Raw genomic sequence first — 54,322 nt, 5'->3', positions numbered from 1 at the left:
TACCTCTTACGTCGTCCGTGCAAGAACGTGACAAGTCTGATCAGCCGCTCAAGCTCGTCAGGCTGCCGGGAGAACGAGGTCAGCCGCATTCCGGGCACCGGGAAGCGTTGCCGCGCGATGGCCTTGGCGCGGGCGAACTCACGCAGCCCGTCGGCGCCGTGGATACGCCCGAAACCGGAGTCGCCCGTACCGCCGAACGGCAGCGAGGCCACGCTCGCGAACGAGATGACCGAGTTGACGGACGCCATCCCGGTGCGCATCGCGCGCGCCAGCGCCATCGCCCTGCGCCGGTTCCCGGAGAACACCGTGCCGGCCAGCCCGTACGCCGTGTCGTTGGCCAGCTCCAGCGCCTCCTGCGCGTCCTTGGTGCGGCGCACCGTGATCGTCGGCCCGAACGTCTCCTCGCGCACCGCCGGTGAGTCCTCGGGCACGTCCTCCACGATCACCGGGTCCACGTACGGCGGCCGCACCGAGTCGGGCCCGCCCGCGACCGTCCTGCCGGACTTGGTGGCGTCGTCGATGTGCCGCTTGATGATGTCGAGCTGCCCCGGCATGGTGATCGGCCCGTAGTGCTCGCCCGCCTTCACCGTGGCGGCCCGCTCCGACAGCGCCCGCATGAACGGCTCGTACACGGCGTCGACCACGTACACCCGCTCCACGCCCACGCACGTCTGCCCGGCGTTCGACAGCGCGCCCCACAGGCACGCGTCCGCCGCCGCCTCGACGTCGGCGTCGGCGTCGACGATGAACGCGTCCTTGCCGCCGCACTCCGCCACCATCGGCGTCAGGTTCTCCGCGCAGGCCGCCATGACCCGCTTGGCCGTCGCCGTCGAACCGGTGAAGGCGATCTTCTTCACCCGGGGGTCCCGCGCCAGGGCCGCGCCCGTCTCGCCCAGCCCCGTCACCGTCTGGAACACCGGCCGCTCCGGCACCGCCTCCGCGAACAGCTCCGCCAGCCGCACCCCCACCCCGGGGGTGAACTCGCTCGGCTTGAACACCACCGCGTTGCCCGCCGCGAGCGCGTAGGCGATCGACCCCATCGGGGTGAACACCGGGTAGTTCCACGGCCCGATGACCCCGACCACGCCCAGCGGCAGGTACTCCAGCGTGGCCGACAGGTTGGCGCCGACCATCCCGGGGGAGACCCGGCGCGGCCCCAGCACCTTCCGCGCGTTGCGGGCGGCCCAGTCGATGTGCGTGATCGCCAGCACGATCTCCAGCGTGGCGTCCGCGACCGGCTTGCCCGTCTCCTCGTGCACCAGCGCGGCCAGCTCCCGCAGCTCGCGCGTGACGACCGCCTTGTAGTCGAGCAGTCTGCGCCTGCGGCCCGCGTGTCCCAGCCCCTCCCACCACTCGGCGGCCTCCTGCGCCCGGGCGACGGCCGCGCGCACCGCCTCGGCGTCGTGCTTGGGGTGACTGGCGACGACCGTTCCGGTCGCGGGATTCAGGGAGTCGAATGTGAGCGTCGTCATGACGCCAACATAGAACGGTAAGCCGTCGCTTACTAGCGGGCCGGCGGCTCAGAAGAGCGTCGGGTTCTCCGGCTCGATGCCGCGCAGCGCCTGGTAGTCGAGCGTGACGCACTCGATGCCGCGGTCGGCCGCCAGCACCCTGGCCTGAGGCTTGATCTCCTGGGCGGCGAACACCCCGCGCACCGGGGCCAGCAGCGGGTCGCGGTTGAGCAGCTCCAGGTAACGGGTGAGCTGCTCGACGCCGTCGATCTCGCCACGGCGCTTGATCTCGACCGCCACCGTCGCGCTCTTGGCGTCGCGGCACAGGATGTCGACGGGGCCGATGGCCGTCATGTATTCACGCCGGATGAGCGTGTAGCCCTCGCCGAGAGTGGTGATGTGCTCGGCGAGCAGCTCCTGCAGGTGGGCCTCGACGCCGTCCTTGATCAGCCCGGGGTCGACGCCCAGCTCGTGGGAGGAGTCGTGGAGGATCTCGGCCATCGTCAGGACCAGCTTCTCGCCGGTCTTGCCGTGGGTGACGGTCCAGGTCTCGCCGTCCTCCTTGAGCTTGCACGGCGGGTTCATCCAGTTGAGCGGCTTGAATGCGCGATCGTCCGCATGGATCGACACGCTCCCGTCCGCCTTGATGAGCACGAGCCTCGGCGCCATCGGGAGATGTGCCGTGAGCCGTCCGATGTAGTCGACGCTGCATCGCGCGATGACCAGCCGCATGAGAGTCCACCCTAGCGGCTCTGTAAAACTACAAGCATGGCGTTTGAAATGGTGGGAGTGGTCGGGCTCGGCACGATGGGTGCCGGGATCGCGGAAGTGTTCGCCCGGGGCGGGCTGCGGGTCATCGGGGTGGAGGCCGACGCCGACGCGCTCGCCCGCGGCCGGGGCCACCTGGAGAGATCGACGCAGCGCGCGGTCGACCGGGGCAAGCTGGCGGCCGGTGACCGCGACGAGGTCCTGGGCCGGATCACGCTCACCACCTCCCGCGAGGACCTGCGCGAGGCGGACCTGGTGGTCGAGGCCATCCCCGAGGTGCTCGGCTACAAGACGGCGCTGATGAACGACCTCGACGGGATCTGCAAGCCGGAGACGGTGCTGGCCACCAACACCTCCTCGCTGTCGGTCACCGCGATCGCCGCCGCCACCGGGCGGCCCGGCCGGGTGGTGGGCCTCCACTTCTTCAACCCGGCGCCGGTCATGCGGCTGGCCGAGGTGGTGCGCACGGTCGTGACCGACGACGACGTGGTGCCGGCGATGCGCGACCTGGCCGTACGGCTCGGCAAGACGGCGGTGGTCGTCGGCGACCGCGCCGGGTTCGTGGTGAACCGGCTGCTCCTGCCGTACCTCAACCACGCCGCCGTGCTGATGGAGCAGGGCGTGGCCGGGCGCGACGACATCGACGCGGCGATGCGCGACGGCGCGGGGCTGCCGATGGGCCCGTTCCAGCTGCTCGACCTGATCGGGCTCGACACCGCGTACGAGATCATGGGCGTGCTGTTCGACGAGACCCGCGACCGCCGCCACGCGCCCGCGCCGGTGCTGCGCGAGCTGGTCTCGGCGCGGCTGCTGGGGCGCAAGAGCGGGCGCGGCTTCTACGGCGACGAGCCTCGGCCGCACGAGCCCGCCAAGTCCTCGGTGATCACGTTCGACGTCGCCGGGCAGGGCGGCGACGAGCTGGCCGAGCGGCTGGGCACCGCCGGGTTCAAGCGGTCGGCGGAGCCCGACGTGCTGCTCCGGATGGCCGACCGGCCGGTGATCGAGCACGCCGTCCAGCTGTCCGACCCGTCGCGGCTGGTCGGTGTCCACGTGGTGGGCGGCCGGGTGGCCGAGGTCGTCTCCACGGTCCTCACCTCCCCTGAGGCGGCCTTCGCGGCCGCCGACCTGATGAAGGTGATCGGGCTGGCCCCGGTGGCCTGCAAGGACCGGGCCGGGTTCGTGGTGGACGCGCTGCTCTACCCGTATCTCAACGACGCCGTGCGGATGTACGAGTCGGGCTACGCCTCGATCGACGAGATCGACTCGGCCATGCGGCTCGGCTGCGGCTACCCCGCCGGGCCGTTCGAGACGCTGGAGTCCGTCGGCCTGGACGTGGTGCGCGACGGGCTGCGGGCGCTGTACGCGGAGTACCGCGAGCCGGCGTTCGCCCCCGCGCCGCTGCTCGACCAGCTCGTCACGGCGGGCGTGCGCACCTTCCCGCGGCCATGAGCCCGCGCCGCGCCCGGCGCAAGGAGCCCGCCCGGCCCCCCGTCTTCCCGCGCAGCTCCGACCGGGTGGAGGAGTGGCCGGACGGTGAGTGGAAAGTACGCTCACTCACCGGCGGGACCTCCACCAAGGACTACCGCTGTCCCGGCTGCGACCAGGAGATCCGGGGCGGCCAGCCGCATCTGGTCACCTGGCCCGACTGGCCGGGCGGCGAGGACGAGCGCCGCCACTGGCATCCGGTGTGCTGGCGCAAGAGACTGGACCGCGGCCCGGGCCGCAGCCGCTACTGACCGACTCGTACCCGAAGGACGAAGGAGCGACGTGGAAATTCGCGCGGCGACCGTGCTGCCCGCCCGGCGTGAGCCGATCGAGCTGCACACCGGCGACGGCCTGACCCTGGTGGGCGAGCTCGCCCTGCCCGAGGACCGGCCGCCGGCGGCGACCCTGGTGATGCTGCACCCGCTGCCGACCCACGGCGGCTTCATGGACAGCCATGTCTACAAGAAGGCCGCCAACCGCCTGCCCGCGCTGGCCGACCTGGCGGTGCTGCGCTTCAACACCCGCGGCACCTCCTCTGACCGGGGCACCTCCGAGGGCACGTTCGACGGCGGCGAGGACGAGCGGTTCGACGTGGCGGCGGCGCTGGAGTACGCCGAGTTCCACGACCTGCCCCGGGTCTGGGTGGTCGGCTGGTCGTTCGGCAGCGAGCTGGCGCTCAAGTGGGGGCACGACCCGCTGGTCGAAGGCGCCATCCTGCTGTCCCCGCCGCTGCACCGGGCCAACGAGACCGACCTCGACGCCTGGGCCGGGTTCGGCCGGCCGCTGATCGCGCTGGTGCCCGAGTTCGACGACTACCTGCGCCCCGACGAGGCCAGGCGCCGCTTCGCGCGGGTGCCGCAGGCCGAGGTGGTCGGCGTCGAGGGCGCCAAGCACCTGTGGGTGGGCGAGCCGTACGTGCGCGTCGTGCTGAACGAGATCGTCCGCCGCATCGTCCCCGACCGGCACCCCCTCCCCACCGAGGTGTGACCGCCATAGAATCTCGTTCGGTCCGTACGGAGGAGGCAACATGGGCGCGTTCGCTCTCGACGGCAAGAAGGCTCTGGTCACCGGGGCGTCCAAGGGCATCGGCAAGGCGATCGCGCTCGCGTACGCCGAGGCGGGCGCGGACGTGGCGCTGACCGCGCGGTCGGCGGACGCGCTGGCCGAGGTGGCCAAGGAGATCCAGGCGCGCGGCCGCGAGGCCGTGGTCATCCCCGCCGACCTGACCGACAGGGACACCGCCGCCGCCGTCGTGCGCGAGGCCGTCGCCGGGCTCGGCCACCTCGACGTGGTGGTCAACAACGCGGGCGGGTCCAACTTCCTGGTCGAGTTCAAGGACCTGCGGCTGGCCGGCTGGGACAAGATCATGCGGCTCAACCTCGACTCCGCCATGGCCGTCTGCCACGCCGCCGCGCCCCACCTGCTCGGCCGCGGCAGCGGGTCCGTGATCAACATCGCCTCCGCGGCCGCGCTCGGCGCGCCCTTCCTGGCCCCGTACGCGGCCGCCAAGGCGGGTCTGGTGGCCCTGACCAAGACGCTGGCCCTGGAGTGGGCGTCGGCGGGCGTACGGGTCAACGCGCTGTGCCCCGGCTGGACCGCCACCGACCTCAACCGCAACCTGTGGGACGACGAGAGCGGCGGCCAGGCGACGGTGGCGAACGTGCCGATGCGCCGCTGGGCCACGGTGGAGGAGATCGCCCAGCCGGCCGTGTTCCTGGCCAGTGAGGCCTCGTCCTACATGACCGGCCAGATGATGATCGTCGACGGCGGCCTCACCACCGCCTGACGAACCGGACGGACCATTCACCGCATATCGGCACCGGCTGTGGAGTGATTGTCGCGGGGAACCGGGTTACCGTGAGGTCCGTGCAGCTCTACACGAGAACAGCCGGGACCGGGCTCCCGGTCGTACTGCTCCACGCGTTCCCGCTCTCGTCGGCCATGTGGCTGGCCCAGCGGGAGGGGCTGGCCAGGGCGTGCCGGGTGATCACCCCCGACCTGCGCGGCTTCGGCGGATCGCGGCTCGGCGACGACGAGCCGTCACTCGACCTCATGGCCGACGACGTCGCCAGGGTGCTCGACGAGGAAGGCGTCGAGCGAGCGGTCATCGGAGGGTTGTCGATGGGCGGTTACGTGACCATGGCGTTCTGCCGCCGCCACCCCGACCGCGTGCTGGGCGTCATCCTGGCCGCCACCAAGGCGAGCCCCGACGCCGCGCCCGCGCGCGACAACCGCGAGCGCATCGCCCAGGCGGTGCTCGCCGACGGCAGCGGCGTGCTGGTCGAGGAGGTGCTGCCTGGCCTGATCGGGACCACCACCAAGCAGCGCAGGGCCATGGTGTTCGGCCGGGTCAAAGGGCTGGTGCAGTCGGCGCCGCCCAAGGCCGTGGCCTGGGCGCAGCGCGCGATGGCCGCGCGGCCCGACTCCTTCGACACGCTGGCCGCGCTCAAGGTGCCCGCGCTGGTGCTGGTGGGCGACGAGGACGAGCTGGCGCCGCCGGCGGACGCCCGTGCCATGGCCGGAGCGGTGCAGGACGGCCGGCTGGAGGTCATCTCCAAGGCCGGTCATCTGATCGCCGTCGAGCAGCCCGAGGCGTTCAACGCCGCCGTCGAGCGCTTCCTCAGCTCTGAGCTTGCCGGGGTATCACGATCTCACGAATGATCAGGGCGATCGCGGCGGCCACCGGGATGGCCAGCAGCGCCCCCACGATGCCGAGCAGCGTGCCGCCCACCAGGGCGGCGATCACGGTCACCGCCGGGGTCACGTCGACCGAGCGCTTCATCACCTTCGGATAGATGACGTAGTTCTCGATCTGCTGGTAGATCACGAAGAAGATCGCGCAAGCGATGCCGGCGGGGAGCGAGCCGAGCAGCGCGACGCCGGTCACCACCACGGCCCCGATCGTGGCGCCCACCAGCGGGATCAGGTCGGTCAGGGCCACCACGAGGGAGAGCGCGAGCGCGTACTCCACGCCCAGGATCGACAGGAAGATCCACGTCAGCACGCCGGCGATGAGCGAGATGAGGATGTTGCCGGCGACGTAGCCGCCGATGCCGCCCAGGATCTCCTCGGCGATCGCCCCGGTGCGGTCGCGGCGCGAGGCGGGGACCAGCTTGAGCAGGTAGGCCTTGATCGTGTGCAGCGAGCCGAGGAAGTAGAGCATGAGCACCAGCAGCGTCACCGTGGTGAACAGGCCGTCGATCACCACCAGCCCGGCTCCCACCACGCCGGTGGCCAGCGACGGTCCGAGCGTGCTCGTGACGAACGTGGCCAGCTGCGGCAGGATCTGGTAGTCGGCGTCGAGCTCGCGCAGCGTCGGGTGGCTGCTCAGCTCGCGGATGTAGCCGGGCACGGCCGCCACGAAGTCGGCGAGCTCCTGGCTGACCGGCGGCACCACGGCCAGGCCGAACAGCACGAACGCCACGATCACCGCGGCGAACACGGACGTGATCGCCCACCGCCTGGCCAGGCCGCGCCGCTGCAGCGCCTCAACCGCCGGGTTGAGGCCGACGGCGAGGAACATCGCCACCACGATCATGATGATCACGCTCAGCGAGCTGACGACCATCTGCGCGATCGCGATGGCGGTGAGCACGCCGAGCCCGCCGGTCAGCCCGAACAGGAACGGGCCCCGGGCCAGCGGCTTCCCCGGCATCCCGTACGAACCCAGGGCGATCCCCGCCGAGGCGTCGCCGGGGATGACGGTGTGCGCGCCCTGCTCCGCGAGCGGGCGGCGCTGGGTGGCCTGAGCGTGATCTCCGGACCCGGCGCCGGCGGCCGTCCCGCCCCCGTCCGTGAGGGCGGAGGGCGCGTCCGCGGGAGGCTCCGGGCTCGGGAGGGAGTCCGCTCCGGCGGGCTCGGCTGCTGCGGTCACGGGGTCTCCTGCACGAGGGGGGCGCACAACGAGAGAGAGCCTAGCGACCTTGGTCGCCAGGCTCTCTCCGGTTATGCGATCGATCCCCGTGCAGCCGGCCCGGGACGCCCCTCGTGCCGGCCTACTCCTGCCACCACTCGGCGTCGTCGTCGGACTTGCTCTCGGCCTTGGCGGAAGCCGCCGGGGCGGCCACCGGGGCCGGGCGGTCGTCGACCGACGCGGCGGCGATGGCCGGCTTCGGCGGGGCCGCGGTGACGGCGGGGTCGGGGTCGAGGCCCGGCAGAGCCGCGCCGCCGAGCAGCTGGCGCAGCTGGGCGAGGTGGCTGGTGATGCTGTCGCGCTGGCGGGTCAGCTCGTCGACCTGGCGCTGCATCGAGGTGCGGGTGCGCTCGGCTTCGTTCTTCGCCTCGGTGACGATGGTCTCGGCGCTGCTCTTGGCCTCGGCGACGATCTGCTCGGAGTTCTTGCGCGCGTTGGCGACCAGCTGCTTGGCGTGCAGGTCGGCCTCGCGGCGGGTCTGCTCGGCCTGCTGGGTCGCCTTCGTGGCCCGGGACTCGGCGGTGGCGGCGCGCTGCTCGGCCTCGGCCACCAGCTTCTGCGTCGCGGCCTGGGTGGCGGCGTGGCGCTCGGCCTCCTGGCGCTCCGCCTCCTCGCGCCGGGCGGCGAGCTGGATCTCGAACTCGGCCTCGTCCTGCGCCCGCTTGGCCTCGGACTCCTCCAGCACCCGCTGAGCCTGCGCGCGCATCTCGTCGGCCTGCCGCTTGGCGGTGGTCAGGACCTCGTCGCGCTCGCGCTTGGTCGAGGCGCGCAGCTGGGCGACCTCGCGCTCGGTGGTGGTGCGCAGCTTGGCGATCTCGCGCTCGGCGTCGGCCCGCTTCTCCGCGACCTCGTGGTCGGCGGTGGCGCGGAGCTTGGCCACCTCGCGCTCGGTGGTCGCCGTCAGCTCGTCGGACTCGCGGCGGGCGGTCGAGCGGATCTCCTCGGCGTCGCGCTCGGCGCTGGTGCGCATCTCCTCGCTCTCGCGCGTCGCCTGCGCCCGCTTCTCGGCCGCCTCGGCTTCCGCGGCGGCACGCAGGTCGGCCGCCTCGACCTTGGCCCCGGCCTTGATCTCGTTGGCCTCGGACCTGGCCGCCTGGACGAGCTCCGTGGCCTGTTCTTCCGCCAGGCGGAGCAGCTGTTCGATACGGGCGCCGAGACCGGAGTAGGTGGGCCGCTCCTGCTCCTGCAGCTGGCGCTGGGAGTCGGAGAGCTCGCGCTGCAAGGACGTGGTCTGCTCGCGAGCCTGGCGCAACTCGGCGTCGAGCTGCTTCAGGTGGTCGTGGACCTGATGCCGGTCGTAACCTCGGAGCACCACGTCGAACTCGCGGGCTGGTGCGTCCTCGAAGAAGTTGTTGAGCTGGGCGTCGATGTCGGACTGCATGGAGGCTCGATCCTGGGTTGTCGAGACGGCTACACGGGCCGGACGGGGGGTTCGGGGCATCCGAGCCTGGAGCCCGTGCCTCGGGGCAGGCTCCATGTCCGGTGGAAGGCCAGCGTACTCCGCCGATGCCGAGTACGAAGCCCCGTCCGGGTTTCTGCGTGACTAGTTACTTATGAACGATTTTTGCGTTTGCTAGCTCTTGGCCGCTTGCACCAACTCGGTCAGCATTCCTCCCACGTCCTTGGGGTGCAGAAACGCGATCCGGGAGTCCATGGAACCGTGACGGGGGCGCTCGTCGAGCAGCCGGACGCCCTTGTCGCCGATCTTAGACATCGCCTCCGCGACGTCCGGGACGCCGAACGCCACGTGGTGCACTCCCTCACCCCTCTTGGCGAGGAATTTCCCCACGGGGGAGTCGGGCGAGAGCGGTTCGAGCAGCTGGATGTAGGAGCCGCCGCCGTCGGCGTCGGCGATGCGCAGCATGGCCTCCTTCACCCCCTGCTCCTCGTTGACCTCGCGGGCGACCACCTCCAGCTCGAACAGTTCAGAGAAGAGCGCGATCTTCTCTTCGAGGTCGTTGCACGCGATCCCGATGTGGTCGATGCGCATGAACATGTGGGCCACCTCCATAGCGAACACCCTGCTACCGATAGGTATGGTGTCAAAGAGCTCCCCTCGTGTGCACAGGAGGCCCCGCATGTCTGGTTCCGTCATCGTCGCCGGAGCGCGTACCCCCATCGGAAAACTGCTCGGCTCGCTGTCCGGCCTGAGGGCGGTGGACCTGGGCGCCATCGCGGTCAAGGCCGCGCTGGACCGTGCCGGGGTGGCGCCGGAGGCCGTCGAGTACGTGATCCTGGGCCAGGTGCTGCAGGCCGGGTCGGGTCAGCTCCCCTCCCGCCAGGCGGCGGTCAAGGCGGGCATCCCGATGACGGTCCCGTCCATCACGATCAACAAGGTGTGCCTGTCGGGCCTGGACGCCATCGCCATGGCCGACCAGCTGATCCGCGCGGGCGAGTTCGACATCGTGGTCGCGGGCGGCATGGAGTCGATGACCAACGCCCCGCACCTGCTGCCCGGCATGCGCAAGGGGGTCAAGTACGGAAGCGCCGAGATCCTCGACTCGATGGCCCATGACGGCCTGTTCTGCGCGTTCGACCAGTGCGCGATGGGCGAGTCGACCGAGCGCTACAACACGCGGCTGGGCATCGGCCGCGAGGAGCAGGACGCCGTGTCGGCCCGCTCCCACCAGCTCGCCGCCGCGGCGGCCAAGAACGGCGCGTTCGAGCCGGAGATCGTGCCGGTGGAGATCCCGCAGCGGCGCGGCGAGCCGCTGGTGGTCAAGGACGACGAGGGTGTGCGCGGCGACACCACCGCCGAGACGCTGGCCAGGCTGCGGCCCGCGTTCGCGGCCGACGGCACCATCACGGCCGGTTCGGCGTCGCAGATCTCCGACGGCGCCTGCGCGGTGGTGGTGATGTCCAAGGCCAAGGCCGAGGAGCTGGGCCTGGAGTGGCTGGCCGAGATCGGACGCCACGGCAACGTCGCGGGCCCCGACTCCTCCCTGCAGTCGCAGCCGGCCAACGCCATCAAGCACGCTCTGGCCAAGCAGGGGCTGAGCCCGCAGGACCTGGACCTGATCGAGATCAACGAGGCGTTCGCCAGCGTGGTGATCCAGTCGGTCAAGGAACTGGGCGTGCCGATGGACATCGTGAACGTCAACGGCGGCGGCATCGCGCTCGGCCACCCGATCGGCGCGTCCGGCGCCCGCATCGTGCTCACCCTCGCCCACGAGCTGAAGCGGCGCGGCGGCGGCGTCGGCGCCGCGGCCCTGTGCGGCGGCGGCGGCCAGGGTGACGCGCTGATCATCAGCGTGCCGAAGAACGCGTAACACCCGCGCGCCCGCTCCCCGAACCCAGGGGAGCGGGCGCGCCGGTGCGTGTCGCTATGGGGGGAGATGCGCCCGGCCGCGAGGGAGGGTGCGGCCGGGCGTCCTTGGCATGGTCATGACTCGCGTAGCAGGCCGAAGAGGGAGCGGTGACGGCGCTCGGGCTTGCGCGCCCTGGCCGCCGCGCGGGCCAGCCGGCGCTCGGCGGCCTCCTGGCGCAGCTCGCGCGCCCGATGCTGCATGACGGTGTACTCGAACTCGGCGTTCATGAGAGTGCTCCTCGTGGTCGTTTCTCCGCACTCTCAAGATTCGTCCTAAGGCCCGTGGCGGCACATCGGGCGGATGCCTTATCTCCCGGCCTCAGCCGTGGCCGGCCCGCGTCTAAGGGTGCCTAGGGCTCGTCCGCGAACTTGACCGTGACCTTGGTGAAGCCGAGCGACTTCAGCATGCCCTCCAGCATGGTCCGGGTGTTGGCGTCGGCCCGGGCCCGCAGGTCGCTGGAGGCGGCCGCCTCGGCGATCTTGCGTTCGGCGAGCACGTACAGCTCCCGCTGGTCGGCCGGAGAGCCGGACAGGAAGTCCTCCACCCGGTCGAACAGCCCCCGCCGCTGGGCGAAGACGTAGGAGCGCTCGTTGTCCAGGTTGGGCTTCTCCAACTGGGCGCGGGGGAGGGTGACCGTGACGGCGGTGCGGTCCTCCGACACGGTCAGCGCGTCGCCGGCCAGGCCGGCGAAGTCGACGTACGCGTCCACGCCGCCGGCGCCGACGAAGAGGGTGCGGGTGCCCTTGACCGCGTCAGGCAGGAAGTTGGCGTCCTTCTCCAGGTCGACCACGACCTGGAAGGTGCCCGTCGCGGCCTCGAACCTGCTCAGGTCCTTGATCGATTCGAGCAGCACCGGCTGGCTGCGGTCGACGGTCTGCGTGCCCATGGGATTGAGCCAGGACCAGGCGAGCCGCCCGGCCACCACCAGCAGGACCGCCACGACCAGCAGCCCCGCCACATATCGCCACGTGCGGCGCCGGCGAGGAGAGACCGCCGAGGGCGCCGTCTGCGAAGTCGTCATGCCCCCTGACTACCCCCGGATCGATCATCTGTGCCACCCATGAGGTGACATCTCCGGTCCCCAGTTCGGCGAGGGGTGCCCGCTCGGGTCAGGGTAGACCGGGTAGACCTGCGGGGCGCTCTCCTGGTGCACCTGCGTGGCCACCGGGGTGGCGGCCTGGGGCGGAGTGCCGGCCGGGCCGCCGCCGAAGTGGGTGGCCGACAGCTTGCAGGCCTGGAAGTCGCTGAAGAACATGCGCAGCCACTCGCGGCGCTGGTGCTCGTTCAGTCCGGAGAACCAGGCGGCGGCGTACTCGTGCTCCAGCAGCGGCCCCCCGGGCAGCGGCTCGCCGCGCAGCCAGGCCGTCACGATCTCGCGGTAGCCGTCGGCCGGCCTGCCGGGACACCGGGCGGCCAGGGCCTCGACGTACTCGTGCACGGCCTCCTCGGCGAACCCCGCCGACAGGTCCGGCACGTGGATCGGCGCCAGCCCGTTCGAGGGCTTGAGCGGGTCGTCCAGCGGCCGCTGCTCCACCCGGGTGAACGCGGCGGGCGTCTCGGCCAGGCGGGAGGCGATCTCGGTGAAGGCGGCGCCGAGCTCGGTCAGCCCGCCCCGCATGCCGGGATGGACGCAGACCGTGATGGGCCACTCCTGACAGCTGTAGGCGATGTCCTGGGCGGCCGCGGGCCGCGGCTCGCCGAGCACCCGCGCCACGCCCGTGCCGGCCGCCAGCACCGCCAGCAGCGCGAAGGCCAGCACCACGGCCTGCCGGGTGACCAGCGCGGCCCAGCCCAGCAGCAGCGCCCCGGTCACGCCGAGCAGCCAGATGATCTGGTTGACGAAGACGGTGCCGCTCAGCCCCTGGAACAGGTCGTACGGCTCGCCCGTACCGGGTGCGAGACGGTCGGCCCAGCCGTCGCCGTCGGCGACCCAGCTGAACAGGGCGTAGCAGCCCAGCCCGGCCAGCGGCGCGGTCGGCGCGTACGGCAGGACCCAGCCGGCCACCCACCCGATCACCGAGTAGAGGGCCAGCCCCGCCATGCCCATGCCCAGGCCCGTCAGGCTGAGCCGGCCCGCCTGCTCGGTGAGCACCGTCTTGACGGCCAGCACCAGCACGGTCGCGGCGAAGGAGCCCAGCACCACCAGCACGATCGCCAGCGGCGCCTTCAGCGCGCGCCAGGTCGTCAGCGGCAGGTCGCGCGAGGCCCGGCGCTTGCGCAGGGCCACCCAGGCGGCGAAGGCGGCGGCGACGGGCCCGGTCAGCCTGAGCGAGCCGATGACCGCCGCCACGATGTTCTCCCACGCGTCCACGCCGGGGATCAGGACGCTCCACGCCGCGACCAGGCCGAGCGCGAGCAATACGGCCACCGTGACGGCCGCGCCCTGCTTCAGCTCCTCGCGTGAAACGCCCCCGTGCTCACGCACGCGTCATCCCAATGAAGTTCATCAAAAGCACCCCCCGTGCCCCGTCGGCGACAGGGGGAGCCGGCAGTCCGGCCGGTCCCCACACGGCTGATGGACTTGGCTCCCCCGTCACCATTCGATGCGAGAACCATAACGGAGCGTGATGAAGGACGCCCGGATTCTTGGCCAAGCGGAGAATGCGATTGCGCTCCGTAAGCAGACGAAACTGGACGAGCAGCGCGCTAACGTATCTGCGTGTCGCAGCCCAAGCCGCTCAACCTGCCGTTCGACCCCATCGACCGTGCCGCGGAGACCTGGCGCGATCACTTCGGGCCCTCGTCCGCCATGGCCGCCGTCACGTCGATCATGAGAGCCCACCAGATCCTGCTGTCCCAGCTCGACTCGCTGCTGAAGCCGTACGACCTGACCTTCGCCCGCTACGAGGCCCTGGTGCTGCTGACCTTCAGCAAGACCGGGGCGCTGCCGCTGTGGAAGATCGGCGAACGGCTGATGGTCCACCCGACGAGCGTCACGAACACCGTCGGCCGGCTGGAGAGGTCCGGGCTGGTGCGCCGCCTGCCCAACCCGCGCGACGGCCGGGGCGTGCTCGCCGAGATCACCGAGGCCGGTCGCGACGTCGTGCGGCGCGCCACGGGCGATCTCATGACCGCCGAGTTCGGCCTGGGCATGTACGCCGAGAGCGAGCTTGGCCGGATGTTCGACCTGCTGCGCACGTTGCGGGTGGCGGCGGGTGACTTCTCGGTCCCCCCGATGGGGCAAGATGAGGAGCATGGCGGACTTCTCTAGGCCCGGATCGCTCTACGGAGCGGTCGATCTGGGCGCACGTAAGCAGGCTCTGGAGGCGCAGGCCCGGCGGGAGACCGGTGGTGCCCAGGCAGCCTCATCGGCCTCGGTCGTCGACGTGACCGAGGAGACGTTCACCACCGACGTCATCGACCGCTCGATGAGCGTGCCCGTCGTGCTCGACCTGTGGTCGCCGCGGGCGCCCGGCAGCGCCCAGCTCAGCCCGGTGCTGGAGAAGGTCGTCGGCGACCTGGGCGGCAGGGCCGTGCTCGCCAAGGTCAACGTCGACGGCAGCCCGCAGATCGCGCAGGCGCTGCGCGTGCAGGCCGTGCCGACCGTCCTGGCGATCTTCCAGGGGCAGGCCGTCACCGGGTTCCAGCAGGTGCTGCCCGAGCCGGAGGTGCGCCGCTGGCTCGACGAGCTGATGGCCGCCGTGGAGCAGTTCTACCAGGCCAACCCGGGGGCCAGGCCGCCCGCCGAGGGGCCGGGCGAGCCGGAGGCGCAGCCTGCCGACCCCGACCTGGTCGCCGCCGAGCAGGCCATCGACCAGGGCGACCTCGACGCCGCCGCGGCCGCCTACGAGCGACTGCTCGCCCGCGTGCCCGGCGACGAGGACGCCAGGATGGGGCTCGCCGGCGTCAGGCTGATCAAGCGCACGTCCGACGCCGACCCGGACGACGTGCAGCGCCGCCTGCAGGACCCCGCCGACATCGACGCGCACCTTCTGGCCGCCGACCTGGAGATGCTGTCCGGCTCCGTCGACCAGGCGTTCGAGCGGATCATCGCGGTGGTCAAGCGCACCTCCGGCGACGACCGCGACAAGGCCCGCGTCCACCTGCTGGGCCTGTTCGAGACGCTGCCCGCCGAGGACCCGTCCCTGGCGAAAGCCCGGCGAGCGCTCGCGAGCGCCCTGTTCTAACCTGAAGGTGTGCGAGTCGTCACAATTTCGGCGACCTACGGCACCGCCGGCCACCAGGTGGGCCCGGCCGTCGCCGAACGGCTGGGCGTGCCCTTCGTCGACCGGGCGATCCCCGGCGCCGTCGCCGGAGAGCTGGGCTGCACCCTCGAGGAGGCCCTGACCTACGACGACCGCGCCGAGCACGGCCTCGGCCGCCTGCTGTCGGGGACACTGCGGCTGCCGACCGTGACGTTCGGCGGCGTCGACATGTACGTCCCGGGCCCGCTGCCGCACGCGCCGGAGGAGTTCGTCCGGCGCACCGAGCAGGTGCTCCGCGACACCGCCCGCACCCAGGGCGGCGTCTTCCTGGGCAGGGCGGGGGCGATCGTGCTCGCCGATCTGCCCGGGGCGCTGCACGTACGGCTCGACGCACCGCTGGAGCGGCGGGTCCGTCAGGCGGCCCGGCTGGGCGCGACGACCGAGCGGGAGGCCCGCAAGGTCATCGAGGACAACGACCGCGCCAGGAACGCCTACGTCCGCCACTTCTACCGCGCGGACCCGTCCGATTGCTGCCTGTATCACCTGGTGATCGACAGCACCGTGCTCCCGGTGCCGGTGTGCGCCGACATGATCGTCATGGCGGCCGAGGCGCTGGCTTGACCCGAACACCCCTAACATGGGAGCACTTCATGGGCAGGCGCGAAGGAGCGATTGACGTGGCGACCGTCCCCAGTGTGTCGTACTCCATCACCGTGCGGCTGGAGGTGCCGGCCGGGGGCAAGGCCGTCAGCCAGCTCACCCACGCCGTAGAGTCGGCGGGGGGCGTCGTGACCGCCCTCGACGTCACCAACGCCGGCCACGAGAAGCTCCGGATCGACGTCACCTGCGCGGCCCGCGACACCGACCACGCCCAGGCCATCGTCGACCAGCTCGAAGCCGTCGAGAGCGTGGTCATCCACAAGGTCTCCGACCGGACCTTCCTCATGCACCTCGGCGGCAAGATCGAGATGCAGTCGAAGGTGCCGCTGCGCAACCGTGACGAGCTGTCCATGGCCTACACGCCGGGCGTGGCGCGGGTGTCCATGGCGATCGCCCGCAACAAGGAGGACGCGCGCCGCCTCACCATCAAGCGCAACACCGTCGCCGTCGTCACCGACGGCTCGGCCGTGCTCGGGCTGGGCAACATCGGGCCGGAGGCGGCGCTGCCGGTGATGGAGGGCAAGGCGGCGCTGTTCAAGCGGTTCGCCGGCATCGACGCCTGGCCCATCTGCCTCGACACCCAGGACGTCGACGAGATCGTCCGGACCGTCCAGCTCCTCGCCCCCGGCTTCGGCGGCATCAACCTCGAAGACATCGGCGCCCCGCGCTGCTTCGAGGTGGAGCGGCGGCTGCGCGAGCTGCTCGACATCCCGGTCTTCCACGACGACCAGCACGGCACCGCCATCTGCGTGCTGGCCGCGCTCACCAACGCCCTGCGCGTGGTCGACAAGAAGCTGGAGGACGTGCGCATCACCATGGCGGGCGCGGGCGCGGCGGGCAACGCGGTGCTGCGGCTGCTGCTGGCGGCGGGCGCGCGCAACGTGATCGTCTGCGACTACCGCGGCGCCGTCTGCCGCACCCGCGACGACCTCGACGACTCGCTGCGCTGGATCGCCGAGCACACCAACGCCGAGGGCTACTCCGGCGACCTGCGCGGCGCGGTCAAGGGCGCCGACGTCTTCGTGGGCGTGTCGGCGCCGGGCATCCTCACCGGTGACGACATCGCCGCCATGGCGCCGGGCGCCGTGGTGTTCGCGCTGGCCAACCCCGAGCCCGAGGTGTCGCCCGACGAGGCCCGCGAGCACTGCGCGGTGGTGGCCACCGGGCGCTCCGACTACCCCAACCAGATCAACAACGTGCTGGCGTTCCCCGGCGTCTTCCGCGGTCTGCTCGACGCGCAGGCCACCGAGGTCACGGAGGAGATGCTCCTGGCCGCGGCCCGCGCCCTCGCCGCCGTGGTGACGACGGAGGAGCTGGGGCCCAACTACATCATCCCGAGCGTCTTCCACCCGGACGTGGCGGGCGCGGTCGCGGCGGCGGTCCGCGAGTCGGCGGGCGGCCGCGCCCGCGGCTTCACCGAGGCCTGACCCTTCCGCGGGTCCTCCCGGGCCGGGCCGCGGATCCTCACGGGTCCGGGCGCGGCCCCTTCCCGTGCCCGCGAACGTGTCTCGCCCGCGGGCGGCGGCCATCGCTCGCCCTCCCGGGCGGGTCGGTCATGCCCGTCCGGCGGCGCTCTCATCGAGTACGCGCCCATGCCCTGGTGAAGTAGAGCGAAAGGAGAGTCGATGGAATCAGGGTCCCGCTTGGCGGGAACGGTCCGTCCTGGCGGACGCACGGCGAAGGTCCGCGCGGCGGTGCTCCAGGCCACCCAGGACGAGCTCGCCGAACGCGGCTTCCACCGCCTGACCATGGACCAGGTGGCCAGCAGGGCGGGCATCGGCAAGACGACCATCTACCGGCGCTGGGGCACCCGCGTCCGCCTTGTCACCGATCTCATGAGGGAGCTGGCCGAGCGGTCCCTGCCGCCCCCCGGCGCGGGCTCGGTCGAGGACGTGCTCATGGCCAGCGCCAGGTCCGTGCTGGAGTCGCTCACCGACCCGCACCTCGGCGTCACCCTCCAGGCGGTCATCGCGGCCGCCGTCTCCGACGAGGAGGCGGCCGGCGCGCTGCGCGCCTTCTACGACCGGCGCATCGGGGAATGGGCCCGGTTCGTGGACGCCGCGGTCGAGCGCGGCGAACTGCCGCCGGGCACCGACGGGGCGGAGCTGATCCGCGCCGTCTCGGCGCCCCTCTACTACCGGCTGATGGTCGTCAGGCACCCCCTGGACGAGACGACGGCCGCCCGGTCGGTCGCCCGCGCCCTGGTCGCCGCCAGGGCGGGCGCGTTCGTGCCCACCTTAGGCTCAGCGCTCGAAGGGTGAGCCGGAGCGCGGCCAGAGGGACCCGTACCACCACACGACGCCGCCGGTGAGGATCAACCCGCCCGCCGTCGCCAGCTTGGCCACCAGGTCGAGCGGCGGGCCGGTCATCGGCAGCCGGTGACCCCACGGACAGTCGTTGCGCACCCGGGTGGAGTCGATCAGCGTGTCGGCCGCCGACCCGCTCACCGAGTACGCCTCGATCTCCGCGCTGCTGCCCTGGCGTACCTTCACCGTACGGGTGATCGCCTTTCTGGCCGGGATGGAGCCCGACGCCACGGTCGCCGAGTCGGCGCGCAGGTCGAAGCGGGTGAGCTGGCGGGTCTGGTTGCGCAGCGTGACCCGTACCGTGTTCGCGCGGCAGCCGATCCGGTCCACCGACATCGTGAACGGGTCACCGGGGTCGGGGCCCGGCCAGGCGCAGGCCGTCGCCGGCAGGAGGAAGACCACGAAGGCGGGCAGGGCGGCGAGGGCGAGGCGGGCGCGCATGCGATGGCTCCTCCAGGCACGGGCGAACGTGACACATTTTCGTCCCGCATCGTGCCCATATCGCTACGTTGAGTAACATGCGGCGGCTGTAGGCGCGAAGAGCCCCCTTCCTCCTTCATGATGGATGTATGGCGGAAGCGATCTACGTCGGCGGGTTGTTGGTGGCGACGCCGCTTCTCGACGATCCCAACTTCCGGCGTAGCGTCGTGCTCATCCTCGAACACGACCACGACGGCGGCACGCTCGGCGTGGTTCTCAACCGGCCGAGCGAGATCTCGGTGACCCAGGTGCTGCCCGTGTGGGACCCCCTGGTGACCGGGCCGCCGGTGCTCTTCGAGGGCGGGCCGGTGCAGACCGACAGCGCGCTCGCGCTGGCCGCCGTGCCGAGCGGGGAGGAGCCGCTGGGCTGGCGCCGGCTCCACGCCGGCACCGCGGCGGTGTCGCGGCTCGGCACGGTCGACCTGGACGCGCCGCCCGAGATCCTCCAGGGCGAGATCGCGCAGATGCGCATCTTCGCCGGCTACGCGGGCTGGACCACGGGCCAGCTGGAGAGCGAGATCGCGGAGGGCGCGTGGTACGTCGTCGACTCGGAGGCCGGCGACACCTTCCACGCCGATCCCGGCTCGCTCTGGCGACACGTGCTGCGGCGGCAGAAAGGTGAGCTGGCGTTCGTGGCGACCTGCCCGGACGATCCCACGATGAACTGACTAGGCGTCCCAGCCGGGGCGCAGCGAGCGCTCCACGAGCTGGAGCGTCTCCTCCATGCGCCGGACGATCTTCTGGAGGTCGGGCGGGTCCGCCGGGCAGGTGAATCCGATCCGCATGGCGGCCATCACGAACGTCACGACGAGATGGGGGAGCGGGCTCTCGTACGGGTCGACGCCCTGGCGGGCGGCGATGGCCTCGACCAGGCGCCGTTCGGACTCGACGGCCCGGGCGAAGGTGCTGTGGGCCAGGTGGGGGGTGGTGTCGAGAAGGCGCCTCACCTTGAGGAATCGCGCGACGTCGTCCGGTGTTGCGTACTCCATGGTGCGCAGCTGCGCGCGCAGGGCGTGGGTCATGGAGACGAACGGCGGCTCGTCCGCGGGGCGGTCGGCCAGGACCTCCAGCATCGTCTCCTCGACCTGGTCGTGGAGCCACAGGATCAGGTGTTCCTTGCTGGTGAAGTAACGGAAGAAGGTGCGTGGAGAGACCTCGACGGCCTCCGCTATCTGGTCGATCGGCGTCGAGTCGTACCCTTGTTCGAGGAAAAGATCGAGTGCGGCATCCAGAAGGGCGACCCGCGTCTTTTCCTTCTTGCGCTCTCGTAGTCCCATGTCTGTCACTCCCTCGACATCGTGATGTCACATACTGCCACATGTCAGCTTCTGGCGAATAAAACCCGTTTGTCATGTGGCAGCGTCTGCCACTATGGTTCCTGAGGTTTAAGAGACAATTGAGGGGGATTCAATGGCAGATGCGAAGACGGTGGCCGCGCCGTCGTCGCCGCCGGGCAAGACCGGGGCTCGCGGCAATCCTTGGCTGGTGCTGCTGGCGGTGAGCCTGGGCGTCATCATGGTGATGCTCGACGGCACCGTGGTCGGCATCGCGAACCCGGTGATCCAGGCCGACTTGGGCGCGACGCTGGCCGAGCTGCAGTGGGTGACCAGCGGCTACCTGCTGGCCCTGGCCGTGTTCCTGATCACCGCGGGGAAGCTGGGCGACCTTTTCGGGCACAAGCGCGTCTTCCTCATCGGCGTGGGCGGCTTCGCCCTCGTGTCGGTGGGCATCGGCTTCAGCGCCGAGCTGGCCGACGTCGTCCCCGGCGTGTCGCCGGCCGGCATGCTGATCGGCCTGCGCGTGCTGCAGGGCCTGTTCGGCGCGCTGCTGCAGCCCGCCGCGCTGGCGCTGCTGCGCGAGGCGTTCCCCGGCGACAGGCTGAAGCAGGCGATGGGCGCGTGGGGTGCGATCATCGGCCTGTCCAGCGCCGCCGGCCCGATCGTGGGCGGCGTGCTGGTGGAGAACGTGAGCTGGGAGTCGGTCTTCTTCATCAACGCCCCGGTGGGCGTCATCGCCCTCATCATGGGCGCGCTGCTCATCGAGAAGAGCCCGATCAAGGTGCTGAACAAGATCGACTGGGGCGGCGTGGTGCTGCTGTCCGGCGCCATGTTCGCGCTCGTCTGGTCGATCATCAAGGCGCCCGAGTGGGGCTGGGGCGATTCGACCACGCTGACCTTCCTCGGCATGTTCGCGGTGCTCACCGCCGCCTTCGTCTTCTGGCAGAGCCGGGCCAAGCAGCCGCTGGTGCCGCTGTCGCTGTTCGCCAACGCGTCGATCTCCATCGGCACCGTGCTGATGATGATGGTCGCCTTCGCGATGTTCGGCGCCATGTTCTTCCTGGGCTTCTTCTTCCAGGGCACCCACGGGCTGACCCCCCTGGAGGCCGGCATCCGGATGCTGCCCATGAGCGCGGGCATGATCGTCGCCTCGCCGCTGGCGGGCATCCTGCTCGGCAAGCTCGGGCCGCGGCTCACCATGGCGGCCGGTCTGGTGGTGACCTCGGGGGCCATGTTCCTGATGTCCCAGCTGACGATGGACGCCACGTTCCTGGAGACCTCGATCCCGTTCGTGGTGCTGGCGTTCGGTATGTCGCCGGTGTTCGTCGGCGCCACCGAGATCATCGTGGGCAACGCCCCCGAAGGGCTCACCGGCGTGGCGGGCGGCCTTCAGCAGTCGGCCATGCAGGTCGGCGGCGCGCTCGGCACCGCCATCCTTGGCGCGGTCATGGCGGGGCAGATCTCCGCCAAGCTGCCCGGCTACCTCGGCCCGGCCGCCCAGTCGATCCCGCCCGACCAGCTCGCGCAGCTGGAGGCGGCGGCCTCGTTCGGCGGGCTCCCGCCGGGCACTCCCGAGCAGATCGCCCAGATCGTGGGCCCGGCCGCGAAGAGCGCCTTCATGGACGGCATGCACCTCGCCTTCCTGGTGAGCACCGGGATCGCGCTGCTGACGGCCGTGCTGGCCCTGTTCGTCAAGGCCGGACGCAAGACGGAGGACGTCCCCGTCCACGTCGGCTGAACCCCTTGGACACGGCCCCCGCCCGCACCGGGCGGGGGCCGTACCACTTTCCTGGATCGGCGCGCGGCGGGCATAGACTCGGTGGGGTGAGCACGAAGATCCTTCCAGAGCAGGAAACGCGTCCGAAGACGTCACACGGCGACGGTGACCACGAACGCTTCGCCCACTACGCCGACAAGCACAAGATCACCGAGTCCATGGTGACGGGCACGCCGATCCGGGCCCTGTGCGGCAAGGTGTGGGTGCCCAGCCGCGACCCGAAGAAATACCCCGTCTGCCCGGAGTGCAAGGAGATCTACGAAGGTCTGCCGTCCGGTGGCGGCGAGGGCGACGGCAAGGACAAGTAACCCGGCCACCGGGTCTGCCCTGGGGTCACGCCTGAATACGATGTCCGGGTGACAGCACCGAAAGCACTCGACACCCCATACGATGCCCCGCGCATCTTCGGCCCCGCATACCGCACGGCGACCCTGGGCATCCTCCTCGTCGTCACGCTGGTCGCCTTCGAGGGCATGTCGGTCAGTGTCATCATGCCGGAGGTCTCCAAGGACCTGCGGGCCCTGGAGCTCTACGGCGTCAGCTTCTCCGCCTTCTTCATCGCCAGCCTCTTCGCCAACGTGGTGGCGGGTCTGTGGGCCGACCGGCGCGGCTACGCGCTGCCGTTCCTGGCCGGTCTGGTGCTGTTCGTGCTCGGCATGGCGCTGGCCGGGGCCGCGACGGGCAAGGAGATGTTCCTGCTGGCGCGGGCCGTGCAGGGGCTCGGCGCCGGGCCGACGGTCGTGGCGCTGTATGTCATGATCGCCCGGGTCTATCCGCAGGACGTGCGGCCCCGGGTCTTCGCGGCGCTGTCGGCCGCGTGGGTGCTGCCGTCGATGATCGGCCCGTCCGTGGCGGGGTTCGTCGCCGAGCACCTCGGCTGGCGTTGGGTGTTCTACGGCATCATCCCGCTGGTCGTGCCCGCCCTGCTCATGCTCCTGCCCTCGCTCAGGCGGCCGGCCGACGACCACGAGCCCGCCACCGGCCCGCGCTCGCGCCCGATGGCCATGACGGTGGCCGCCACCGCCACCGCCGTGGGCAGCGGTGTGCTGCTGTACGGGGTCGAGGAGCTGTACGACGCGCCGCTGGTCAGCGTCGTGTGGTGTGTGCTCGGGCTGGCGGCGCTCGGCTACGGGCTGGCCAGGCTGCTGCCGCCGGGTGCGCTCCGGTTCGGCCGCGGGCTGCCGACGACTGTCATGATGCGCGGGCTGTTCGCCGCCGCGTTCTTCGGGGTCAACGGCTTCATCCCGCTCGCCCTGACCGACGTCAAGGGGTTCACCACCGCCCAGGCGGGCATCGCGCTGACCACCGGGGCGCTCGGCTGGTCGGCCGGCTCCTATCTGCAGAGCAGGCGCGTGATCGACCCGTACCGCAGGATCAGGATGGGCGCGGCCTGCGTGACCGCCGGCATCCTGCTGGTCGTGCCCTCGGTCGTGGCCGGGGTGACCGGCTGGGTCGCGGTGCCGGCCTGGATCGTCGCCGGGTTCGGGATGGGGATGGCGATGGCCACCATCAACGTGACCGCGCTCAAGCAGTCGCCGGTCAACGAGCAGGGCGCCAACAGCGCCGCGCTGTCTGTGACCGACATGCTCGGCGCGGCGCTCGCGCTCGGCGTCGGCGGCGCCCTGTCGAACGTGATCGGCTTCACGCCCAGCCAGATCGCGGTGGGATTCGCGGTGATCTGCGGGCTGATGGCGCTGATCGGGCTGGCCGCCACCTTCCTTTCGGCCCGGGTCACCGACCCGGCAGCCTGAATCCGTCCCTCCAGCCACACCGGCAACGGATCGCCGGACCGGGGCCGCCCCGGGATGGTAGGACAGCGGTCGTGGAGCGTGACGACCGCGTCCGTACGCGATGGGACTCCCTGCCGCCGTCCGCGCGCATGTACGGCACCCCCGCCGACCCCGGCCCCCGGGTGCCGCGGCGCGCGCTGGGGCGCCTGGCCCGGCCCGTGCTGGCGGTCGTGGCCGCGGCCGGGCTGGTGGCGGCGCTCGCCCTCGCCGTGCTCCGGCTGATGCCCTCGGGCGGGGAGGCCACGCCGCTGACCGACACGCTGGCCGGGGTGCGGCTGGCGCTGCCGCCCGGCTGGGAGGAAGAGAAGGTGGCGCCCGTCACCGGGTTCACCTCGTCGGCCAGGAACGACGACGGCGGCCTGGTCATGACCAGGCCGCTGCCGGGAGAGATCGCCGACCCGCGCGCGGGTGTGAAGGACGCCGCCGAGCACTACGCGCGCCTCCTGCTGAAGGGGGACAGGGTCAAGGTGGTCGACGACCGGCCGGTCGCCGGCGGCCACACCAGGGCGCTGCTGGCCCGGTACGACGACGTGGTGAACCGTCCCGCGTACCTGCGTGTGACGCTTGTCACGACCGGCGGGAAGGCGGCGCTCGTCCTCGGGCTGCTCCAGCCCGAGGAGACGGCCGCCAGGCAGGCGCTGGACGGGGTGATGGCCAGTGCCCGATAACGCCCATAGCACGCGCGGGAGAGCTTGGCCAGGATCGAGGAGCACGGCACGTCTTGTCGGTGGGCCGGTCTACTCTTGGGACACTGTGAGAAAGCGAAGCACACGAACCCCAGAGGTGATGCGGTGAGCACCTTCGCCGCATCCCACCTGTCGCCTTCCTATCCCGACCGCGCCGCGTGGGGCACCGCGCCCAAGTTGCGCGCCTGGCAGCAGGAGGCGTTCGACCTCTACTTCGGGCGAGAGCCGCGAGACTTCCTCACCGTGGCCACGCCGGGCGCCGGCAAGACCACCTACGCCCTGCGCATCGCCAGCGAGCTGCTCACCCGCGGGGTGATCCGCGCGATCACCATCGTCACCCCGACCGAGCACCTCAAGCGCCAGTGGGCCGACGCCGCCGGCAAGGTCGGCATCAGCATCGACCCCGAGTTCAAGAACAGCCAGGGCACCACCAGCCGCGACTACACCGGGGTCGCGGTGACCTACGCCCAGGTCGCCATGCACCCCGCGCTCCACCGCGCCCGCACCGAAGCCCGCAAGACGCTGGTCATCTTCGACGAGATCCACCACGCGGGCGACGCCAAGTCCTGGGGCGACGGCGTGCAGGAGGCGTTCGAGCCGGCCGCCCGGCGGCTGCAGCTCACCGGCACCCCGTTCCGCTCCGACGACAGCCCGATCCCGTTCGTCACCTACGAGGAAGACGCCGAGGGCCTCAAGCGCAGCCGCGCCGACTACTCCTACGGCTACGGTCCCGCGCTCGCCGACAACGTCGTGCGGCCGGTCATCTTCCTGGCCTACTCCGGCGAGATGAGGTGGCGCACCCGCGCCGGCGACGAGCTCGCCGCCACGCTCGGCACCCCGCTCACCAAGGACCAGCTCTCCCAGGCCTGGCGCGCAGCCCTCGATCCGAAGGGCGACTGGATCCGCCAGGTCATGCAGGCCGCCGACCGCCGCCTGACCGAGGTGCGCCGCCACGTGCCCGACGCGGGCGGCCTGGTGATCGCCACCGACCACGAGACGGCCCGTGCCTACGCCCGCCACCTGCGCAACATCGCCGGCGAGGCGGCCACCGTCGTGCTCTCCGACGACCCCGGCGCGTCCAAGAAGATCAAGAACTTCGCCGCCTCGGGCGACCGCTGGCTGGTCGCGGTCCGCATGGTCTCCGAAGGCGTCGACATCCCGCGGCTGTGCGTGGGCGTCTACGCCACCTCCACCTCCACCCCGTTGTTCTTCGCCCAGGCCGTGGGGCGCTTCGTGCGCGCCCGCAAGCGCGGCGAGACCGCCTCGGTGTTCCTGCCCTCGGTGCCGACCCTCATGGGCCTGGCCAACGAGATGGAGGCCGAGCGCGACCACGTGCTCAACCGCCGCCCGCCCGAGGACGGCCTCGACGACAGCCTGCTCGACGACGCCAACCGCAAGAAGGACACCCCCGACGTCCTCGGCGACGAGCTGCCGTTCGAGACCATGGAGACCTCGGCCACCTTCGACCGGGTGCTCTTCGACGGCGGCGAGTTCGGCACCGGCGCCGAGGTCGGCTCCGCCGAGGAAGAAGACTTCCTCGGCCTGCCCGGCCTGCTGGAGCCAGACCAGGTGGCCACATTGCTGCGCAAGCGTCAGTCCGATCAGCAGGCGGCCAAGCGCAAGCAGCCCGAGCCCAAGGACACCCTGGCCCCGCACGAGCGCATCGCCGAGCTGCGGCGCGAGCTCAACGGCCTGGTCGGCGCGTGGAACCACCGCACCGGCCAGCCCCACGGCGTGATCCACGCCGAGCTGCGCCGCTCCGCCGGCGGGCCGCCGATCGCGCAGGCGACCGCCGAGCAGATCCAGGAACGCATCGACCTCATCCGGCGCTGGGCGACCCAGCGCCGGTAGGCGGCTTTCGGATCAGCGGCCCCGGAGATCGTGACGCTCCGTAACCCTATGCGTTTGGCAACAGAGCAGTAGCCTTCCGTTAGAAAGCAGGCCGGACAGGCAACACTTTCCGATGGGCTGCCTAACGGAGATCCAGAGGGACGTGCTCATGTCGCCTGAGGCCATGGGAAGGTCGATGCTCGCCGTCTCGTCCGGGCTCTTCTCCAATGCGATCGTCATCCGGCTGAGCGGCGAGATCGACGTGTACGGGCTCCCGGCGCTCCGCGATCACCTCACCCGGGTGTGGGACCTGCCGCCCACGCCGTTCCTGATCCTCGACATGCAAGAGGTCGGTTTCTGCGATTCGATGGGCATGAACGAGCTCCTGGACATCATGCACCGCTGCGAGGCGCGTGACACCGGGCTGCTGCTGGGCGGCGTGCAGGGCGTGATGGCCCGGGTGCTGTCCATCACCGGGCTGCGCAACGCCTTCGAGGTCTTCGGCACTCTCGACGAGGCGTTGCGCCACGCCGGCATGCGGGCCTGAGAACCCGTTTCCCGCCATCGGGTGAAAGGGAGTACGACACCCGATGGAAAGGGGGCGATTTGATTACGGACACAGAACGCGTGTCCACGGACGCCGAGGTGATCGAACAGTCCTGGCGGGACCCGGCCGCCTTCTCGACGCTGTTCGACCGTCACGCGCCCGCCCTGCACCGCTACGTCACCCGGCGGCTGGGCGACTCGCTCGCCGACGACGTCGTGGCCGACACGTTCCTGGCCGCCTTCCGGCGGCGCGACCGGTACGACGTGCGCCACACCGACGCCCGCCCCTGGCTGTACGGGATGGCCGCCAACCTGATCGGCAAGCACCGCCGCAGCGAGGTCAGGTCCTACCAGGCGCTGGCCAGGACCGGCGTGGACGACGTGGTGGAGAGCTACGCCGACCGGGTGGACGCGCGGGTGTCGGCGTCGGCGGCACAGCGCGACCTGGCCCGCGCGCTGGCCGAGCTGTCCCCCGACGAGCGTGAGGTGCTGCTGATGATCGCGTGGGCCGACCTGGGCTACGAGGAGGTGGCCCAGGCGCTCGGCATCCCGGTGGGGACCGTCAGGTCCCGGCTGCACCGGGCCAGGAAGAAGACCCGCGCCGCTCTGGGCGGGATGAATCCGACGGACGTCGACGAGGAGAACGATCATGGATGACCTGCGGGTGCTCCAAGAGATGCGCGCGGACGCGCCGGAGCCCGGCGAGGCGCGGCTCGCTGAGATGCGTGCCGCGCTCAGCGAGGAGATCACGCTCAGCGGCCTGACAGCGGGCACGCCACCCCGCGAGGCTCTCGCGGCGGGCGCGCTCGCCACCCAGGGCGCCGTCCGGGGGACCGCGGCGCGACGGGTGCCGCGCTTCGTCAAGCTGGGCGTCGCGCTGTCGGGGGTCGCGGCGGCCGCTCTCGCGGCGCTGCTGGTCAACGGCGGCGCGGCCCCGGCGTTCGCCGTCACCTCTCAGGCCGACGGCTCGATCAAGGTGACCATCAACGAGTTCAGCGACCCCGGCAGCCTTGAGGAAGCGCTGGCGGACAAGGGCGTCAACGCCGCGGTCGACTACCTGCCCGAGGGGAAGACCTGCCAGGGCACGCGGGGCGAGCCCGCCAAGGCGAGCGGGCGGGTGGAGACCGGCCTCCGCTCGAACGGCGGCGGCGTGGACTTCACCATCACCAAGGGCGCGGTCGGCAGCGGCGAGACGCTGGTCCTGGCCATCTCCGGCGGCGGGTCCGGCAAGGCGCCCTCCGGCATGAACGTCGCGGTGATCAAGGGCGAGGTGAAGGAGTGCACGCCGGTCTCGGTGCCCGCTCCCGCCGATTCCGGCGAGGGTGAGAAGGGTCCCAAGGTCAACGAGCGCTTCGAGCAGGGCGGCCCGGAGAAGGGGACCCGCAACGTCACCGAGGGTGACGGTCAGGGCCCTCGGCACGACACGGGCGGCAGCTCCGACGACGGCTCCAAGATCCTCCACCACAGCGGCGACTAGCGACGCGCCCTCACCCGGCGGCCCCGCCACGGGGCCGCCGGGAACCCGGCTCTCCTAGGGTCGGCCGCTTCGCATGACACGTGGCCTCGCCGAGGTGGCCGCCCTGCTGGCGACCGCGCCGCTGCCATGGTGGATCGGCGGCGGACACGCGATCGAGCCGGCGGTCGGCCACGCGTACCGCACGCACGGCGACGTGGACCTCGGCCTGCTGCGCCGCGACCACGCCCCCGCCGCCCCCTGACCGCCCTCACCGTCGCCGGCGTCCCCTGCGCCGGCTCGCTCCAGAGGTCCGGCTCCTCTACAAGGCGCGGGCGCCGCGCCCCAAGGACGAGATGGACTTCGACCGCATGCTGCCCCTGCTCACCCCGCCCCAGCGAGACTGCGGAGACCGAGCACGGCGCACATCCGTGGCGGGGCCGTCTGATGATGTGAACCGGTGGTAGAGATCTTTCCTCCCGGGTGGAGGAAGGTCTTCGGGTTCTTGGCACCTACATAACCGGAGCGTGAGGAAATCTGTACTCTTCGTGATCGGTGGTGTCGCAGGGACGCCGCGTTACCGTAGAGGAGTGCCAGAGGTGAGTCTGTACCTGCCGGAGGACATGAAGCAGCGGGTCGCGGAAGCGGCCAGGGCGCATCACATGTCCGAGGACGCCTACATGCGCGAGGCGATCGCGCGGATGCTCGGCGCCGAGGTCCTGACCGAGCGGCCCCGTCCCACGCTGCCGCTCTTCGAGATCAGCGGCGAGCCGCTGACGGCCGAACGCATCGACGAGATCCTCGCGGAGGGCTTCGGAGAGAACGGGCGCGGCTGATGCTAGTTCTTGACACCAGCGGCCTGCTCGCCGCGATCGACCCCGGGCAGCCGCAGCACAAAGAAGCGCGCGACGTGCTCTTCATGGAGCGAGGGCCGATACTCCTGTCTCCGTACGTGCTCGCTGAGACCGACTACATGATCCTCAAGCTCGTGGGAGTGCGCCGCGAGCTCGACTTTCTGCGGAGCGTGAGCAGCGGGTTCTACGAGATGGTCGTCATATCCGCACTGGACGTACGACAGGCGGTGGACATCGTGGAGCAGTACGCGAACATGCAGGTCGGGCTGACCGACGCCTCTGTGGCCCTCATCGCGGCCCGCTATGAGACGACTCGGGTGCTGACGCTGGATCAGCGGCACTTCCGGGCTATGAAGCCGCTCTGGGGCGACGCGTTCACCGTGTTGCCCGCCGACCTCGACTAGCGGACGATCGGGGCGCCGTGGAGGGTGGCGCCGGCGGCGTCGAGCTGGGCCACGGCGGCGTCCGTCGTCTGCTTGGCCACGCCGGCCGTGAGGTCGAGCAGCACGCGGACCGTGAGGCCGTGCTTGACGGCGTCGATGGCGGTGGCGCGGACGCAGTGGTCGGTGGCGATGCCCACCACGTCGACGTCGCGCACGCCGTGCTGGCGCAGCCACTCCGCCAGCGGGACGCCGTCGCCGGAGGTGCCCTCGAAGCCGCTGTAGGCCGCCTCGTGGGCGCCCTTGCTGAAGACCTCCTCCACGGCCGACATGTCGAACGCCGGGTGGAAGTCGGCGCCGGGGGTGCCCGCCACGCAGTGGGCCGGCCAGGAGGTGGCGAAGTCGGGCTCGTCGGCGAAGTGGGAGCCGGGGTCGACGTGGTAGTCGCGGGTGGCCACCACGTGGTCGTAGCCGTGGCCGGCCACGTGTCGCGAGATCGCGGCCGCGACCTCGGAGCCGCCCGCCACGGCGAGGCTGCCTCCCTCGCAGAAGTCGTTCTGCACATCGACGATGATCAGCGCCGTACCCATACGGCCCACGATACGTCAGGCGAACTCCGTGGGGATCGCCGCGTACCCCCGGGCGAGGTGGAGCGCGTCCTGCGGCAGGCGGGCGATCGCCTCGGCGTGCCGCGCCCGCGCCTCGGCGAGGGGTTCGCGGCCGACGATTTCGCCCTCGCGTACGAACTCGGTCAGCAGCGGCACGCCGCCCTCCGGCACCAGCCCGGACGTGGTGACCAGCTCCGTCTCGTAGTGGTCCGACTTGTTCAGCAGGCGGTAGGCCTGCTTGCGCCCGCCCCGCGACGGCTTGCCGACCGACCGTTTGGCCACCGGTTCCAGCTTGCCGGTCCTGGTCTCGCGGGCCACCAGCTTGTAGACCAGCGCGGCCGTGGGCACGCCCGAGCCGGTCACCAGGGAGGTGCCGACGCCGTAGCCGTCGACCGGGGCCGCGGCCAGCGCGGCGATCGCGTACTCGTCCAGGTCGGAGGTGACCAGGATGCGGGTGTGGAAGGCGCCGAGCGAGTCGAGCTGCTCGCGTACCTCCTGGGCGGCGGCGGCCAGGTCGCCGGAGTCGATGCGGACGGCGCCCAGCTTCTCGCCGGCCAGCTCGACCGCGGTGCGCACGGCCTCACGCACGTCGTAGGTGTCGACGAGCAGCGTGGTGCCGGGGCCCAGCGTGGCGATCTGGGCCTCGAACGCCTGCTCCTCCGAGTCGTGCAGGAGCGTGAACGCGTGCGCGGCCGTGCCGGCCGTGGGGATCCCGTACAGCCGCCCGGCCTGCAGGTTGGAGGTGGAGGAGAACCCGGCGAGGTAGGCGGCGCGGGCGGCGGCCACCGCGGCCTGCTCGTGCGTGCGGCGGGCGCCCATCTCGATGATCGGCCGCTTGCCGGCCGCGTTCACCATCCGGGAGGCGGCCGAGGCGATCGCGCAGTCGTGGTTCAGCACCGAGAGGATCAGCGTCTCCAGCAGCACGGCCTCGGCGAACGTGCCCTCCACGACCATGATGGGGGAGGCGGGGAAGTACAGGTCGCCCTCGCGGTAGCCGTGGATGCTCCCCGAGAACCGGTACTCGGCCAGGAACGCGAGGGTCGGCTCGTCGACGACGTTGTGCTCCTGGAGAAAAGTGAGTTCTTCGTCACCGAAACGGAAGCGTTCCAGCTCGTCGAGGACGCGTCCCGCCCCGGCGACCACTCCGTAGCGCCGCCCGCCGGGCAGGTGGCGGGCGAACACCTCGAAGACCGCTCGCCGGTGTGCCGCGCCGCTTCGCAACGCCGCCTGCAGCATCGTCAGCTCATAGTGATCTGTCAGCAACGCGGTGCTCATGGTCATCGTCACGAGTCGAAGACTACGGCCCACATAGGGCAGACTCATGGATGTGGGTAGCACCGCTCCAATCACCGTCGAGCGTCCTTCACAGGACGTCCGGCCCGATCTGCCGTGGGTGACGATCGTCTGGAACGACCCGGTCAACCTCATGTCCTATGTGACCTATGTCTTCCAAACGGTCTTCGGCTACACCCGGGAGAAGGCCGAGAAGCTGATGATGGACGTCCACCACAAGGGGAAGGCCGTCGTGTCCAGCGGCACGCGCGAAGAGATGGAACGCGATGTGCAGATTCTCCACTCCTACGGCCTGTGGGCGACGGTCCAGCCGGATTCGGTCAAGTGAGGCGGTGCCGGTGAGCTCGGGGTTCTCCTCCGGACGCGACGGAGCGGTGATCGCGAAGTTCGAGGCCGCGGAGGTCTCGATCCTGTCCTCGCTCGTCGGGATGGTGCTCGGGCTGGTCGCGCCCGGTGAGACCAGCGACGACCCGCTGGAGCGGGCGCTCGGCATCGGCGACGGCGCGGCGCCGTCCGATCCGGTGCTGGCGCGGCTGTTCCCGTCGGCTTACGAGGACGAGGAGGAGTCGACGGAGTTCCGCCGCTACACCGAGGCGACGCTCCGCGACGGCAAGCGCGCCGACGCCCAGACCCTGCTCGACACCGCCGCGCCGGGCCGGGTGGAGCTCACTCCCGAGCAGGCCCAGGCCTGGCTGCGCTCGCTCAACGACGTCCGGCTCACGCTCGGCACCCGCCTGGAGGTGACCGAGGAGATCCACGACGAGCTCGAGTCGATGTCCGAGGACGACCCGCGCTACCCGGCGTTCGTCACCTACGACTGGCTCACCTACCTGCAAGACAGCCTGGTCCGAGCGCTCTGGTAACTTCCGCAGCATGCTGACCATCTCGAAGGAACTGGCCGACAAGATCGTCGCGCATGCCCGGGCCGACCACCCCGACGAGGCATGCGGCGTGATCGCGGGGCGTGACGGCGTCCCGGAGCGGTTCATCCCGATGGAGAACGCCGAGCGCTCGCCCACCTTCTACCGGTTCGACTCGATGGAGCAGTTCCGCGTCTGGCGTGAGATGGACGACCGCGACGAGGAGCCGGTGGTGATCTACCACTCCCACACGGCCACCGAGGCATACCCGTCGCGGACCGACGTCTCATACGCGTCAGAGCCGAACGCCCACTACGTCCTGGTCTCGACCAGGCACGAGACGGACGTCGAGTTCCGCTCGTACCGGATCCTGGACGGTGAGATCACCGAGGAAGAGGTAAGGTTCATCCCATGATGGGCTGGCCTGTGCAGAGTTTCCTCTTCGCGCACACTCCGGCTGTCCTCCTGTACGACTGTCGCTGGCTCTGATCAGGTAACTGAGCAGGAATCCCCAGACACCCGTCGGTGTTGCATGCCGATGGGGACGACGACCAGATCGAGGAGATTGACAGCGATGGCCATCGAGGTCCGCATTCCGACCATCCTGCGTAACTACACCGACGGCGCCAAGGCCGTCAGCGCCGAAGGCGCGACCCTGGACGAGCTGATCGCCAGCCTGGAGTCCCGCCACCCCGGCATCAAGGACCGCCTCGTCGACGACAACGGCCTGCGCCGCTTCGTCAACGTCTACCTGAACGACGAGGACGTGCGCTTCCTCGGCGGGCTCGGCACCCCCGTCTCCGACGGCGACACGGTGACCGTCCTCCCGGCCGTCGCCGGCGGGTGACATGCGGTTCGAATCGCTGACCGACTCGGTCGGCCGGACGCCCATGGTGGGGCTGCCGAGGCTGTCCCCGTCCGCCGACGTGCGCGTCTGGGCCAAACTCGAGGACCGCAACCCCACCGGCTCCATCAAGGACCGCCCGGCGCTGTGGATGGTCGAGCAGGCGGAGAAGGACGGCCTGCTCACCCCCGGCTGCACGATCCTGGAGCCGACCAGCGGCAACACCGGCATCTCGCTGGCCATGGCGGCCAAGCTCAAGGGCTATCGCCTGGTGTGCGTCATGCCGGAGAACACCTCGGATGAGCGCCGCCAGCTGCTGCGCATGTGGGGTGCGGAGATCATCTCCTCGCCGGCCGCGGGCGGCTCCAACGAGGCGGTGCGGGTGGCCAAGGGCCTGGCCGAGTCCCATCCCGACTGGGTCATGCTCTACCAGTACGGCAACCCGGCCAACTGGCGCTCCCACTACGAGACGACCGGGCCGGAGATCCTCGAGGACCTGCCCACCGTGACCCACTTCGTCGCGGGCCTGGGCACCACCGGCACCCTCATGGGCGTCGGCCGCTTCCTGCGCGAGCGCGTGCCCGAGGTGCAGATCGTGGCCGCCGAGCCGCGCTACGGCGAGCTCGTGTACGGGCTGCGCAACGTCGACGAGGGCTTCATCCCCGAGCTGTACGACGAGTCGGTGCTGACCACCCGGTTCTCCGTGGGGTCGGCCGACGCGCTGCGCCGCACCCGCGAGTTGCTGTCTTCCGAGGGCATCTTCGCGGGCGTGTCCACCGGCGCGGCCCTCCACGCCGCCCTGGGCGTCGCGCGCAAGGCCGTCAAGGCGGGCCGGCGGGCCGACGTCGTGTTCGTGGTGGCCGACGGCGGCTGGAAGTATCTCTCGACGGGCGCCTACGAAGGCACCCTCGACGAGGCCGAGCAGCGGCTCGAAGGCCAGCTCTGGGCCTGAGACCGCGAAGGGGCGGCCGGCGCGCGCCGGCCGCCCCTTCGCGTCCCGTCATCAGTTGAACAGCACCCGCATGGAGAACGTCACTTCCGTGTCGGTCTGCTTGCCGCTGAGGCCGACGGCGCGCAGCACCTCCAGGTTGGCCTTCTCCTCGCCCCGCATGTTCGCCAGGTAGAGCTTCTCCACCTTGTCCAGGTCGACGAACAGGCCGTACGTGGCCTCGCCCGCGTCAGGGATGGCGGTCTGGAAGGTCTCGCTCTCGCCGAGCGTGCCCTCACCGGCGAGCGTCTTGGCGTACTCGTCGGTGGTCGCCACGGTGAAGACGCCGTCGCCGGCGACCTTGGCGATCTGCACCTGCTGCCCCTGGGCGTTCAGGCTCTGCTGCACCCGGTCCAGGATGGCCTGGGCCTTGGCGGCGTCGGTGGTGATCCGCACGCCCGCCTTGAACTGCTGGGTGTCGAGGCCCTCGCTGTCGACGGCCACGGTGAAATTCTGGCCGAGCACGGTGGCCAGGTCGTCCGGCAGCTTGAGCCCGAACTGGGTCTGCGCCTGCTGCAGGAACGTCTGGAACTCCTGGGACGCCCCGGCCGACTTCTGGATCTCGGCCCACTGCTTGGTGACGATCTTGTCCAGGCCGGAGATCGTGAGCGCGCCCGCGGTCGAGCCCGGCAGCGCGGCCAGGTTCGCGGTCGGCACGTCCTCGCCGCCGGTCAGGTCCTTGGCGCCGCGCAGCACGCCGGCGAGCTCGACGTACCCGCCGTCGAACCGCAGCGCGCCCGCGAACCTGGCGGTCTTGACCTGCTCGACCACCTGCTGCTGCTCGGCGGTCAGCGTCTCGCCCGAGAGCTCGGCGACCTTGCCCATGTGCGCCCAGAACGACAGCACGCCCTGCTCCCCGATGGCGCTCAGGTCGCCGCTGAAGTCGGCGTTGTCGGCCAGCGTGGTCTCCGCGGCCGCGTACTTGTCGGCGTTCTCCTGCGTCTCGGCGACGATCGCGTAGTCCTCGCGGAAGGCCAGGCCGTGCTTGCTCTTCCCCATCATCTTGGCGATGCCGGCCTTGGCGGCCTCCTCGTCCTTCACCTGGATCGCCATCGCGACGCCGGGCTCCTCGCCGCCGCTGGGCAGCACGCCGACCCCGACCCGGCTCCCGAGCCACGGGTCGATGTCCTTGGCGAAGTCGACGTCCTTGAGGCTGTTGTCGCTCTCCTTCAGGGAGTCGAAGAAAGCCTTGCGCGGGTCGTCGCCCTGGAAGGTGTCCTTGGTGGTGGAGAACTTCTGCGCGATCTGGAACAGGGCCAGCTTCTGGTTGGCGGCCGGGTCGAGGTCCAGGCGGACGTAGGCGATGGCGTCGGCGGGCAGCACGTCGTGCGGCTGCGTGCCGCCGCCGCCGAGGAACGAGCCCACGGCCCAGGCGCCGCCGCCGAAGAGCACCACGGCCAGCGCCGCCGCGACGGCGATCACCCAGCCCTTGCGGCCCTTCTTGGGCGGCTCGCCGCCGTGGCCGGGGAAATCCTGGCCCGGGGCCTGCCAGCCAAGCTGCTCCTGCTGCCCGTAACCCTGCTGTCCAAAGCTCTGCTGCCCGTAGCCCTGCTGCTGACCGTACTGCTGTTGCTGGCTGTACTGGGGCTGCTGGCCGTACTCAGGCTGCTGGCCGTACTCAGGCTGTTGGCCGTATTGGGGTTGCCCGTACTGGGGTTGCCCGTACTGCTGCGGGTCGTAGCCGGGCTGGCCGCCGTGCGGAGGCTGCTGCCCGTAGGACGCCTGCTGCCCGTAAGGGGACTGCTGACCTGGGTCGGCCTGCTGACCGTACTGCGGCTGACCGTACTGGGGCTGCTGGCCGTACGGGGCCTGCTGCTGGTACGGCTGCTGCGGGGGATACGGCTGGCCGTGAGACATAGGCGTCGTCGGCGGGTTCTCGGGCTGCTGCTCCTGATTCCACCGGAACGCTGTCGTCCGGTCAGGATCCTGCCCCGGCGGGGGATTGTTCGCAGACATCACTCAACTCACAGTGTGGACATTTAAATCACACAGAAGGTAGCTGATGTTGCTAGACCCCCGCTTGCAATGCGCTGAAGTGTGCAGGCGGCCCGGTTTGGGGTGGGTTTCTGGATGTACAGTATGAACTCACTAGAATATAGTTCCGTACTTGAGGCAGGGGCGGATGACCAAGTTCGACGAGGCCACGCAGGCGATCCGGGTCGACGAGACCACCTACGACGTCTGCCTCGACCCCGGCTACCAGATCGGCGGCCCGCTCAACGGCGGCTACCTGATGGCGGTGGTCCTGCGGGCGGTGGTCGACGACTCGCCGTTCGCGCACCCGGTGAGCACCACCGCGCAGTTCCTCAAGGCTCCCGTGCCAGGGCCCGCCACCGTACGCGTCGAGCGGATCAAGACCGGCAAGACCGCCGCGTTCACCCGCGCCACCCTCGTCCAGGACGGCGTCGCGCAGATCGAGACCCTCGTCACCACCGCCACGCTGACCAACGCCGATCCCGTCTACGCCGACGGGCCCGCGCACGCCATGCCGCCCCTGGAGGAGTGCGTCAAGCTGCCGGACCCCAAGCCCGAGTCGAACATGAACATGAACGCCCAGGTGGAGGTCGTGTTCGACCCGCCGAGCATCGGCTGGCTCTCCGGCGCGCCCGCCGGCCGGCCCGAGTCGCGCGCCTACTTCCGGATGGCCGAGCCGCAGGACCCCGACCCGTTCGTGCTGGCGGTGGCCGTGGACGCGCTGCCGCCCGTGGTGTTCTCCGCCGGCCTGCGCGGCTGGGCGCCGACCGTCGAGCTCACCTGGCACCTGCGCGCGCTGCCCGCCCCCGGCTGGCTCACCGTGCTGGCCGGCGGCCGGCTCGTCGCCGACGGCTGGTTCGACGAGGACGCGGAGGTGTGGGACTCGACGGGCCGCCTGGTGGCGCAGTCGCGCCAGCTGGCACGGGTGGGGCGAGGTTGACACGCGCGCTGTGAGCATTCTTACGCAGTGAAAAGAGCGCAGGTCGCCTACCCTCTGAAGCGTGCCGGACGCGAGTATTGGGATCTTCGACAGCGGGGTGGGCGGCCTCACGGTCGCCCGGGCGATCATCGACCAGCTGCCCCATGAGTCCATCACCTACGTGGCCGACACGGCCCGGCAGCCGTACGGGCCCAAACGCATCGCCGAGCTGCGCGCCTACGCCCTGGAGGTGATGGACCACCTCGTCGAGCAGGACGTCAAGATGCTCGTGATCGCCTGCAACAGCGCCAGCGCCGCCGTGCTGCGGGACGCCCGCGAGCGCTACGACGTGCCCGTCGTCGAGGTGATCCAGCCCGCCACCCGGCGGGCGGTGCGCGCCACCCGCAACGGCAGGGTCGGTGTGATCGCCACCCGGGCCACGATCGAGTCGATGGCCTACCACGACGCCTTCACCGCCGCTCCCGACGTCCAGCTCACCGGCGTGGCCGCCCCACACCTGGTGTCGTACGTCGAGCGCGGCGAGACGATGAGCGAGCAGCTCATCGAGGTCGTCCGCGGCTACCTGGAGCCCATCCAGGACGCCGGATGCGACACGCTCATCCTCGGCTGCACCCACTACCCGCTGCTCACCGGCGCGATCTCCTATGTCGCGGGCGACGGGGTCACGCTGGTGTCCAGCGCGGACGAGACGGCCAAGGACGTCTACCGCATCCTGCACGACCGCGGCCTGGCGGCCGGCGGCGAGGCCAGCCCCCGGCACCGCTTCCGCGCCACCGGCGACTCCACGCTCTTCGCCCGGCTCGGACGCCGCTTCCTGGGTCCGGAGATCGACGCGGTCGAAGTCGCTCCAGTGGGGGGTACCACCGTCAAGGGAGGCCCGCATGAAAGTGACCATCATCGGCTGCTCGGGAAGTTTTCCCGGCCCTGACAGCCCCGCGTCCTGCTACCTCGTCGAGGCGGAGGGCTTCCGGCTGCTGCTCGACTTCGGCAGCGGGTCCCTGGGAGTGCTCCAGCGCCACATCGGCCTGTACGACGTCGACGCGATCTGCCTGACCCACCTGCACGCCGATCACTGCCTCGACCTGTGCGGCTACCACGTGGCCCGCACCTACGGCCCCGACGCCCCGTACCCGCGGGTGCCCGTCCACGCGCCGGCCGACGCGCCGCGCCGGCTCGCCGCCGCCTACGGCATGCCGGACGAGCCCGGGCTGGAGACCGCCTTCGACTTCGCGGGGCTCGCGCCGGGCACGATCGAGGCCGGCCCGTTCACGGTGACCGCGGCCCTGGTCAACCACCCGGTGGAGGCGTACGGGTTCCGCGTCGAGCACGGCGGGCGGAGCGTCGTCTACTCCGGCGACACCGGCGAGTGCGCCGAGCTGGTCAAGCTGGCCACCGACGCCGACCTGCTGTTGTGCGAGGCGTCGATGCTCGACGGCCCCGACCTGCCCACCGGGCTCCACTTGTCCGGCCGCCAGGCGGCCGAGCACGCCGCTGAGGCCGGGGCCGGGCGGCTCGTGCTCACCCACCTCGTCCCCTGGAACGACCCGGCCGACGTGCTGGACGACGCCACCCGGGGCGGCTTCGCCGGGCCGATCGAGCTGGCCCGCAGCGGCGCCGTCTACGACCTGGCGTGAGGTCGTGCGGGGCGGGGATAGGCTGATCTGCATGTCGCGACAGGATGGCCGAAACCCCGACCAGCTCCGCCCCATCACCATCACCCGCAACTGGATCACCCACGCGGAGGGGTCCGTGCTGGTGGAGTTCGGCCAGACGCGGGTGCTGTGCGCCGCGTCCGTCCAGGACAGCGTGCCGCGCTGGCGGCGCGGCACCGGCCAGGGCTGGGTGACGGGCGAATACGCGATGCTCCCGCGGGCCACCAACACCCGCAACGACCGCGAGTCCGTCCGCGGCAAGATCGGCGGACGGACCCACGAGATCTCCCGCCTGATCGGCCGCTCGCTGCGCGCCTGCGTCGACTACAAGGCCCTGGGCGAGAACTCGATCCTGCTCGACTGCGACGTCCTGCAGGCCGACGGCGGCACCAGGACCGCCGCCATCACCGGCGCCTACGTCGCGCTCGCCGACGCCGTCGCCTGGATGCGCGAGCGCAAGATGTGTCCCGGCGACCCGCTCATCGGCTCGGTGTCGGCGGTCTCCGTGGGCGTCGTCGGCTCGGTGCCGATGCTCGACCTCTGCTACGTCGAGGACGTCGCCGCCGAGACCGACATGAACGTCGTCATGACCGGCGAGGGCAGCTTCGTCGAGGTGCAGGGCACCGCCGAGGGCGCCCCGTTCGACCGCGGCGCGCTCGACCGGCTGCTCGACCTCGCCGTGACCGGCTGTGAGGAGCTCACGCTCATCCAGCAGGAGGCGCTGTCCGCATGAGGATCCTGCTCGCCACCCGCAACCCCGGCAAGATCGCCGAGCTGCGGCGCATCCTCGCCGGGTTCGACATCGTGGGGCTGGAGGAGTTCCCGGAGATCGGCGACGTGGCCGAGACCGGCGTCACCTTCGAGGACAACGCCCTGCTCAAGGCCCGCGAGGTGGCCAGGCAGTCGGGCCTGCCCTCGGTGGCCGACGACTCCGGGCTCTGCGTCGACGTGCTCAGCGGCATGCCCGGCGTGTTCTCCGCCCGCTGGTCGGGCCGTCACGGCGACGACCAGGCCAACCTCGACCTGCTGCTCGCCCAGGTGTCCGACGTGCCCGACGACAAGCTCACCGCCCACTTCACCTGCGTGGCCGCGCTGTCGCTGCCCTCGGGCGAGTCCAGGGTGGCCGAGGGCGTCCTGCCCGGTCATCTCGTGCGCGCCCCGCGCGGCTCGGGCGGCTTCGGGTACGACCCGATCTTCGTGCCCGACGGCGACAGCCGCACCACGGCCGAGATGACGGCCGGCGAGAAGGACGCGATCTCCCACCGGGGCCGCGCCTTCCGCGCGCTCGCGCCGATCGTGCACGAACTGCTGGCGCCGTAACCATCCCTTAAGACCTGCCGGGCGCCGCGCGGCGTAGCGTCGGAGTCGTGCGGAGTAATCAGGTCACGCCCGTCTGGGCGGGCGCGCTGGCAGGCATCGTGGCGGGCGCCGTGGCGCTCGGCGTCGCGCAGCTCGGCGCGGGGCTGGTACGAGCCTCGTCGTTCCCGGTCCTGGCCGTGGGCGACTGGGTGGTCGACCTGTCGCCGGCGCCGCTGAAGGAGTTCGCGATCCGGACCTTCGGCGAGAACGACAAGAACGTCCTCATCGGCGGCGTGCTCGTGGTGCTCACCCTGATCGCGGCCGGCATCGGCGTCGTGGCCCGGCGCCGCCGCGCGTACGGGACGGCGGGGCTGGCGCTGTTCGGGGTGGTGGGGCTGGTGGCGGTGCTGACCAGGCCCGGCGCGACGGCCGCCGACGCGCTGCCGACGCTGGCGGGGGTGGCGGCGGGCGCCCTGGCCCTGTCCTGGATCCTCCGCCGCGCCACGCCTTCCGTCCGCGAGGTTTCCGCCGGGGACGTCGAGCGGCCCGGGGTCATGTGGGCTCCGGGCATGCCGTACGCGTTCGACCGGCGCAGGCTGCTGACCGGGGCCGCCGGGGGAGTGGTGGCCGCCGGGGCCGCCGCTGTCGTGGGCCGTTCGCTCAGTGGTGCTCGCGCCGTCGACGCGGCACGGGTCAACGTCGCGATCCCCGCGCCCGCCGTGCCGGCCCCACCCCTTCCGGCCGGAGTCGATCTCAGGATCAGGGGCCTGTCGCCGTTCGTCACCCCGAACGCCGACTTCTACCGGGTGGACACCGCGCTCATCGTCCCCCAGGTGGACCCGCGGGCGTGGACCCTGCGCGTGCACGGCCTCGTCGACCGTCCGATCGAGATCACGTACGAGGAACTGCTCAGGCGCCCGCTCATGGAGGCCGACATCACCCTCGCCTGCGTCTCCAACGAGGTCGGCGGCCCCCTCGTGGGCAACGCGCGCTGGCTCGGGGTGCGGATGGCCGACGTGCTGCGCGAGGCGGGGCTCCGCCCGGAGGCCGACATGCTGCTGTCGACCTCCTCCGACGGCTTCACCTGCGGCACGCCGGTGGACGTGGTCATGGACGGCAGGGACGCCCTGTTCGCCGTCGCGATGAACGGCGAGCCGCTTCCCGTGGCCCACGGTTTCCCGGTGCGGCAGGTGGTGCCGGGTCTGTACGGGTACGTCTCGGCGACCAAGTGGGTGGTGGACGTCAAGGCGACCAGGTTCGACACCGACGAGGCGTACTGGACGCCGCGCGGCTGGTCGGCCAGGGCGCCCATCAAGACGGAGTCCCGGATCGACGTCCCGGCGGAGGGGGCCACGGTGCCGGCGGGCCGCACGACGATCGCGGGCGTCGCCTGGGCGCAGCACAAGGGTGTCGACGCGGTGGAGGTACGGGTCGACCGGGGCGCGTGGCGGGAGGCCCGGCTCGCCCAGGTGCCCGGCCCGGACACCTGGCGGCAGTGGGCGCTCGACTGGGACGCCACGCCGGGGGATCACACGCTCGAAGTACGGGCGACGGACGCGGCCGGATACACCCAGACCGAGCAGCGCGCCCCGGTGATGCCCGACGGCGCCACCGGCTGGCACACGATCGACGTCCACGTCACCTGACTCGTCCGTTGATAGGGCGTTTGTGCTGGTAGGGCGCCCAGTCCTGGCCGAGAATCTTCCTGACTTTCGCCCCTGCGTCACGCTGTCCGCCCCTACGATCGGTCGTCGAGCAGTGACAGGAGGCAGGACGTGGCCCGCGACCGCAAGTCCGGCGTCCGGTGGGTCCTACCCGAGGGGCAGTACAACCCCGTGGTCGCAGACGGGGTGCGGTGGCTCGACTACGAGAACGCCACTGCCCCCGGACCGCCCGACTCCGAACCGACCGACCCATCCCCGACCGACCCCACGGGTGGCGGCGAACCCGTCCAGGGCAGCCGCGAAGGCCCCTGGAACTCCAGCCCGCCGCCCGCGGACGCGACGCCCCGGCCTGCCGCGAGCCCGCGTCCGGGGGAGCACGCCGAGAGCCCCGGCAACCGGCTCGCCGACGGCCCGTCCCGTTCCTGGCGCGATGACCGGAACCCTGACGTTTCGGTGCGGCGGCGGGACCGCGACGCCCCGGTGTGGCGGCAGGACAACGACGGCGCCGCTCCGCCCGCGACGTGGTGTGGTGGGGATTCTGATGGTTCGCCCACCAGCGGTCCTGGTCAGCGGGTCGGTGACGGTGCCGGCGGTCCGTCTGCGGGAGATCCGACGTGGGGTGGTGGTGCGGATTCTGGTGGTTCGCCCGCCGGAGGTGCCGGTCAGCGGGGTGGCGCGGATGCTGGTGCGTCGCCTGTTGAGGGCGCGGCGGGGCGGGGGAGTGACGGTCCGCCTGCCGGAAGGTCGTTTCGGTGGGGCGATGCGGGGCGGGACGGTTCGCCTGTCAGAGGTTCTGGTCAGCGGGGTCCGGCGACGGTGGCCCGGGGTTCCGGGTGGCCGGTGCCGCAGGAGAACCTCGCCGACCCGCCTGGTGCCGGGAGGGCCGGTACCCAAGGTGCCGGGGCGTGGGAGAACGGCGGGTTCGGGAGTGCGACACCCCGGCCTGCCGAGTCCGGCGGGAAAGCAGAGGCTCCGGAGGGTGGCGGCTCGCCGCCGTTCGAGCGGCGCGAACGCGACGAAGAGGATGGCGACTCGCGGCCGTTCGAACAGCGTGAACGCGATGCGGACGGTCAGGCCGTCGCGCCCGCTGTCCCTCCGGTGAGCTTCCTCCAGACGCGGATGACGACCGACGGCGGTGCACCGGCACCGTCCGCAGGAGAGAGCGGCGGTCCCGTACGGGCCGGTGGGCCGACGTCCTGGCCCACCCCCATGCGCCCGTACGACCACGAGCCTCCCACCGCTGATCCTCTCGATCAGGGGGCGGCCATCGCCGGTCCTCCCGATCACGGGTTGGCAGGCACCGGGCCGGTTGGTCGGGGGCCGGCGACTACCGGGCCGTTCGATCACGGGTCGGCGACTGCCGGGCCGTACGGTGAGGGGCCGGCGATTGCCGGGCCGTTCGATCAGAGGTTGGATACGGGCGGTCTCTTCGATCAGATGTCGGCGCCGGGCGGTCTCTTCGATCAGGGGTTGCCGGTCGGTGGGGTCTTCGATCAAGGGTTGGCGCCCGGCGGTCCCGGGGCCGATGGGGTGGATGCGGGGGTCAGGCGGGGGGTCGCCGAGTATGACTGGTTCGACTGGCCGCATCGGCCGCCCAAGCTGGCCGGGAGCAGGTCGTACGGGGCGCCGGGCGGGCTGGCGCGGCCGGACCCGCAGGTGGAGCAGGACCTGGCGATGGCGGTGGAGCCGGGCGCCAGGTTCCCGGACCCGCGCGGCACCTGGGTGCGGCTCATCAACGGCGGCGGGCCGGCCGACGACCCGTTCCGGGCCTCGAACGCCGCCGACTGCGCACTGGCCGTGCTGTCCACCTGGCACGGGGAACCGGCCGCCGCGGCGCCGAGGACGCCCGAGTACGACGCCATCGGGCGCCCGCTGGTCACCGGAGAGGCGGGCAGCACGGCGCGGATGGAACGCTGGGCGGGGCAGCGCTTCCAGTACGCCGGGCAGGGGCGGCACGCGTACCCGATGCTGGCCCGCCGCCTGCGGGAGGCGGGTCACGGCGCGTCGGCGATCATCGTGGTCCGCTGGCCCGCCGGCGGGTCGCACGCCTGGAACGCGGTCAACTACCTGGACGAGGTCATCTGGATCGACGCCCAGCGTGGTCACATGGCCGTCGAACCCCTCTACACCACCGTGACCGGGGTGTTCTGCGTCATCCTCGACAGGCAGGGGCAGCCGCGATGAACCTCGACCAGGCCAGGGCGCTGGCGGAGGAGTACTTCAACGGGGTGCGCCCGCAGGAGGAGGCGCTGCCGGTGGGGATCTACGGGTTCGGTGACGGGTACGTGGCGTGGGCGCGCGAGCCGGAGCCCGACGACCCGGCCCGGTTGCCGGACACGATCGGCGGCGGGTGCGTCGTCATCGACAGGTCCTCGGGCGAGGTGGTGGCCCGCCCTCTGCTGGACCCGGAGTCGGTCGCCGACCTCTGGCCCGGCCGCCACCCTCGCTGAGCGCTGCCATACGAAGTACGGAAAAAGCGCCCCTCCGCCATAGAAACGCTGGAAACTAGGGCAAGGCCGGGCGTCGCCCCCATGGACGCCCGGCCTCCCTCGGGCACGCGGCAGCGAAGGTCCCGCGCGCAACCGAGCTACACATATCCGGATTTGATCGCCTATAACTGATTTATCCGGGTTTGTGGCCAGAAGGGTCAGCCTGCCAGCGATCCCACGATCGACGCCCTGGCCGCACGCCGGCCCGGCAGCACCGCGGCCACCATGCCCGCCACCCCCGACAGCAGCACGAACAGCCCGATCTGCCACGGCGACGCGGTGAAGACCGCCCCGTCCAGCATCGCCCGCATGGCCGCCCACCCGAACACCAGGCCGAGCGCCACCCCGACCACCGCGCCGATGAGCCCGAACACCAGCGCCTCCACCGACAGCATCCGCCGCAGCTGCGCCCTGGTCAGCCCGAGCGCCCGCAGCAGCGCCGACTCCCTGGCCCGTTCGTGCACCGACAGGGAGAGCGTGTTGGCGATGCCGAGCAGCGAGATGAGGATCGACAGCCCGAGCAGCCCGGTGATGATCATCAGCAGCATGTCCAGCGTCTGGTCGAACTCCTCGCGCACCTCGGTCGAGCTCTGCACCTGGACCGTCGGGTGGGCGGCCGCGGCCGCCTCCACCACGGCCCGCGCCCGCTCGGGCGCCACGTCGTCCGCGATATCGATCAGCACCCGGCTGTCCTGGACGTCGCCGAACAGCTCCGCGAACTGCCCCGGGGCCAGGGCGAGCGTCGGCAGCGGCGACTCGTCGTCCACGACCGCCACCACCTCCAGCGGCACCGCCCCGGAGCCCGGGCCGACCCGTACCGTGTCGCCGACCCCCACCCGCAGGTCCCGCGCGGCGCGCGCGGCCACCGCCACCTGCCCGGCGGCCAGTTCGGGCAGCGCGCCGGAGACCAGCTTCGGGCTGATCGGACCCTCGTACGTGCCGACCCGCACCCTGACACCGCCCACCGTCGCGGCGGTGTCGCGGACCCGCAGCACGGCGGCGAACTCCGGCCGGTCCTTCAGCTCCTCGCCGACCGACCGGGGGATGCCGCCCTCGCGGCCCTGGGTCATGAGCGCGTAGTCCACGGGGAACTGCTCGTCCAGCTTGTCCGTGACCGTCGCCCGGGTGGACGCGGTGACCACCGAGATCAGCGTCATCAGCGTCACCCCGATCGTCAGCGCCACGGTCGTGGTCGCGGCCCGCTTGGGGTTGCGGCCCGAGTTGTCCACGGCCAGCCGCCCCGGCACCCCGAACAGCTTGGCCGGGACCCAGCCGAGCACCGCGCTCAGCGGCCTGACCAGCACCGGCCCCAGGATCAGCACCCCGAGGAAGGTCAGCATGCCGCCCGCCATCACCACGAACAGCGAGGTCTGCTCGCCCGGCGGCAGCACCAGCGCCCCGGCGCCCCCCGCGCCGAGCCCCGCCAGCAGGAACAGGGCGGCGAAGACCACCCGCGGCACGCCCGCGCGGAACGTCCGCTCCTCCACCTGCGTGCGCAGCGCGGCCACCGGCGCGACCCGGGTGGCGGTCCGCGCGGGCAGCACCGTGGCGCCGACGGTGACGGCCAGGCCCACGCCCAGGCCGACGGCGATCGTCTCCGGCGACAGCGCGAGCGCCGCCTCGGTCGGCAGCGGCGCGTCGAGGGCGCCCAGGACCGCGAGCGTGAGCGCGCCCAGCCCGTACCCGGCCGCGAGCCCGGTCACCGACGCCACCACGGCGACCACCGCCGACTCGATCAGGACCGAGCCGAACACCTGCCCGCGGGTGGCCCCGATGCAACGCAGCAGCGCCATCTCGCGGGTGCGCTGCGCCACCAGGATGCCGAACGTGTTGTAGATGACCAGCGCGGCCACCACCATCGCCACCAGGCCGAACATGAGCAGCCCGACCGTCAGCGTGCGCATCTCCAGCCCGGCCTGCCTGGCCAGGTCGGCGGCCAGTTCCTCGCCGGTCAGCACCTGGTGCCCGGCGCCCGCGGCCGCCGCCACGGCCGGCTTGAGCGCGGCCGGGTCGTCTCCGGCGACGTCGATCTCGGCGAAGCCCTCGGCGCCGGTCATCCGCTGCGCCGTCGCCGTGGTGAAGCCGACCGCGCCCGTGTAGGCGAGCTCCTGGTCGAGGCCCGGGTCCAGGAGGCCGACGAGCCGGAACACGTGCTCGCGCCCCCGGCTGTCGAGCACCTTGATCGTGTCGCCGACCCGGAAGCCCGCCGCCTCGGCCGTGTTCTCGTCGAGCACCGCCGCGTGGTCGTCGGAGCCGGGGCCGGTGCCGCTGACGATCGTCGTGCGGTCCAGCGCCCCAGGGACGATCGACACGGCCGTGGTCGGCATGCCGCCGACCGCCTTGCCGTCCTGGCCCAGCAGCGGCGCGCTGCCCCGTACCAGCCCCACGGCCTCGCGCACGCCCGGCACGGCGCGCACCCGCTCCAGCACCTCCGGCCCGATCCGCTCGCCGGGACCTTCCGGCAGTACGGCGACCGCGACCTTCTCGGCGTCGGCCGTGACCCGCTCGGCGAACCCGGCCTGGATGGTGTCGTTCAGCACGAACGTGCCGGCGATGAACGCCACCCCCAGCATGATCGCCAGGGAGGTGAGCAGCAGCCGGAGCCGGTGCGCGCGCAGCCCGGCGAGAGCCGTCCTCAGCACCTCACGCCTCCAGCTTCATCAGCGTGTCCAGCACCGTCTGCGGCGTGGGCGCGGACAGCTCGTCCACCAGCCGGCCGTCACGCAGGAACACCACCCGGTCGGCGTACGAGGCCGCCATCGGGTCGTGCGTCACCATGACGATCGTCTGCCCCAGCTCGCGCACCGACGTGCGCAGGAACGACAGCACCTCCGCGCCGCTGCGCGAGTCCAGGTTGCCCGTCGGCTCGTCCGCGAAGATCACCTGCGGCTTGCTGATCAGCGCCCTGGCCACCGCGACCCGCTGCTGCTGGCCGCCGGACAGCTCCGCCGGCCGGTGCCCCAGCCGGTCGCGCAGCCCCACGGTGTCGATCACCCGGTCGTACAGCACCTGGTCGGGCCGGCGGTCGGCGATCCGCAGCGGCAGCAGGATGTTCTCCTCGGCGCTCAGCGTGGGCAGCAGGTTGAACGCCTGGAAGACGAAGCCGATCCGCTCCCTGCGCAGCAGCGTGAGCCGCTTGTCACTGAGCCCGGTCAGCTCCACCTCGCCGACGCGCACGGTGCCGGAGGTGGCCGTGTCGAGGCCCGCCAGGCAGTGCATCAGCGTGGACTTGCCCGAGCCCGACGGGCCCATGATGGCCGTGAAGGCGCCGGTGCCGAAGGACACGTCCACCTCGCGCAGCGCGTGCACCCGGGCGTCGCCCTCGCCGTACACCTTGGTCAGCGCCTCGGCCACCACGGCGGGGTGCCGGGTCTTCGTGAAAGTCACGTCCACTCCTCGTTGGCATCTGAAGAACGCGACTCACGCTATGGCCGGAAATTTCGTGATCCATGGGCCCTGAGGAGGGACTTCTCCTGCGACGCCAGACGACCCCACTCAGCCGTTCGGCCGATGCGACGGCACGATCAGGCCCGCCTCGTACGCGTACACCACGACCTGCGCCCGGTCCCGCAGCCCCAGCTTGGCCAGCACCCGCCCCAGATGCGTCTTCACCGTGGCCTCCGCCACCTCCAGCTCGGCGGCGATCTCCAGGTTGGAGCGCCCTCGCGCCACCATCAGCAGCACCTCACGCTCGCGCGGCGTCAGCTCCGCCGCCGCGGCCGGCGCCTCCGACGGCAGGTGGACGGCGAACCGGTCGAGCATCCGCTTCAGCGTGCGCGGCGACACCACCGCGTCACCCGCGTGCACCGAACGGATCGCGCTCACCAGCTCCGCCGGCGGCACGTCCTTCAGCAGGAAGCCCGAGGCCCCCGCCCTGATGGCCGCGAACGCGTACTCGTCCAGGTCGAACGTCGTCAGGATGAGCACCTTCGGCCCCCTGATGTGGCCGATCGCCTCCACCCCGTCCATCCGCGGCATGCGCACGTCCATGAGCACCACGTCCACCTCGACGGACCGCAGCAGCTCCACCGCCCGCAGCCCGTCGCCCGCCTCGGCGACCACCTCGATGTCGGGCTGCGCGCCCAGCACCATGCGGAACCCGGCCCGCAGCAGCTCCTGGTCGTCCACCAGCATCACCCGGATCACCTGGTCCACCCCGACCTCCCTAAGCCGCCCTGACCCGCGGCACCGGCAGCCTGGCCAGCACCTCGAAGCCGCCACCCGGCCGCGGCCCCGCCGAGACCTCCCCGCCGTACATGCCGACCCGCTCCCGCATCCCCACCAGCCCGTGGCCGCCGGAGGCGAGCGGCGCCGCCGCCCCCCTGCCGTCATCGGTCACCCGCACCACCAGCTCGGAGCCGCGGCAATCCAGCTCCACCAGGGCGCGCGCGTCCGGGCCGCCGTGCTTGAGCGCGTTCGTCAGCGCCTCCTGGACGATGCGGTAGACGGCGAGCTGCACCCCTTCCGGCAGCTCGCCCGGCGTGCCCGTGACCCGCAGCGTGGCCGGCACGCCCGCCCCGCGCACCAGGTCCTCCAGCTGCGCCAGCCCCGGCTGCGGCGTGTAGTCGGTGCCCCCGCCCGCGCCCTCGTCCTCCCTGAGCACGCCCACCAGCCTGCGCATCTCCGCCAGCGCCTCCCGCCCGGTACGGGAGATCGTCCGCACCGCCAGCCGGGCCTGCTCCGGGTCGGAGGCGATCGCGTAACCCGCGCCGTCGGCCTGCACCACCATGACGCTCACATGGTGGGCCACCACGTCGTGCAGCTCCCTGGCGATCCGCGCCCGCTCGGCCGCCGCGGCCATCTTGGCCCGCTGGTCGCGCTCCAGCTCCGCCCGCCTGGCCCGCTCCTCCAGGCTCTCCAGGTAGCGCCTGCGCGTGCTCGCGTACAGCCCGGCCAGCCAGACCGTCACCACGAGGATCGAACCGGTCGTGAACATGCCCAGCGTGGGCGTGTCCCACCGCACCAGCGCCAGGAACACCCCCAGCTCGGCCACCAGCAGCGCCGCCAGCGCCCACCGGAACGCGCACCGCGCGGCCACCGCCCAGAGCGCCACCAGCACCACGAAGTTGGCCGGCAGCACGTCCACGCTCGCCGCCCACTGGCCGAAGCTCACCAGCGCGACACCCGCGAACGCCGCCACCGGCCGCCGCCACCACACGAACAGCGGCGCCAGCAGCACCAGCGTCAAGAAGACGTAGCCGGTCACCCCGCCGGGCTCGTAGAACACCTGCGGGACCGCCGGCAGCAGGCACAGCACCGCGACGGGCGCCACCCGGAGGGCGTCCATCAGCCTCCCGCGGCGCGCCGACCACGCCCTCACCTTGCCGAACACATCCTCACGATACGGATGCCGCCAACCACTCGGCTCAGCCTTGAGGGGGAAGTACGCGTACAACCCAGGTCTTACGCCACGCTTACGGGTGCTGCGGCAATCTAGTTCCCGGGAGCGCCCTCCGGGGCGAGTAAAGGGAGATCGTGATGGCGGATCATGATCGTGACGCCGGGTCGCGCGGTGAAGAGGAACCACCGCGCGACCCGAACCGCCGGGACACCCGCCCCACGCCTTACGGTGATCTCGGGCCTGGCCCGTACTCCGGCCCCGGCTGGGGCCCTCTGCCCGCACCGCCCGCCAAGCCCACCCTCCGCGACTTCCTGCGCCGCAAGCAGACCCAGGTCGTCGGCGCCGGGCTCGCCGGCCTCGTCGTGGGCGGCCTCATCGGCGGCGGCGCCGTCGCCCTGACCGGCGCCCTCTGGGCCCGCCCCGGCCCGACGGACTCCTGGCAGCGGCCCGGCGAGCGCCCGCCGGTCTGCCTCCGCATCGAGGGCCGCGTCATCTGCGACCTCGAACCGGCGCCCCTCCCGACGCGCGTCGGCTAGATCCCCAGGTTCTCCGATCCGATACGGGGAATGAACCCGTGGCAGCCGAACCCCGGGAACACCATGCCGACACAAGAGCCCATCACGCCCGCCCAGTCCGAAGCGTCCGACCAGCCCCTCATCGCCCTCGTGCCCGAGCCGCGCGGCCTCGACGCGCTCGCCGCCGTCGACGGCGTCACCGCGCTCCTGTACGACGTGCGCGACGAACCGCCGGAAGGCGCCGAGGCGGCTGAGGTCATGGTCATCCCCTCCCGCCCGGTGGACCGCGTGCTCGCCCTCGTCGACCGGCTGCCCGCGCTCCGGCTCGTGCAGACGCTCAGCGCCGGCACCGACAACTGGACCGGCCGCCTGCCCGCCCACGTCACCCTGTCGAACGCGCGCGGCGCCCACGGCCCCGCCGTCGCCGAATGGGCCGCCGCCACCCTGCTGGCCGTCGCCCGCGACCTGCCCGCCTTCGCCGCCGACCAGGCCGCCGCCCGCTGGAACCCGCACGTCGCCGAGACGCTCTGGGACAAGCGGGTGCTCATCCTCGGCGCCGGCGACCTCGGCGTCCAGCTCCGCGCCCGCCTGGAGCCGTTCGGCCCGCACATCACGATGATGGCCCGCCACCCCCGCCCCGGCGTCGTCACCATGGCCGACCTCCCGGCCCTCCTGCCCGCCCAGGACGTGGTCGCCCTCATGCTGCCCCTCACCCCCGGCACCCACCACCTCGCCGACAAGGACTTCCTCGCGGCCATGAAGGACGGCGCCATCCTCCTCAACGCGGCCCGCGGCCCCGTCGTCGACACCCAGGCCCTGCTCGCCGAGACCCGCACCGGCCGCCTGCGCGCCATCCTCGACGTCACCGACCCCGAACCCCTTCCCCCGGACCACCCCCTCTGGCACACCCCCGGGGTCCTCATCACCCCGCACGTGGCAGGCGACGTCCCCCAGGCGGACGCCCGCGCCTGGCAGGTGGCCGCCGCTCAGATAGCCCAGTACGCCCGCGGTGAACGACCGGCCAACACGGTCTCGTGATCTACAGCAGAAATCGCCACGCAGGGAGCACGATCTGCCGGCGAGAATGAAGGAAAATGTAGGGCCGATGGGATTCGAACCCACACTGCCAGCCACCTAAAGACTGTGCCTCTGCCATTGGGCTACGGCCCCTTCGCCTTTCCCCTGCCCGCGAAGTTGGCGGTCTGAGAATGGCAATTCGGACAGAGGAATCGCAAATTCTCCTGTCGATTGTCGAGCCAATCACCGTTGATGTGGTCGACATGGAGAGTGAGCGGCTTTCCCTGCCACGTGCCGTCAATCCTACAGCCTGCGCAGGCGTAGGGCAGCCCGGCTTCCCGCAACGCCCGGCGCAGCGCGGGCGCCTTCTCGCGGATGGACGCCGGCGGGCGGAGGACGAGGATCTCCTGATAGGGGCGCAGGGTGGGAGATCTCCTGCCCTTGCCGTGCGCCCTCCCCACGAAATGGGAGGTGTCGATGGCGAAGTGCTTCAGCCGGCGGCTGATGTGTGCATGACTGCCGCCGGTCCATCTGATGCCCAGGCGGCGGAGCACATCGGCAACGCTGAGAGAAGTCGCCGCCGCCTCGGCGAGCATCGCTCGCGTGTACTTCTGATAAGCGGCCATGTCGTAAAGCTAGAAAAGCCGGCCGACAGTTTCAGTGTTTGCGGACGAGCGAAGTCCTTTTGGTCAGGAAAGGCCGAGTTTCTTCTTGAGGCTTGCGACGTGGCCGGTGGCTCGCACGTTGTACAGCGCCTGTTCGATCTTTCCGGCGGGGTCGATGACGAAGGTGGAGCGGATGACGCCCTCGACCTCCTTGCCGTACAGCTTCTTGAGCCCGAACGCGCCGTACGCCTTGTGGATCTCCAGCTCGGGGTCCGACAGGAGCGGGAAGGTCAGGGCGTCGCGTTCGGCGAACTTGGCGAGTTTGGCGGGCTTGTCCTTGGAGACGCCGAGGACGACGTAGCCCTCGTCGGTGAGCCGGCCGAGGTTGTCGCGGAAGTCGCAGGCCTGTTTGGTGCAGCCGGGTGTCATGGCGGCGGGGTAGAAGTAGAGGATCACGCGCTTGCCGCGGTGGTCGGCGAGAGAGACGCTGCCGCCGTCGGAGGTGGGCAGCGTGAACTCGGGCGCGGCGTCGCCGGGCGCGAGCTTGGATTCGGTCATCAGGTCCTCCCGTGGTTCTCCTGGAGAACCTACCGGCCGGGCTGGCGTGCCGTCCGGGGTGATGACCTGACAGACTGATCGTCACGAGCAGGAGCGCGCCGGAAGGAGAGTCATGGCTGACACCGATCCTGATGAGCTGGAGCGGCGGATCGCGCGGACGCGCGCGGAGTTGGCGCAGACGGTGGATGCCATCGCCGACCGGGTGAGCCCGAAGCGGGTCGCCGAGCGCACGGTGGCGGATGTGAAGACCAGGGCGGGCAACCTGGTGGCGCAGGTGAGTGACGCGCTGGGCATGTCGCCGCGGCCGGTGGAGCTGGGGCAGGACCCTGAGCGGCTGTGGGACGAGGAGCCGCCGGATCTGGCCCCGGTGCTGATCGGGGTGGGCGCGGTGCTGGTGCTGGGGGCGGCCGTGGTGCTGTGGCGGCGGCGCAGGCGCCGGTAGCGGTCAGAGGAACACGGCGGCGGTAAGCGGTCAGAGGAACGTCCTGCCCTCGCCGCGGTAGGTCGGCACGGATTCCACGACGGTGTCGCCGTCGACGAGGTGGAGGGTGTCGAAGCGCTCGCACAGCTCGCCCGCCTTGGCGTGCCTGAACCAGACGCGGTCGCCGACGCGCAGGTCCTCGGCTGCCTGGCCGGTGAGGGGGGTCTGCACCTCGCCCGCGCCCTCGTCGCGGCTGTAGCGCAGGCCGGCGGGCAGGTACGGCTGGGGCGCGCGGCCGGTGCCCGGGGGGCCGGAGGCGATGTAGCCGCCGCCGAGCACGGTCACGGTGTCCGGTGAGGGACGGCGCACGACGGGGAGCGCGAACATCGCGGCGGGGTGGCCGGTGAAGCCGCGGTAGAAGTCGAACAACCTGGGGTGGAAGAGCCCGGATCCGGCGGCGACCTCGGTGACGGCCTTCTCGCGTACGGTGCGTTCGATGGAGCCGGTGCCGCCGCCGTTGACGAACTCGAGGTCGGCGACCTGGCGGACGGCGTTGACGATGCGGCCGCGGCGCATCACGAGCTCTCTGGCCGAGAGGGTCTGCATGAGCCGCACGACGCGGCCGTAGGCGGCGCTCTGGGGGGCGTCGCCGACGCCGGCGATCTGGGCCTCGTACGCGAGCAGTCCCGCCAGCCGGTAGCCGGGGCGTTTGGCGATGTCGGCGGCCAGGCGGGCGGCCTGGTCGGCGTCGCGGACGGGGGAGCGCAGCGCGCCGGCCCTGAACCGGCCGCCGAGGGCGACGAAGCCGGCGTCGATGTCGAGGCAGAGCCGGATCTCGTGCCGGGGGTGGACTCCGGAGAGCGCCTGGTCCAGGTAGGCGAGGTGGTCGGCCGAGTCGACGGTGATCGTGATGTGCCGGGCGGCGTCGGCGTCCGCGGCCAGGGCGGCGAGGGCCTGCCGGTCGGCGGTGGGGTAGGCGACGAGGATGTCGGTGCGGCCTCGGGACGCGAGCCAGAGCGCCTCGGGGAGGGTGAACGCCATCAGGCCGCGGAAGCCCTCGATGGCCAGCACCCGCTCCAGCAGCGGCCGGGATCGGAGTGATTTGGTGGCCACCCTGATCGGCTTGCCCGCGGCCCGGCGCACCATGCTCGCGGCGTTGGCGCGCATCGCGGCCAGGTCGAGGATGGCGAACGGCGGCTCGAGCGCGGCGGTGGCACGGTCGTAGCGCTGGCGGTCGTCCATACCGGCAGCGTAACGGCATAACCGGCAATTGAACATGAGGCTGATTCGCATTGATCGCATGGCCCGTAATGATCCTGCAAACGGGCGGCGGGGACACGGTCGAGCGGGAGCCTCGCCCGTGTACCTCTGATGGTTGTGATGACCACGCTCCAGCAGCTTCTGCCCGGTACCTCCGCCGCGGTGCGCGACTCCCCGGTCCGCAGATCCCGCCGGGTGCTCCGACCAGCCAGAACGCCCGCCGGTGTGGCCGTGGCGGCGCTGCTGACCGCCGGACTCGGGCTCCTCGCCGCGGAGATCGTCGCGGGCCTGTGGGCCCGGCCGCTCGGCCTGGTGCCGATCGACGAGGCCGCCGCGCTGGCGTCCGCGTCATCGTGGAAGGATCTGTCGGCGCCCGCGCTGGGGGTCGCGGGCCTGGGGCTGGGCCTGCTCCTGCTGGCGGTGCTGCCGGGCCGGTGCAGGCTCATACCCGTGGAGACCACGGACCCACTGATCGTCATCGGCATCACCCGCTCCGGCCTGCGCCGCACGCTGCGCGAGGTCGCGCGGCAGGCCGACGGGGTGGACCGGGTCAGGGTACGGCTGCGCAGGCGGCGCATCGAGGTCACCGTGGTGACCGGCCCCGAGTCGTCGGGCGCGATGCTCAGGCAGGTGGGCACCGCGGTGGGCGACCGGCTGGCGGGGCTGGGCACGCTCGGCACGGGTGAGGTCGTGGTGCGGCTGCGCAGGAAGGGGCTGTGATGCGGCAGTACGGGGGCAACCGCCTGGGGCTGGCCGTGGTGGGCGCGGTGCTGCTGATCGCCGGCGGCTTCGCCTGGCTGCGCGGCCAGGGCCAGCTGCGCGGGCTGTCGCCGCGGGCCAGGGTGCTGCCGGAGCGCACCGCCGACGCTCTGAGCGGGCAGCCGT

61 protein-coding genes and 1 tRNA gene (2 of these 62 running past the window's edge) are annotated in these 54,322 nt (G+C 71.6%); 41 read left to right on the top strand and 21 right to left on the bottom strand.

Going from position 1 to position 54,322, the window contains the following annotated elements:
- Both ABD999_RS07725 and nucS read right to left on the bottom strand, forming a co-directional pair.
- A protein-coding gene (locus ABD999_RS07725) for an aldehyde dehydrogenase family protein (protein WP_271279422.1) crosses the window boundary here: on the bottom strand, nt 1-1,472 show its 5' portion. The gene continues 1 nt to the left of window position 1, outside the view; the window shows 1,472 of its 1,473 coding nt (coding positions 1-1,472); it begins with the start codon at nt 1,470-1,472; the stop codon is cut by the window's left edge — 2 of its three bases fall inside, at nt 1-2.
- A gap of 48 nt (nt 1,473-1,520) precedes the next feature.
- Entirely contained in the window at nt 1,521-2,183 is a 663-nt protein-coding gene (gene nucS, locus ABD999_RS07720; protein ID WP_148033900.1) for an endonuclease NucS, read from the bottom strand.
- A 36-nt stretch (nt 2,184-2,219) separates the two neighbouring features.
- Here nucS and ABD999_RS07715 point away from each other — a divergent pair, with 36 nt between their 5' ends.
- The 5 genes from ABD999_RS07715 (at nt 2,220) to ABD999_RS07695 (ending at nt 6,365) form a co-directional block, all read left to right on the top strand.
- The gene (locus ABD999_RS07715; RefSeq protein WP_271279421.1) at nt 2,220-3,668 is read left to right on the top strand and encodes a 3-hydroxyacyl-CoA dehydrogenase family protein; all 1,449 of its coding nucleotides are present in this window, start codon (nt 2,220-2,222) and stop codon (nt 3,666-3,668) included.
- Nucleotides 3,665-3,955, top strand: a complete 291-nt coding sequence (locus ABD999_RS07710; protein WP_148033898.1) for an ATP/GTP-binding protein — start codon at nt 3,665-3,667, stop codon at nt 3,953-3,955. The genes ABD999_RS07715 and ABD999_RS07710 overlap by 4 nt, the downstream gene beginning before the upstream one ends.
- Nucleotides 3,956-3,986: 31 nt before the next feature.
- Nucleotides 3,987-4,691 carry an alpha/beta hydrolase gene (locus tag ABD999_RS07705; RefSeq protein WP_271279420.1) on the top strand — a complete coding sequence of 235 codons (705 nt, stop codon included), beginning with the start codon at nt 3,987-3,989 and terminating at the stop codon, nt 4,689-4,691.
- Between the two features lie 40 nt (nt 4,692-4,731).
- Nucleotides 4,732-5,490 carry an SDR family NAD(P)-dependent oxidoreductase gene (locus tag ABD999_RS07700; RefSeq protein ID WP_219551072.1) on the top strand — a complete coding sequence of 253 codons (759 nt, stop codon included), beginning with the start codon at nt 4,732-4,734 and terminating at the stop codon, nt 5,488-5,490.
- An 80-nt stretch (nt 5,491-5,570) separates the two neighbouring features.
- A complete protein-coding gene (locus ABD999_RS07695; protein WP_271279419.1) occupies nt 5,571-6,365 on the top strand; it encodes an alpha/beta fold hydrolase in 795 nt (264 codons plus the stop codon).
- Here ABD999_RS07695 and ABD999_RS07690 read toward each other — a convergent pair.
- The 3 genes from ABD999_RS07690 to mce all read right to left on the bottom strand — a co-directional run bounded on the left by ABD999_RS07690 (nt 6,325) and on the right by mce (nt 9,613).
- Nucleotides 6,325-7,578 carry an AI-2E family transporter gene (locus ABD999_RS07690; RefSeq protein ID WP_271279418.1) on the bottom strand — a complete coding sequence of 418 codons (1,254 nt, stop codon included), beginning with the start codon at nt 7,576-7,578 and terminating at the stop codon, nt 6,325-6,327. The two genes, ABD999_RS07695 and ABD999_RS07690, sit on opposite strands and share 41 nt — an antisense overlap.
- 121 nt (nt 7,579-7,699) lie before the next feature.
- Complete coding sequence (locus ABD999_RS07685; protein ID WP_271279417.1) at nt 7,700-8,998, bottom strand: DivIVA domain-containing protein; 1,299 nt, start codon at nt 8,996-8,998, stop codon at nt 7,700-7,702.
- A 192-nt stretch (nt 8,999-9,190) separates the two neighbouring features.
- Nucleotides 9,191-9,613, bottom strand: coding sequence for a methylmalonyl-CoA epimerase (gene mce / locus ABD999_RS07680; protein WP_271279416.1), 423 nt, complete (start codon nt 9,611-9,613; stop codon nt 9,191-9,193).
- Between the two features lie 82 nt (nt 9,614-9,695).
- Between mce and ABD999_RS07675 the strand changes: the two genes are divergently transcribed.
- A complete protein-coding gene (locus ABD999_RS07675; RefSeq protein ID WP_219551082.1) occupies nt 9,696-10,886 on the top strand; it encodes an acetyl-CoA C-acetyltransferase in 1,191 nt (396 codons plus the stop codon).
- 113 nt (nt 10,887-10,999) lie between these two features.
- Here the strand turns inward: ABD999_RS07675 and ABD999_RS07670 are convergent, their stop codons facing one another.
- The 3 genes from ABD999_RS07670 to ABD999_RS07660 all read right to left on the bottom strand — a co-directional run bounded on the left by ABD999_RS07670 (nt 11,000) and on the right by ABD999_RS07660 (nt 13,350).
- Nucleotides 11,000-11,152 (bottom strand): hypothetical protein, encoded by a 153-nt coding sequence (locus ABD999_RS07670; RefSeq protein WP_187281349.1) that lies wholly within the window; start codon nt 11,150-11,152, stop codon nt 11,000-11,002.
- 122 nt (nt 11,153-11,274) lie between these two features.
- Nucleotides 11,275-11,946 (bottom strand): DUF4230 domain-containing protein, encoded by a 672-nt coding sequence (locus tag ABD999_RS07665; RefSeq protein ID WP_148033891.1) that lies wholly within the window; start codon nt 11,944-11,946, stop codon nt 11,275-11,277.
- Between the two features lie 24 nt (nt 11,947-11,970).
- Nucleotides 11,971-13,350 carry a hypothetical protein gene (locus tag ABD999_RS07660; protein WP_148033890.1) on the bottom strand — a complete coding sequence of 460 codons (1,380 nt, stop codon included), beginning with the start codon at nt 13,348-13,350 and terminating at the stop codon, nt 11,971-11,973.
- Nucleotides 13,351-13,584: 234 nt separating this feature from the next.
- Between ABD999_RS07660 and ABD999_RS07655 the strand changes: the two genes are divergently transcribed.
- The 5 genes from ABD999_RS07655 (at nt 13,585) to ABD999_RS07635 (ending at nt 17,991) form a co-directional block, all read left to right on the top strand.
- A complete protein-coding gene (locus ABD999_RS07655; RefSeq protein WP_148033889.1) occupies nt 13,585-14,136 on the top strand; it encodes a MarR family winged helix-turn-helix transcriptional regulator in 552 nt (183 codons plus the stop codon).
- A complete protein-coding gene (locus ABD999_RS07650; RefSeq protein ID WP_271279916.1) occupies nt 14,120-15,052 on the top strand; it encodes a tetratricopeptide repeat protein in 933 nt (310 codons plus the stop codon). The genes ABD999_RS07655 and ABD999_RS07650 overlap by 17 nt, the downstream gene beginning before the upstream one ends.
- Nucleotides 15,053-15,061: 9 nt before the next feature.
- Nucleotides 15,062-15,691 (top strand): cytidylate kinase-like family protein, encoded by a 630-nt coding sequence (locus ABD999_RS07645; protein ID WP_219551088.1) that lies wholly within the window; start codon nt 15,062-15,064, stop codon nt 15,689-15,691.
- Between the two features lie 56 nt (nt 15,692-15,747).
- Nucleotides 15,748-17,157: an NAD-dependent malic enzyme gene (locus ABD999_RS07640; RefSeq protein WP_148033886.1), complete on the top strand. Its 1,410-nt coding sequence runs from the start codon at nt 15,748-15,750 to the stop codon at nt 17,155-17,157.
- Nucleotides 17,158-17,355: 198 nt separating this feature from the next.
- Complete coding sequence (locus tag ABD999_RS07635) at nt 17,356-17,991, top strand: TetR/AcrR family transcriptional regulator (protein WP_271279917.1); 636 nt, start codon at nt 17,356-17,358, stop codon at nt 17,989-17,991.
- Here ABD999_RS07635 and ABD999_RS07630 read toward each other — a convergent pair.
- The gene (locus tag ABD999_RS07630) at nt 17,974-18,477 is read right to left on the bottom strand and encodes a hypothetical protein (RefSeq protein ID WP_271279918.1); all 504 of its coding nucleotides are present in this window, start codon (nt 18,475-18,477) and stop codon (nt 17,974-17,976) included. The genes ABD999_RS07635 and ABD999_RS07630 overlap by 18 nt on opposite strands.
- 128 nt (nt 18,478-18,605) lie before the next feature.
- On the opposite strand from ABD999_RS07630, the gene ABD999_RS07625 reads away from it, so the two are divergent.
- Nucleotides 18,606-19,184 (top strand): YqgE/AlgH family protein, encoded by a 579-nt coding sequence (locus ABD999_RS07625; protein WP_148033883.1) that lies wholly within the window; start codon nt 18,606-18,608, stop codon nt 19,182-19,184.
- Here ABD999_RS07625 and ABD999_RS07620 read toward each other — a convergent pair whose 3' ends face one another.
- A complete protein-coding gene (locus ABD999_RS07620) occupies nt 19,185-19,793 on the bottom strand; it encodes a TetR family transcriptional regulator (protein ID WP_148033882.1) in 609 nt (202 codons plus the stop codon).
- 133 nt (nt 19,794-19,926) lie between these two features.
- Between ABD999_RS07620 and ABD999_RS07615 the strand changes: the two genes are divergently transcribed.
- The 11 genes from ABD999_RS07615 (at nt 19,927) to ABD999_RS07565 (ending at nt 29,133) form a co-directional block, all read left to right on the top strand.
- Entirely contained in the window at nt 19,927-21,531 is a 1,605-nt protein-coding gene (locus ABD999_RS07615) for a DHA2 family efflux MFS transporter permease subunit (RefSeq protein ID WP_219546530.1), read from the top strand.
- 86 nt (nt 21,532-21,617) lie between these two features.
- Nucleotides 21,618-21,878: a DUF3039 domain-containing protein gene (locus ABD999_RS07610; protein WP_148033880.1), complete on the top strand. Its 261-nt coding sequence runs from the start codon at nt 21,618-21,620 to the stop codon at nt 21,876-21,878.
- A 48-nt stretch (nt 21,879-21,926) separates the two neighbouring features.
- Nucleotides 21,927-23,321, top strand: coding sequence for an MFS transporter (locus tag ABD999_RS07605; RefSeq protein ID WP_271279919.1), 1,395 nt, complete (start codon nt 21,927-21,929; stop codon nt 23,319-23,321).
- A gap of 71 nt (nt 23,322-23,392) precedes the next feature.
- On the top strand, nt 23,393-24,028 hold the full coding sequence (locus ABD999_RS07600; protein WP_345482637.1) for a hypothetical protein: 636 nt from the start codon (nt 23,393-23,395) through the stop codon (nt 24,026-24,028).
- A 123-nt stretch (nt 24,029-24,151) separates the two neighbouring features.
- Complete coding sequence (locus tag ABD999_RS07595) at nt 24,152-25,897, top strand: DEAD/DEAH box helicase (protein WP_271280154.1); 1,746 nt, start codon at nt 24,152-24,154, stop codon at nt 25,895-25,897.
- 163 nt (nt 25,898-26,060) lie between these two features.
- A complete protein-coding gene (locus tag ABD999_RS07590; protein ID WP_261808804.1) occupies nt 26,061-26,423 on the top strand; it encodes an STAS domain-containing protein in 363 nt (120 codons plus the stop codon).
- A gap of 80 nt (nt 26,424-26,503) precedes the next feature.
- Nucleotides 26,504-27,079, top strand: coding sequence for an RNA polymerase sigma factor (locus ABD999_RS07585; RefSeq protein ID WP_271280153.1), 576 nt, complete (start codon nt 26,504-26,506; stop codon nt 27,077-27,079).
- Nucleotides 27,072-27,899 carry a hypothetical protein gene (locus ABD999_RS07580; protein WP_271280152.1) on the top strand — a complete coding sequence of 276 codons (828 nt, stop codon included), beginning with the start codon at nt 27,072-27,074 and terminating at the stop codon, nt 27,897-27,899. Before ABD999_RS07585 ends, ABD999_RS07580 begins: the two co-directional genes overlap by 8 nt.
- Before the next feature lie 73 nt (nt 27,900-27,972).
- Entirely contained in the window at nt 27,973-28,140 is a 168-nt protein-coding gene (locus ABD999_RS07575; protein ID WP_271280151.1) for a nucleotidyltransferase domain-containing protein, read from the top strand.
- A gap of 334 nt (nt 28,141-28,474) precedes the next feature.
- Nucleotides 28,475-28,711 (top strand): ribbon-helix-helix domain-containing protein, encoded by a 237-nt coding sequence (locus tag ABD999_RS07570; RefSeq protein ID WP_219546535.1) that lies wholly within the window; start codon nt 28,475-28,477, stop codon nt 28,709-28,711.
- Nucleotides 28,711-29,133: a PIN domain-containing protein gene (locus ABD999_RS07565; RefSeq protein ID WP_271280150.1), complete on the top strand. Its 423-nt coding sequence runs from the start codon at nt 28,711-28,713 to the stop codon at nt 29,131-29,133. Before ABD999_RS07570 ends, ABD999_RS07565 begins: the two co-directional genes overlap by 1 nt.
- Here the strand turns inward: ABD999_RS07565 and ABD999_RS07560 are convergent.
- Both ABD999_RS07560 and ABD999_RS07555 read right to left on the bottom strand, forming a co-directional pair.
- The gene (locus ABD999_RS07560) at nt 29,130-29,699 is read right to left on the bottom strand and encodes a nicotinamidase (RefSeq protein ID WP_271280149.1); all 570 of its coding nucleotides are present in this window, start codon (nt 29,697-29,699) and stop codon (nt 29,130-29,132) included. The two genes, ABD999_RS07565 and ABD999_RS07560, sit on opposite strands and share 4 nt — an antisense overlap.
- 15 nt (nt 29,700-29,714) lie before the next feature.
- Nucleotides 29,715-30,998 carry a nicotinate phosphoribosyltransferase gene (locus ABD999_RS07555; protein WP_246640380.1) on the bottom strand — a complete coding sequence of 428 codons (1,284 nt, stop codon included), beginning with the start codon at nt 30,996-30,998 and terminating at the stop codon, nt 29,715-29,717.
- A gap of 40 nt (nt 30,999-31,038) precedes the next feature.
- Here ABD999_RS07555 and clpS point away from each other — a divergent pair, with 40 nt between their 5' ends.
- The 5 genes from clpS to ABD999_RS07530 all read left to right on the top strand — a co-directional run bounded on the left by clpS (nt 31,039) and on the right by ABD999_RS07530 (nt 33,666).
- Nucleotides 31,039-31,338, top strand: coding sequence for an ATP-dependent Clp protease adapter ClpS (gene clpS / locus ABD999_RS07550; protein WP_378525232.1), 300 nt, complete (start codon nt 31,039-31,041; stop codon nt 31,336-31,338).
- 4 nt (nt 31,339-31,342) lie between these two features.
- Nucleotides 31,343-31,873, top strand: coding sequence for a DUF2017 domain-containing protein (locus tag ABD999_RS07545; protein ID WP_463670017.1), 531 nt, complete (start codon nt 31,343-31,345; stop codon nt 31,871-31,873).
- Nucleotides 31,874-31,883: 10 nt separating this feature from the next.
- Nucleotides 31,884-32,285, top strand: a complete 402-nt coding sequence (locus ABD999_RS07540; RefSeq protein ID WP_148033869.1) for a M67 family metallopeptidase — start codon at nt 31,884-31,886, stop codon at nt 32,283-32,285.
- Between the two features lie 159 nt (nt 32,286-32,444).
- Nucleotides 32,445-32,717, top strand: coding sequence for a MoaD/ThiS family protein (locus ABD999_RS07535; RefSeq protein ID WP_148033868.1), 273 nt, complete (start codon nt 32,445-32,447; stop codon nt 32,715-32,717).
- Nucleotide 32,718: 1 nt separating this feature from the next.
- Nucleotides 32,719-33,666 (top strand): PLP-dependent cysteine synthase family protein, encoded by a 948-nt coding sequence (locus ABD999_RS07530; RefSeq protein ID WP_148033867.1) that lies wholly within the window; start codon nt 32,719-32,721, stop codon nt 33,664-33,666.
- 51 nt (nt 33,667-33,717) lie between these two features.
- Here the strand turns inward: ABD999_RS07530 and ABD999_RS07525 are convergent, their stop codons facing one another.
- The gene (locus tag ABD999_RS07525; RefSeq protein WP_345482635.1) at nt 33,718-35,559 is read right to left on the bottom strand and encodes a DUF3352 domain-containing protein; all 1,842 of its coding nucleotides are present in this window, start codon (nt 35,557-35,559) and stop codon (nt 33,718-33,720) included.
- A 265-nt stretch (nt 35,560-35,824) separates the two neighbouring features.
- Here ABD999_RS07525 and ABD999_RS07520 point away from each other — a divergent pair, with 265 nt between their 5' ends.
- The 8 genes from ABD999_RS07520 (at nt 35,825) to ABD999_RS07485 (ending at nt 43,681) form a co-directional block, all read left to right on the top strand.
- A complete protein-coding gene (locus ABD999_RS07520) occupies nt 35,825-36,616 on the top strand; it encodes a thioesterase family protein (protein ID WP_148033865.1) in 792 nt (263 codons plus the stop codon).
- A gap of 61 nt (nt 36,617-36,677) precedes the next feature.
- A complete protein-coding gene (gene murI / locus ABD999_RS07515; RefSeq protein ID WP_271279087.1) occupies nt 36,678-37,544 on the top strand; it encodes a glutamate racemase in 867 nt (288 codons plus the stop codon).
- On the top strand, nt 37,498-38,250 hold the full coding sequence (locus ABD999_RS07510; protein ID WP_271279086.1) for an MBL fold metallo-hydrolase: 753 nt from the start codon (nt 37,498-37,500) through the stop codon (nt 38,248-38,250). The genes murI and ABD999_RS07510 overlap by 47 nt, the downstream gene beginning before the upstream one ends.
- Nucleotides 38,251-38,281: 31 nt before the next feature.
- Nucleotides 38,282-39,001 (top strand): ribonuclease PH, encoded by a 720-nt coding sequence (gene rph / locus ABD999_RS07505; protein ID WP_148033863.1) that lies wholly within the window; start codon nt 38,282-38,284, stop codon nt 38,999-39,001.
- Complete coding sequence (gene rdgB, locus ABD999_RS07500) at nt 38,998-39,588, top strand: RdgB/HAM1 family non-canonical purine NTP pyrophosphatase (RefSeq protein WP_271279085.1); 591 nt, start codon at nt 38,998-39,000, stop codon at nt 39,586-39,588. The genes rph and rdgB overlap by 4 nt, the downstream gene beginning before the upstream one ends.
- A 47-nt stretch (nt 39,589-39,635) precedes the next feature.
- On the top strand, nt 39,636-41,213 hold the full coding sequence (locus tag ABD999_RS07495; protein WP_271279084.1) for a molybdopterin-dependent oxidoreductase: 1,578 nt from the start codon (nt 39,636-39,638) through the stop codon (nt 41,211-41,213).
- A 1,548-nt stretch (nt 41,214-42,761) separates the two neighbouring features.
- A complete protein-coding gene (locus ABD999_RS07490) occupies nt 42,762-43,415 on the top strand; it encodes a toxin glutamine deamidase domain-containing protein (protein WP_271279083.1) in 654 nt (217 codons plus the stop codon).
- Nucleotides 43,412-43,681 carry a hypothetical protein gene (locus tag ABD999_RS07485; RefSeq protein ID WP_148033860.1) on the top strand — a complete coding sequence of 90 codons (270 nt, stop codon included), beginning with the start codon at nt 43,412-43,414 and terminating at the stop codon, nt 43,679-43,681. The genes ABD999_RS07490 and ABD999_RS07485 overlap by 4 nt, the downstream gene beginning before the upstream one ends.
- 197 nt (nt 43,682-43,878) lie before the next feature.
- Here the strand turns inward: ABD999_RS07485 and ABD999_RS07480 are convergent, their stop codons facing one another.
- The 4 genes from ABD999_RS07480 to ABD999_RS07465 form a co-directional block, all read right to left on the bottom strand.
- A complete protein-coding gene (locus ABD999_RS07480; RefSeq protein WP_271279082.1) occupies nt 43,879-46,362 on the bottom strand; it encodes an ABC transporter permease in 2,484 nt (827 codons plus the stop codon).
- A 1-nt stretch (nt 46,363) separates the two neighbouring features.
- A complete protein-coding gene (locus tag ABD999_RS07475) occupies nt 46,364-47,107 on the bottom strand; it encodes an ABC transporter ATP-binding protein (protein WP_271279081.1) in 744 nt (247 codons plus the stop codon).
- 108 nt (nt 47,108-47,215) lie between these two features.
- Nucleotides 47,216-47,866, bottom strand: a complete 651-nt coding sequence (locus tag ABD999_RS07470) for a response regulator transcription factor (RefSeq protein ID WP_222709198.1) — start codon at nt 47,864-47,866, stop codon at nt 47,216-47,218.
- Between the two features lie 19 nt (nt 47,867-47,885).
- The gene (locus ABD999_RS07465) at nt 47,886-49,052 is read right to left on the bottom strand and encodes a sensor histidine kinase (protein WP_271279080.1); all 1,167 of its coding nucleotides are present in this window, start codon (nt 49,050-49,052) and stop codon (nt 47,886-47,888) included.
- A 146-nt stretch (nt 49,053-49,198) separates the two neighbouring features.
- On the opposite strand from ABD999_RS07465, the gene ABD999_RS07460 reads away from it, so the two are divergent.
- Complete coding sequence (locus ABD999_RS07460; RefSeq protein ID WP_345482634.1) at nt 49,199-49,597, top strand: hypothetical protein; 399 nt, start codon at nt 49,199-49,201, stop codon at nt 49,595-49,597.
- A 63-nt stretch (nt 49,598-49,660) separates the two neighbouring features.
- Nucleotides 49,661-50,614 carry a 2-hydroxyacid dehydrogenase gene (locus ABD999_RS07455; RefSeq protein WP_271279078.1) on the top strand — a complete coding sequence of 318 codons (954 nt, stop codon included), beginning with the start codon at nt 49,661-49,663 and terminating at the stop codon, nt 50,612-50,614.
- 59 nt (nt 50,615-50,673) lie between these two features.
- Here ABD999_RS07455 and ABD999_RS07450 read toward each other — a convergent pair.
- From ABD999_RS07450 to bcp, 3 genes are all read right to left on the bottom strand, one after another.
- Nucleotides 50,674-50,746, bottom strand: a tRNA-Leu gene (locus ABD999_RS07450).
- Nucleotides 50,737-51,219, bottom strand: coding sequence for an HNH endonuclease signature motif containing protein (locus ABD999_RS07445; RefSeq protein WP_271279077.1), 483 nt, complete (start codon nt 51,217-51,219; stop codon nt 50,737-50,739). The genes ABD999_RS07450 and ABD999_RS07445 overlap by 10 nt, the downstream gene beginning before the upstream one ends.
- Before the next feature lie 63 nt (nt 51,220-51,282).
- Nucleotides 51,283-51,756, bottom strand: a complete 474-nt coding sequence (gene bcp / locus ABD999_RS07440) for a thioredoxin-dependent thiol peroxidase (RefSeq protein WP_148033853.1) — start codon at nt 51,754-51,756, stop codon at nt 51,283-51,285.
- 112 nt (nt 51,757-51,868) lie between these two features.
- On the opposite strand from bcp, the gene ABD999_RS07435 reads away from it, so the two are divergent.
- Entirely contained in the window at nt 51,869-52,198 is a 330-nt protein-coding gene (locus ABD999_RS07435; protein WP_148033852.1) for a DUF3618 domain-containing protein, read from the top strand.
- Between the two features lie 30 nt (nt 52,199-52,228).
- Here the strand turns inward: ABD999_RS07435 and ABD999_RS07430 are convergent, their stop codons facing one another.
- Nucleotides 52,229-53,419 carry an amino acid deaminase/aldolase gene (locus ABD999_RS07430; RefSeq protein WP_271279076.1) on the bottom strand — a complete coding sequence of 397 codons (1,191 nt, stop codon included), beginning with the start codon at nt 53,417-53,419 and terminating at the stop codon, nt 52,229-52,231.
- Between the two features lie 138 nt (nt 53,420-53,557).
- Here ABD999_RS07430 and ABD999_RS07425 point away from each other — a divergent pair, with 138 nt between their 5' ends.
- On the top strand, nt 53,558-54,157 hold the full coding sequence (locus ABD999_RS07425; RefSeq protein ID WP_271279075.1) for a DUF6286 domain-containing protein: 600 nt from the start codon (nt 53,558-53,560) through the stop codon (nt 54,155-54,157).
- Nucleotides 54,157-54,322, top strand: partial view of a hypothetical protein gene (locus tag ABD999_RS07420; protein ID WP_271279074.1) — the 5' end (the start) only. Its footprint extends 344 nt past the window's final position; 166 of the gene's 510 nt are visible here — the first part of the coding sequence; its start codon is at nt 54,157-54,159; its stop codon lies off the right edge, out of view. Before ABD999_RS07425 ends, ABD999_RS07420 begins: the two co-directional genes overlap by 1 nt.

This window comes from Nonomuraea ferruginea, assembly GCF_039540635.1.
Lineage (GTDB): Bacteria > Actinomycetota > Actinomycetes > Streptosporangiales > Streptosporangiaceae > Nonomuraea > Nonomuraea ferruginea.
The sequence above is the reverse complement of the archived record's forward strand: the minus strand, read 5'-3'. Positions and strand labels throughout refer to the sequence as shown.

What these genes read in the sequence shown, in the direction of transcription:
- ABD999_RS07675 (WP_219551082.1), top strand. Translation starts at nt 9,696, where the DNA reads ATGTCTGGTTCCGTCATCGTCGCCGGAGCGCGTACCCCCATCGGAAAA.
- ABD999_RS07565 (WP_271280150.1), top strand. Translation starts at nt 28,711, where the DNA reads ATGCTAGTTCTTGACACCAGCGGCCTGCTCGCCGCGATCGACCCCGGG.
- ABD999_RS07535 (WP_148033868.1), top strand. Translation starts at nt 32,445, where the DNA reads ATGGCCATCGAGGTCCGCATTCCGACCATCCTGCGTAACTACACCGAC.
- ABD999_RS07625 (WP_148033883.1), top strand. Translation starts at nt 18,606, where the DNA reads ATGGCGGAAGCGATCTACGTCGGCGGGTTGTTGGTGGCGACGCCGCTT.
- ABD999_RS07525 (WP_345482635.1), bottom strand. Translation starts at nt 35,559, where the DNA reads ATGTCTCACGGCCAGCCGTATCCCCCGCAGCAGCCGTACCAGCAGCAG.
- ABD999_RS07520 (WP_148033865.1), top strand. Translation starts at nt 35,825, where the DNA reads ATGACCAAGTTCGACGAGGCCACGCAGGCGATCCGGGTCGACGAGACC.
- ABD999_RS07665 (WP_148033891.1), bottom strand. Translation starts at nt 11,946, where the DNA reads ATGACGACTTCGCAGACGGCGCCCTCGGCGGTCTCTCCTCGCCGGCGC.
- ABD999_RS07575 (WP_271280151.1), top strand. Translation starts at nt 27,973, where the DNA reads ATGACACGTGGCCTCGCCGAGGTGGCCGCCCTGCTGGCGACCGCGCCG.
- ABD999_RS07635 (WP_271279917.1), top strand. Translation starts at nt 17,356, where the DNA reads ATGGAATCAGGGTCCCGCTTGGCGGGAACGGTCCGTCCTGGCGGACGC.
- ABD999_RS07590 (WP_261808804.1), top strand. Translation starts at nt 26,061, where the DNA reads ATGGGAAGGTCGATGCTCGCCGTCTCGTCCGGGCTCTTCTCCAATGCG.
- mce (WP_271279416.1), bottom strand. Translation starts at nt 9,613, where the DNA reads ATGTTCATGCGCATCGACCACATCGGGATCGCGTGCAACGACCTCGAA.
- ABD999_RS07650 (WP_271279916.1), top strand. Translation starts at nt 14,120, where the DNA reads ATGGCGGACTTCTCTAGGCCCGGATCGCTCTACGGAGCGGTCGATCTG.
- ABD999_RS07510 (WP_271279086.1), top strand. Translation starts at nt 37,498, where the DNA reads ATGAAAGTGACCATCATCGGCTGCTCGGGAAGTTTTCCCGGCCCTGAC.
- nucS (WP_148033900.1), bottom strand. Translation starts at nt 2,183, where the DNA reads ATGCGGCTGGTCATCGCGCGATGCAGCGTCGACTACATCGGACGGCTC.
- bcp (WP_148033853.1), bottom strand. Translation starts at nt 51,756, where the DNA reads ATGACCGAATCCAAGCTCGCGCCCGGCGACGCCGCGCCCGAGTTCACG.
- ABD999_RS07445 (WP_271279077.1), bottom strand. Translation starts at nt 51,219, where the DNA reads ATGGCCGCTTATCAGAAGTACACGCGAGCGATGCTCGCCGAGGCGGCG.
- ABD999_RS07430 (WP_271279076.1), bottom strand. Translation starts at nt 53,419, where the DNA reads ATGGACGACCGCCAGCGCTACGACCGTGCCACCGCCGCGCTCGAGCCG.
- ABD999_RS07630 (WP_271279918.1), bottom strand. Translation starts at nt 18,477, where the DNA reads ATGCGCGCCCGCCTCGCCCTCGCCGCCCTGCCCGCCTTCGTGGTCTTC.
- ABD999_RS07715 (WP_271279421.1), top strand. Translation starts at nt 2,220, where the DNA reads ATGGCGTTTGAAATGGTGGGAGTGGTCGGGCTCGGCACGATGGGTGCC.
- rph (WP_148033863.1), top strand. Translation starts at nt 38,282, where the DNA reads ATGTCGCGACAGGATGGCCGAAACCCCGACCAGCTCCGCCCCATCACC.
- ABD999_RS07460 (WP_345482634.1), top strand. Translation starts at nt 49,199, where the DNA reads ATGGCGGATCATGATCGTGACGCCGGGTCGCGCGGTGAAGAGGAACCA.
- ABD999_RS07425 (WP_271279075.1), top strand. Translation starts at nt 53,558, where the DNA reads ATGACCACGCTCCAGCAGCTTCTGCCCGGTACCTCCGCCGCGGTGCGC.
- ABD999_RS07540 (WP_148033869.1), top strand. Translation starts at nt 31,884, where the DNA reads ATGCTGACCATCTCGAAGGAACTGGCCGACAAGATCGTCGCGCATGCC.
- ABD999_RS07670 (WP_187281349.1), bottom strand. Translation starts at nt 11,152, where the DNA reads ATGAACGCCGAGTTCGAGTACACCGTCATGCAGCATCGGGCGCGCGAG.
- ABD999_RS07435 (WP_148033852.1), top strand. Translation starts at nt 51,869, where the DNA reads ATGGCTGACACCGATCCTGATGAGCTGGAGCGGCGGATCGCGCGGACG.
- ABD999_RS07700 (WP_219551072.1), top strand. Translation starts at nt 4,732, where the DNA reads ATGGGCGCGTTCGCTCTCGACGGCAAGAAGGCTCTGGTCACCGGGGCG.
- ABD999_RS07620 (WP_148033882.1), bottom strand. Translation starts at nt 19,793, where the DNA reads ATGGGACTACGAGAGCGCAAGAAGGAAAAGACGCGGGTCGCCCTTCTG.
- ABD999_RS07555 (WP_246640380.1), bottom strand. Translation starts at nt 30,998, where the DNA reads ATGACCATGAGCACCGCGTTGCTGACAGATCACTATGAGCTGACGATG.
- ABD999_RS07685 (WP_271279417.1), bottom strand. Translation starts at nt 8,998, where the DNA reads ATGCAGTCCGACATCGACGCCCAGCTCAACAACTTCTTCGAGGACGCA.
- ABD999_RS07530 (WP_148033867.1), top strand. Translation starts at nt 32,719, where the DNA reads ATGCGGTTCGAATCGCTGACCGACTCGGTCGGCCGGACGCCCATGGTG.
- rdgB (WP_271279085.1), top strand. Translation starts at nt 38,998, where the DNA reads ATGAGGATCCTGCTCGCCACCCGCAACCCCGGCAAGATCGCCGAGCTG.
- ABD999_RS07485 (WP_148033860.1), top strand. Translation starts at nt 43,412, where the DNA reads ATGAACCTCGACCAGGCCAGGGCGCTGGCGGAGGAGTACTTCAACGGG.
- ABD999_RS07580 (WP_271280152.1), top strand. Translation starts at nt 27,072, where the DNA reads ATGGATGACCTGCGGGTGCTCCAAGAGATGCGCGCGGACGCGCCGGAG.
- ABD999_RS07710 (WP_148033898.1), top strand. Translation starts at nt 3,665, where the DNA reads ATGAGCCCGCGCCGCGCCCGGCGCAAGGAGCCCGCCCGGCCCCCCGTC.
- ABD999_RS07560 (WP_271280149.1), bottom strand. Translation starts at nt 29,699, where the DNA reads ATGGGTACGGCGCTGATCATCGTCGATGTGCAGAACGACTTCTGCGAG.
- ABD999_RS07615 (WP_219546530.1), top strand. Translation starts at nt 19,927, where the DNA reads ATGGCAGATGCGAAGACGGTGGCCGCGCCGTCGTCGCCGCCGGGCAAG.
- ABD999_RS07455 (WP_271279078.1), top strand. Translation starts at nt 49,661, where the DNA reads ATGCCGACACAAGAGCCCATCACGCCCGCCCAGTCCGAAGCGTCCGAC.
- clpS (WP_378525232.1), top strand. Translation starts at nt 31,039, where the DNA reads ATGGATGTGGGTAGCACCGCTCCAATCACCGTCGAGCGTCCTTCACAG.